We start from the raw sequence: 51388 nt of genomic DNA, 5'->3' as shown, positions 1-51388 counted from the left end.
TTGAGATTATCCGCCGTATCGCCAAACTTGTCAACAGCTAAATAAAAGCTCGGTCCGCCAGATTCATAACTGCCTTTAGGTGCAATATTCGACATGGGTTGTCCAAGGTCGCGACTAGAACCAACGATTTCAAATTGACTTGGATTATATTTATCCAAATATGTCAGCGGAACTCCCAAATTCTCAAAATAGTCACATGGAATATCCGATGTCTTATCCACGTTGATTGCATCATAGTTGTCATATTTCGGATATTCTTCTTCGTTTCCATAATATCTCTTATACAACACCAAATCTTCATGGCGCATTGCATAATCAAGATTCGTAAACCACCGAACCCCCTTGACGCGAATATACCTTCTGCCATCTTCATCCATACCGCATCCCGCTGCACGAAGCGGATAATCATTCGGAACATAAAATTTTCGATCCCCGCTATGAATACTTGCCCCAAGCCATAATTTATTATCTTTGATGAGGGGAAAAATATCTTTGTAAGTAATGGCATTGACATTGCCTATAATCAAAAAATCCTTTTGATGTGCTACGAGCTGTGCTACATATTCGCGGAAAAGGCTGAACGGTGGATTAGTCACGACAACATCCGCTTGCTTGAGATAATCCCTACATTCCTCGGAGCGAAAATCTCCATCGCCTTTCAGCTTCTTTACCCCGCGTTTTTTCGATTTCAAAAGTGCATTTATATCTTCATCGGAAACGCCTCTGCCGTTTGCCATAGGAACTTCTTTGACATCCATGACATATCCATTGCCCCGAACCACAGGCTCATCCGCGCAATCGAAAAGAGTAAGCTGCTGTCCTATAAAAGGCGATGTACTGTACGAAGTGCAAATCAATCTCTTTAAACCAAGGTAATTGAAATTCCGTAAAAAGAATTTACAAAAATTACTTTCGAAGGGATCATCGCAGTTGCAAAGAACTGTCTTTCCTTGAAACTTATCCTCATAATGATTCATCTCTGCCTGTATATCTTCATAGGCAGTATAAAACTCATCTTTCTTTGCATCTCTCGCTTTTGCAAGACCTTCATTTTTAACGCTGCTTTTTACCATAATCGCCTTTCTTCTATGCCGCCGCTTAGATATCTCAATCATTCCTGCGCAGTTCCCTCTCACCCCAAGACAAGACCCACCGGACAATGGTCGCTGCCGAATACCTCGTTGTGAATCGTCGCCTCTTTGATCTTCGGTGCGAGGCGATCAGATACGAGAAAATAATCGATGCGCCAGCCTGCGTTCGTTTCACGCGCCTTGCGGAGATACGACCACCATGTATAGATTCCCGTCTTGTCCGGATAGAGTGCGCGAAATGTATCGGTAAAGCCCGCTGCGAGAAGCTGCGTCATCTTCTCTCGCTCCTCGTCGGTGAAGCCCGCATTCTTTCGATTCGTCTTAGGATTCTTGAGGTCGATCTCCGTATGCGCCACGTTGAGGTCGCCGCAGACGACGACGGGCTTCTTCGCATCGAGCGCCAAAAGATAGTCGCGGAACGCCTCCTCCCACGTCATGCGATAGGCGAGCCGTTCAAGCCCGCGCTGAGAGTTCGGCGTGTAGACCGTCACGAAGTAGAGATCGTCGAACTCCAGCGCGATGACGCGCCCCTCGTGATCGTGCTCTTCGATGCCGATGCCATAGCTTACGGAAAGCGGCTCTATGCGGCTGAATACCGCCGTGCCGGAATAGCCCTTCTTCTCGGCGCTGTTCCAATACTGCTTGTAGTCCGTAAGTTCCAAGATCGCCTGTCCAGGCTGCATCTTCGTCTCCTGCACGCCAAAGACGTCGGCATCGAGCGCCTTGAACGACTGCATGAAGCCCTTGCCGAGGCAAGCGCGAAGCCCGTTGACATTCCATGATACAAAACGCATGATATTCCCCCCTTACCCCTGCACGGGATCGCCGACGAAGTAGAGATAGAGGACGACGATGATGCCGAGTACGATGCGATACCAGCCGAACGCCTTGAAATCGTTGTTTTTGATGTACCGCAGCAGAAACTTGATCGAAAGGATCGACACGACGAATGCCGTCGCCATGCCCACAACGAGAATCAGGATCTCGCTACCTGTGTAATGCCAGCCGAACTTGACCATCTTCAGGAGACTCGCGCCAAACATGACGGGAATCGCGAGGAAGAATGTGAATTCCGCCGCCACATAGCGCGACGTGCCGAAGAGGATGCCGCCCAAGATCGTCGCGCCCGAGCGCGAAGTACCCGGCACGAGCGACAGCACCTGAAACAGACCGATGATGAACGCCGTCTTGTAGTCGAGCCGTTCGATCTCGCGCACGCGCGGCGTGCGGCGCTTGTTGTAGCTTTCGACGACGAGGAACATGACGCCGTAGAAGATCAAGGTCGCCGCTACGACAGGCGCCGTCATGAAGTGTTCCTCCATGAACTTGTTGAACAAGAGTCCGATGACCGCTGCCGGCACGCAGGCGAGAATGACTTTGTACCAGAGCCGCCATGTATCACGCTTCTCCCAGCTCGACTTCCAGCTCGAAAACGGATTGAGCTTCTCGAAGTTCAGCACGACGACGGCAAGGATGGCGCCGAGCTGTATGACGACGAGGAACATGTCCATGAAGGACTTCGATACGTCAAGCTTGATGAACTCATCGACGAGGATCATATGCCCCGTGCTGCTGATCGGCAGCCACTCTGTCAGACCTTCGACAATGCCCAAAACCACCGTTTTCAAAAGCTCCATAATACTTAAATCCACACAAAAGCCCCCTAAATCTTCCTATGAGATATTGAATGGGAATATTATACCACAGGTGCCGCATCGTTGGAACCGAAAAGCCCGCCGACACAAAGCGCCGGCGGGCGAACGAACACAAAACTCAATTACCCGGCTCGATCAGAGCGTATTTGCCATCGGTACGGCGATAAACGACGTTGATCTCTTCCGATTCGGCATCGCGGAACACGAAGAAGTTGTGATTCAGAAGGTTCATCTGCATGATTGCCTCCTGCACATCCATCGGCTTCACGACGAAGCGTTTCGTCTTGACAAGCTGGAATTCGCCTTCCTCTTCCTGCACGGGAATGGCGCCCAGCTGCTGCACAGCTTCTTCTTTGAAGCCGCCGCCGCGGAAACGCTTGGCAAGCCGCGTCTTCTGCTTGCGAATCTGACGCTCAAGCTTCTCGACGACAAGGTCGATGGATGTATACATATCCATCGTAGCTTCCTCGCCCCGAAGCAGCACGCCGCCCGGGATGGGCACAGTGACTTCGACAATATGGCGTCCTTTAGAAACTGTGAGGAGCACTGAGATTTCGCCCACCTCATCAAAATACTTCGTGATTTTGCCGACACGTTTCTCGACATAATCCTTGAGTGACGGGGTGATCTCAATATTTTTCCCTCGTACTGTGAATGTTGCCATAGTGACATGTCCCCTTTCCTGTTTCTTACGATGAAGGTCCGATTGGCACTTTCATGTAAGGCGAGTGGACACAAAATGTGTCCAACAAGTTTATGTTGTATATATTCTCTCTTCGCCACAAAAACCCTTCTTCTGGAAAGAATCTTTCTGAAAATTTTCACGAGATCAGTCAAGAATGAAAGCTGCTTGCTTTGAGAAAGCTCCCTCGTCAAAGACATTCCCCGCAAAAACAAAAGAACCGACTCCCAATGGAGCCGGCCTTTGCCAAACTTCAGAAAACGCGAGGTTCAGTTTGCGTTCTCTCAGGAAAGTACATGATACTTTTGTCTGCTTTACCATGAAAACCCAAGAAGCCAAGTCCAAAGAATACAGACCGATTGTTTTTTCAGGTAGGGGCGGCGCACAACGTCCATAAAAGGAACTCTTGTGCGTGTAGCCTACGCAGTCTTCACAACATTGGAAGCCTGCGGACCGCGCGCGCCTTCGACAATCTCGAATTCGACACCCTGTCCTTCAGCCAACGTCTTGAAGCCATCTCCCTGGATTGCAGAGAAATGGACAAAAACATCATCGCCGTCTTCCCTCTCGATGAAACCATAGCCCTTTTCTGCGCTGAACCATTTGACCTTACCAACCATAGTAATTCCTCCTGTTTCTTGGTGTGTTGCAGAACCGCGCCTGATACTCACGCAATTTCATTATAGACCCTACCGCTTAATCTGTCAATAAAATAGAAGACAATGATACATGCTGAGGGCAAATAATTTCTCATTTTTTTAGGCAACGCGCCATTGCCATGCGCACGATGCTCTCCGGAACATCACTTTGCACGCGCACTTTGCCGATATCTTCCATCAATACCCAGTTAACTCTGCCGTCAACTGTTTTTTTGTCGTGGAAGATCGCCGCATAAAGACCATCGACCGTGCATCCCTCCGCTATCAAAGGCAGCCCGAGGCGTTCCGTCAGTCGGCGCACGCGTTCGACGACAGAAGCTTCAATCAGACCGAGCGCCTCGCTGATATAGGCTGCGCCTAAGGAGCCGACGGCGACGGCTTCTCCGTGATTGTAGCGCACATAGCCCGTTTCCTTTTCAATCGCATGGGCAATGGTGTGCCCGTAGTTCAAGATGCGGCGCAGACCGCTCTCTCGTTCATCTTTCGCTACAACATCCGCCTTGATTTCGCACGAACGCGCAACCATAGTGAGCGCCGCCTCGGGCGAAAGGATGAGCGCATCTGCCGCATGTTCTTCGAGCCATGCAAAAAAATCCGCATCGAAAATGATCCCGTACTTGATGATCTCACCGAGCCCCGTGCAGATTTCACGTTTGGGCAAAGTGGCGAAAGCTGCCAAGTCGGCAAAAACAGCCGCCGGCTGATAGAAGGCGCCGATGAGGTTCTTTCCGAGACGGTGATTGACGGCGACTTTGCCGCCGACACTCGAATCCACCTGCGCGAGAAGGCTCGTCGGCAGCTGGACAAAAGGCACGCCGCGCATGTACGCCGCAGCGATGAAGCCGGCGAGGTCGCCGACGACGCCGCCGCCCAAAGCGAAGATCGGCGAGCGGCGGTCAAGCCCCAGTTCGATGGCATGTGTGAAGATTTCATCTGCGACGGCAAGCGATTTCGAGCCTTCACCCGCCGGCACGAGATGAAGCTCCGGACAAAGACCTGCCTCGCGCAAGGCTTTCGCCACCCCTTCACCGTAGATCTTCCCCACGTTCTCATCGGAGATGATGAGCGCCTTGCGCGAAAAATTCTGCTCTTTTACGAAAGCGGAGAGTGCGGGGCAAAGACCCTCGCCGAGAAAGATGTCGTAACTTGCTGCGCCGAGTTCTACGCGCACCTTATGCACTTCACGCACGAAAAACACCTTCTCTCTTCAAATAGCCGACGATGTCATCCACCACCTGCAGCGGCGAAAGCTCGCTCGTGTCTACGCTGTAGTCTGCGACAGCGTAAAGATCGCGGCGCTCTTCCATAAGCTCTTCCACAGCGCGGCGACGGTCGCCTGCATCCTTTTGATCGAGCACGGGGCGAGCGCCTACATGCGCCGTGCGTGTGAGTACGGCGTCAATGGACGCCGTCAAACAGATGATCGCGCCGCTCTTCTTGAGCGCCGCCACATTCGCCGCATCCTTGACCGTGCCGCCGCCCGTCGCGATCACGAGGGCGCGGCGACCCGCCACACGCTTGACCGCAGACTTTTCCAAGGCTCGAAAAGCCACTTCGCCGTCTGCCTTGAAGATCTCGGGGATCGAGCGGCCCGCCGCCGCTTCAATCTCTGCGTCAAGGTCAACGAACGCTCTGCCGAGCCGATGCGCGAGAGCGCGTCCTGTGCTCGTCTTGCCCGTACCCATGAAGCCGATCAATACGACGTTCTTCATCTCACGCCTCCTCCGTGCGCTTCTTGTACGCTGCGATGTTCGCCTGCATATCGCGCAGATTGTCGCTGTCGAACTTCTCGACGAACGCTTCGGCAAGCACAAAAGCCGCCATCGCCTCGCCGACGACAGAGGCAGCGGGCACAGCACAGACGTCGCTGCGCTCCTTTGCGGCGAGTACAGGCTCCTTTTTTGCAATATCCACGGAATGAAGCGGCTTCATCAGCGTCGGAATCGGCTTCATGACGGCGCGAACAACGATGTCCTCGCCGTTTGTCATGCCGCCCTCAAGACCGCCTGCACGGTTCGTCCTGCGAACCACTGCACCGTTTTCGCCGCAGAACATCTCGTCGTGCGCCTCGCTGCCGGAAAGCGCGGCATAGCCAAAGCCCGCGCCGATCTCGACGCCCTTGATCGCCTGAATCGACATCATGGCGGCGGCAAGACGCGCGTCGAGTCTTCTATCCCACTGGATGTGGCTGCCGAGTCCAAGCGGTGCGCCTGAAATACGCACTTCGAAGATGCCGCCGAGCGTATCGCCCGCCTCTTTCGCAGCACGAATCTTCTCCTTTATCTTCTCCTCGGCGTATTCGTCGAAACAGTTCAAATCCGACGCCGCCTTGTGCGCCGCACCCGCTTCGCGCTTCGCGGCATCGGCAGTGACGCCGCCGATGTCGAGCACAGCGGATTCGACCGTGACGCCGAGTGCATAAAGAAGCTCCTTTGCCACAGCGCCGACGGCGACGCGCATCGCCGTCTCTCTCGCGCTGGCGCGCTCCAAGATATCGCGGACATCCTCGCGCGCGTACTTTCGAACACCCGTGAGATCGGCGTGACCGGGACGCGCCGCCGTGACCTTGTCCCCCTGCGGTTCTCCGAACGCTGCCATGCGCTCTTGCCAGTTCTGCCAATCGCGATTCTCTACGGAGAGTGTGATCGGCGAGCCGAGCGTCTCACCAAAACGCACGCCCGAAAGAACGCGCACTGTATCCGTTTCAATCTTCATGCGTCCGCCGCGTCCATACCCCTGCTGCCGACGCGCCAACTCGCGGTTTATTTTCCCCGCGTCCAGCGAAAGCCCCGCCGGAATCCCTTCCAAAATAGCTGTCAAAGACGGGCCGTGCGACTCGCCCGCCGTCAAAAAACGCAATGCACCCAATATGATTTCCCACTTTCATCCAAACGTAAATTCGATGGATACGAAGTTTCCACCTTTCCTAGTCTACAATAAAAAGCGTCCCCTATGCAAGTCTTAAAAGGTCTGCACAGAGGACGCTTATGCTTCTTCCGCAAAAATGGAAAGGCGGATCTTCACATGCAGTCTGCCGTCGTCGCTGTGAATTTCCGCATTTTCCATGCGCACAAAGCGTTCGCTTTTCTCCAACTCCTTCAAAAAGGCAAGCAAATGAAAATAGTCACCGTCGATTTCCACCTCAAGCGGCAACCGCAGAGCGCCGCTTTCCTTTGCCGTCTCCCCCGGAACGACAGCGGCAAGCGTCAACTGCTCATGCTGCGCCTCGCGCTCCAAAAGTTCGAGGAAACTGCCCTGCCCCATGCTCTTTGGCAGACGCTTCTCGGCAGCAGCGCCGCGTGCGGCAAGCGCTTCCTCATGCGTATGAGCATCGCTTGCATTCATAAAATTCTGCACGCGCACAAGCGACTCCCGTTCCTCCCGAATCTCGGATTCAATCCTTGCGATTTCTGCGCGCTGCGGCGCATAGCATATATGGAAAAATGCCGCACCGAGCAGCAACGACGCAAAAAGTATAGGCAAAAGCATGATCGGACGCATTTCTTCCCCTCCCCTATTTCCTAAATCTTCAGCTCCAGCGAGAAATACACGAGCGGCTTTCCCGCCGTTTCCATCCGCAGTTCCGACCTTTTCAGCAGCGGCGCGGCAGTAAAGAAGCTGTGATCCGTCTCCAAGGAGCGCACGAAGTTCGCCAAAGCATCGTAGCTCGTCGCCGCACCTTCGATCTCGATCACGTGCCCATCGACGACGCGCAGCTCGCGAATCCACGCCCCCTCGACGGTGCGCGTGCCGAAATGCACGAGCAAACTGCGGCACGGCACAGCGCCTTTCGCCAAAGAAAGAAGCTGCCGCTCTTTTTCAGCGATCCGTCCGCCTTCCTGCAGCTCCCTCTCCATTCGCTGTCGTTCCGGCGAAAGCAACACCATCGCCTGCGCAATCTGCCGCTCTTCTTCCTGCAATTCATGAATCCGCCATATATTCCAGCCATAGATCAACACCATACAAAGGAAAAACAGCGCCGCAAAAAGAGCGGCGATCCTGCCGACCGCCCAAAGATCGGGACGTAAGCGTGCGGGCAGAAGCTCCGCGCACTTCTTCTGCGGCATAAGAAGTCCAACTGCCGCCGCAAAAGCGGCAAAATCCTCATCCTGCAGCAAGTCTGCGCCCAAAAAAGGCACGTCCGCCACGACAACGCCTGCCGTCTGCAAGACAGGCGGCGGCAAAAAACACAGAGAAGCAAGACACAGCCCCGCTTCCAAAAAAGCTTGATGAAGTTTCTGCGCCTTCTCGCGCGGCAAAGCCGCCAGAAGAAGCTCCCCTTCCGCGATCGGTACAAAATCCATACAATACGCCGTTGCCGCCTCAGATGCCGGCAGGCTCGCAAGCATATCCCAACGCGCCGCTTTCTTCATTTCCTTAACAGACAGCCGCGGAAACTCCTTCGTATAGGAAAAAACCTGATTTTCAGACAGACAAAGGACAATACGGCTCTTCTCCCAACCGCGTTTTGCAAGAGCGACATGAAGGACGGCAGCCGTCTCACACCAAAACGAAGCGTCCGTCTCTTCCCATCGCAGGGGAATGTGCAGCGTCTCCTTCATCTGCCACAGCGCCGTCTCCCTTTCGAAGCATACGAGATGAAGCATTCCCTCATGCACAGAAACTCCCACGGTTTTTGTCCACGGCACCTGAAACAGTGCATGGAACTTTTCCGATATTTTGAACAAACCATCGCACCGCCTCTCACTTCTCCCAACGAACAAACACCATGCGCTCTCCCTCCAAGCGATAGAGCGCCGCCACATACGAACACTTGCCGCCGACGGCTGCCGTATTCATCGGATCCGCTTCCTCCGCCGCTGTCTGCCAGCTCATCGCCGTCAGCCGATACTCCGCTTTCTTTGCACCTGCCTCCGAAAGCCGTACAGCGGCGGCACGATAGCAGACGCCGTCTCCCTGCACAGTGCCGGATACGCCCTGCACTTCTTTTGAGCCAAGCTGTCGGCGTGCCTGTGCATCCGCTTCCAGTCGCGCCGCTTCCATGCGTACAGCGCTTCTCGACGCTTCCAAAAGACGCATCGTCTGCACCGCCTCTTTCGCCGCAAGACGGTTGTGCCCCGAGAGTATGAACAGCGTCGCCGTGCCGGAAAGCATCAGTAAGACCGCTGCGAGCGCCATGACAGATGCCATGCCGCATTCATCGAACCTTGTCACGTTTCCTCTCCTCGCTCATCTATTCGTTCTTTTTCGGCAAGGGAACAGCCGTCGAAAAGTTGATGCGCTTCTTCGTTCGCCGATTCTCCCCCGTCAAACGAAGAAAAAGAAGACCATCCTTCTCCTCGCAGAAAAAGTCGACGACGGCAAGATTGCCGAATATATTGCGTCCGCCTGTCATGGGCTGCGGCACGGAATAGCCATAAGGTCCGCCGCTGACTTTCTTGCTGATGTACGGCGGCATATCCTGCTTTCCCTCGCGCAGCGCATAGTCCACCGAGCACTTCTCTCCTTTGACATACCTCTCGACATAGATTGCGCGCGGCTCCTTCACCTCGATGTACGTCGCCGAAGCCGCATCCTGCGCAATGCGTTCCAGCGTCAAACGCATCTCCTGCTGTAATTCCCAATCTCCCATAAGAAGAACATAACTCTTGAGAAAAAACATCCACGCGGCAAAAAAACTGATGAGAAGCGCCAGATAAACGGGCAAACTCGCCAAAACTTCCAGCAGCATATAGCCGCCCTCATTCGAGCGAGCCGAAAGTCGGCATTTTCGGCACATTCTTGCCCATGCAAACGAGAAATTCCCGTCAGCCATGACGACGCACCGTCCTTTGCAGGAAAAACTCCCGCTCTTTTCCTTCCTCTATCCACACGACACGAACTCGTGCCAGGCAAACCGACGTATAGTCCTCGTTTTCCTCTAAAAATTCTGTCTTAAGAGAAAATTCTCTGCCGTTTTCCTCCACTTCGCGCAGTAAAGGCGCGTTCACTGAAGCTCCGCCTGCCAGCTGCTCCGCCCGCGCCAGTTCGCCTTCTGCCAAAAACATCGCACTCGTCTCCGCCTCGCTCTGCGCCAAGAGGTGCGCGGAGCGCTCCACGGCTGCCAGAGACAGTGCGGCAAAAAGCAGCAGCAGCGCCAGCAATGCCGCTTCTGCCGCCAGAAATCCACCTTCACCCAGCACGGTTTTCTTCATGGCAGCCACCGGCTTTCCGTACGTACACGCCCAGCCTCATCAATAATCACATCCAGCGAATAATGCAGCGACTGCAGCTCGACCGACTGCCCCAAGGCGCTCTCCCCGCCCGGATCCCCCGAAGCATAAAAATAATAGACTGTCGCTTTCTGTGGACTTAGCGTGCGCGGCGCCGCTGCAATATCTTCGGGAAAATCGTGTACCATCTGCTCGCCTTGCACTTCGGGAAAAAGAAAATAGCAGCGATGCGCCTCGACGACGAGCTTCGGCCGTACGCGCCACTCACCCCTGCCGTCCGGCGTACGCTCCGTGCGCGAAATCTCCTGTAAATAGCGAAAATTCCCTGCCAAAAACGCCGCTTCCCGCTCCAAGCGCACGCGTTCCGTCGCGCGCACGACAGGCAGAGAAAGCGCAGCGATGAGCGCCAGCACGAGACATACAAGGAGCATCTCCAAAAGAGTGAAACCCGCTTCCTTCATCGCAGCAGCCCCCAGTAAAAAGCGAGCAAAGAATCGGCGAAAAGCGCCGCAGACATCGCGCCAAAAGCAAGAAAAGGCGCAAATGCAATCCGGCTATGTCTCTTTCCCCGACCCGAGAGCAGCAGACAAAAAGCGAGGATGCCGCCGCTCAAAAAAGCGAGAAAAAGCGCGACTGCAACGCCCTCAATCCCCAGCCATAACCCCAGACAAAAGGCGAGCTTCACATCGCCGCCGCCCATGCCGCCATGTGATGCAAAGCGCAGAAAATACAGACCGCCTCCCGCCAAAACGGCGGCGAATAAAGCATTTTCCAGCGGCAGAGTGCCGAAAAGTACAGCGAGGAAAACGCCAATCATGCCAAATGGTGCAACGATACGATCATAGATCAAACCATCCCGCCAATCCAACAGAGCGATGAGCCAAAGAAAGCCGAAAAATATCCATTGTATAAAAAATGCCCTGCCGAAACCATACGTCTGCCACAGCAAAACGGCTGCGCCAAGCAGTCCGCCGACGAAAGCCGCTCTGCCGCGCAAAGCCAAAGGCTTTACGCGCTGAAAACCGCCCATCGTCAGCCCCCCGACGCCTCTTTTTTCTCTGTCCTGCCGAAATCCTGCAAGCGGTGCCCGTCAAGCGTCGCTTGCGTTTCGCCATCCGATCCCTTCGTCAGCACATAGCCTGCATCCGTCGTCTCTGCCGTCTTTCCGTCGCGCAGAAAGTAACTGCCCGACGGCGGCTTCAATGCGTCAAGATTGACAATATAGTCCTTGAGCTGTTCCAGATTCTTCGGATCGATGCCCTTTTCCGCGCGATAAAGCCCCACTGCTGTATTAAGCGTACTGAGATCCGTCTGGATTTTCGACGTATTTGCAAGCGTCATAGACTGCGCGAACTTCGGCACAGCGACGGCGGCAAGCACGCCGATGATGCAGATAACGAGCAGCATCTCCAAAAGAGTAAAACCCGCTTCATCCAACGGACGGCTCCTTTTTTGCATGTCTCGGAGCCATTGGAACATCGCTGGCCGACCTTCTGCCATCGCACATTTTTCCGCATTTTCTCGTTCTATTTTCTCCTGCAAGTACACACTTTCACGCATCCGCTGTCCTCCCATTCCTATGGTCAATATCCGTAAGAACCGATCATCTCCAAAAGCGGCAGCGCGACAGAAAGCACGATCGTGCCGACGACCGCGCTCAAAAAGATCACGAGCAGCGGTTCCAGCAGAGCTTCCATGCGTTCTGCACGCAGCTCACCGGAAAAACGACAGAAATCTGCCGCCTTTTCGAGCATCGCCGCAAGCTCGCCCGTCTGCTCCCCCGTAGACAAAAGCTCCAGGGCAAGCGGCGGAAACACGCCGCTTGCCGCCATAGAAGCAGCGAGCGCACCGCCGTGCTCGATCTCGCGCTTCACCTTGGAAAACACCGCCGCGAGGAAGCTATTCTGCAGCACCCCCTCGGAAATCACAAACGCCTCATGCAGGGCGCAGCCGCTTTCCATGAGAACGGCAAGCGTATCAAAAAGCGTCATAAGTTCCAAATCCATGCGCAGTCTGCCGAAAAAAGGCACGCGCAGCAAAAAGCGATCCAGCCAAAAGCGCAGCCGTTTCTCACGCCGCAAGAGCACGCACACGAACGGCAGCAAAAGCAAACAGACAAAGACAGCCATACCGTGCGCCTCAAAAAACATGCCAAGACCCAAAACAAGCTGTGTCGGCAGCGGCAGCTCGACGGCAAGCCCATCGAGTATATGCACGAAATTCGGCAGCACGAAGAGGAAAATGAAACTCATGGCGATCAGAGCCGCAAATGAAAGAATCGTCGGATAAGCCAGCGCCGTACGGAGCTTCTCACGCACGCGCCAGCTCCGCTCCTCTCTGTCGGCAAGACGCTTTAAAAGCGGCTCCAAGCTGCCGCCCATCTCTCCTGCTCGGACGAGGGCAGAAAGCGCTGCGGGAAAGACTTCTGCATGGCGTGTCATCGCCGCTGCAAGCGTCGAGCCTGTCGCCATGCGATGCGCCATGTCCGAGAGCATCCCCCGCCGTTCCTTCGGCGCACTTGCCGCAAGAAGTCGCAGGCTCTCACTTACAGGCAGACCCGCCGCCATCATCAACGACAGCTCACGGCAAAAAACCATGCAATATTTGCGTCTCGACATGCGCTGAAACGCGAGATGCAGCGCGAACTTTCGCCGCAGAGTCAACGCAAACAACCCATGCGCCTGTATGCGCCGCGCCGCCTCCAGACAAGACGCCGCCTCGATCTCACCGCGCCGCAGCTCCCCCGCATCCGTCCGCGCCGTATAAGCAAAGGACGCCATACCGCCCCCTCCTTTTTCTGATCGGCTCCCCGTCACCTCTCACGCAAGACGCCGTCAAGATCAGCAAGCGCCTGTTCCTTGACCTCGCGCGTGATCCTTTGTGCGCGAAGCAGAGCCTCGACGGACTGCGCCATCGTCTGCATCCCCGAAGCGCCGCCCGCGAGAACGGCACTTCGGATCTGCGCGACCTTGCCCGTGCGAATGAGATTGCGCACGGCGGGTACGGCGACGAGCGCTTCGGTCGCCAAGACGCGACCGCCGGCAGCCGCACGAAGAAGGCGCTGCGACAACACAGCGCGCAGCACAAACGAAAGCTGGCTGCGCACCTGCGCTTCCTCTCCCGGAAACATTCCCTCGATGCGCAGAACCGCCTCTGCCGCATCCCTCGTATGCAGCGTCGCGAGCACAAGACAGCCCGACTCCGCTGCCTGCAGAGCGATGCGCACCGTTTCCGCCTCACGAAGCTCACCGATAAAAATCACGTCGGGATCCTCGCGCAGGGCGTCATGAAGCCCCGCCGGAAACGAAGCGAAATCCCTGCCGAGCGCACGTTGACTGATGAAGCAGCGCTTCGGCAAAAATTCATACTCGACGGGATCTTCAAGCGTGACGATATGCGCGGCACGACGCACATTCATCTCCTCGATCAAAGCGGCGAGCGTCGTTGACTTGCCCGAGCCTGTGCGTCCGCCGACAAGGATCAGCCCGTCTCGCGCCGCAAGAAGCGATTCGACTACAGGCGGTGCGCCAAGATCCGCAAGCGGCGGTATTTCGCGCGGCAAAAGCCGCAGGGCAAGAGCCGTCGATCCGCCCATGCGGTACGCATGGGCGCGACAGCGCCGTCCCGCAAGCGTAAAGGAAACGTCCAAACTGTTTTCTCGGCTGAGCCGCGTGCGTTCTTTTTCCGTCAAAACAGAGGCGAAGAAATCCCCCAACGCATTTTCTGCCAGACAATCCTCCGAAAGCGGCATCATCTCACCGTCGAGCCGCAAAAACGGGCGCTGTCCGGCAGCGAGATGAATATCCGACGCCCCGCGCACGCAGCCTTCGGTGAAGATGTTCACAAGGTCAGCCGCTTCCATAGACGAACCTTCCCTGCGGTATATGCGCCTCTGACGCCCCTGCATCATCTCCATCAAAGCGGCAGATCTCGGCAAGATCCGACGCGCCGTCCTCGCCGTAAAGCACCTGCGCCACCTCTGCCAGCGTCGTCAAGCCCTGCCGCGCCTTTTCTACGCCGTCCTCCGCAAGCACCTTCATCCCCTGCCGGCGAGCGGCTTCGCGCAGCTCCGCAAGCCTTGACCGTCCAAGGATCGCCTGCTGCATCGGCGCATCGACTGCCAGCATCTCGTGCAAAGCCAATCGCCCCAAGAAACCCGTGCCGCCGCAAACCTTGCAGCCCACCGCACGCCAGAGCTGCACACGCTCTTTCGGCGCCCCCTGCGCCCACGCCGGCAGCGTCTCCTCGGACGGCTCGCGGCAATGCGGACAAAGGCGGCGCACCAAACGCTGCGCAACGACCCCCGAAACCGCCGCCGCCAGAAGATACGCCGGCACGCCCATATCGAGCAAACGCAAGACAGCGCTGACCGCATCCTTCGTGTGCATCGTAGAAAACAACAGATGCCCCGTCAAAGCTGCACGCACCGCCATCTCAGCCGTTTCCGCATCGCGGATCTCGCCTAGCACGATCTCGTCGATGTCCGAGCGCAGCATAGCGCGAAGCCCCGCCGCATAGGTCATGCCCGTTTTCTTGTTCACCTGTACCTGATTGATTCCCTCGATTTGATACTCGGGCGGATCCTCGATCGTCATGATGTTGTGTTCAGGCGTATTGATCTCAGATAGAGCCGCATAAAGCGTCGTCGTCTTACCCGAATTGACCGGTCCCACAATCAAAACCATGCCGTCGGGCATACGGCAAAAACGTCGAAAAAGCGCCTCGTTTTGCGCAGAAAAGCCGAGATTCTCTATGGAAAGCAGCTCATGCGAGCGATTCAACAGGCGCAGAACAGCCTTCTCCCCTGCCAAAAGAGGCAAGGTAGCCAGTCGCAGATCGACGACAGAACCGCCCGCAGGCGGCGCGTAAGAGATGCGCCCATCCTGCGCTGTGCGCCGCTCTACGCTGTCCAGATGCGCCATGACTTTCAATCGCGCAAGCAAAAACGCATGAACCTCCCACGGGATAGGTGCATGCGTTTCCAACAATCTTCCATCAACACGGTAACGAATGCGGACAGATTCCCGGTAAGGCTCTATATGGATGTCGCTCGCCCGCAGCCGCAGAGCCTCTGCGATCATGTGATCGACGAACTCCACGACAGGCACGCGCCCCAAATCGTCCGGATGCAGCAAAGCCTGCCCCGCGCTTTTGCCGCGTACGCTCTGCACCAAACGATGGAGCAGCATCTGATACGAATCCTCTGCCGTCCTTTGCATCTCCGAGCCTCCAAAAGACTTCCCCTTGAAACATCTTGCTTCGGCTTTCGTGCTGACTTTCTTACTTTTCCCTGTCGCCGCCGGATACAAAACGCATCCGACGAATGCAGCGATTACAGTTCTCCCTTTCCAAGCGCTTCGTGCAAAGCACGCGCCATCACGGAAAGATCCGGTTCTTTCCCCGTCCATAGGGAGAACGCCGCCGCCCCCTGCCCCACAAGCATCGCCTCGCCATTGAGCGTCGGGCAGCCGAGCGCTGCTGCGTGCTGCAAAAACTTCGTCTCTCGCGGCGTATAAATGATATCATAGAAAAATGTCCCGGCGCACACCGCCGCCCAAGGAACCGGCGGTATCTCATCCGTGCGCGGCGCCATGCCGAGCGGCGTCGTATTAACGATGAGCGCCGCATCCGCTACAACCTTGGCAAACGCTGCATCATGCCAATCGAAAACGCAAATCTCACCGTATGGACAGAACTCCTGCACCAAAGATCGTGCCTTCTCCGGATTTCGCACGCCGAGCGTAACTCTTGCCGCCCCCGAGCGCAGCAAGCCATAGAGCGCGGCGCGCGCCGCGCCGCCTGCGCCGAAGATCACGACGCTTTTCCCTCGAAGAGAAAAACCGCGCATCTCAAGAGGGCCGACAAATCCCCGAACATCTGTATTGAATCCTTTGAGCTTCCCCGCTTCCTGCACGACCGTATTGACCGCACCGACAACACGCGCCGCTTCATCCACTTCGTCCAGAAGCGGCAAAATCGCCGACTTGTGCGGAATTGTCACATTGAAGCCGCGAAACTCCAACGCGCGCAAACCACGCACAGCATCAGCCAAAACCTCGGGCAGAACATGCAAGGCGACATAAGCGAAGTCCAGTCCCGCTGCTTGAATCGCCGCATTCTGCATCGCCGGCGACATCGAATGCTCAATCGGTGAACCGATCACAGCAAGATTCTTTGTTTTTCCTGTAAACATTCTTATATTCTCCTTATTATTGTAACAAAAGGAGCATTTTCCCACAATAGGGGATTCGCCCTAGTTTTTTGAAAACAATTCCATCTGCTCATTCTTCATCACATACGATACCTGATGCGCCGCCTGCACGCGATCTCCCGGCTCTATGCTTCCTACGAGAAGCGGTGAGGCGGGATCGTGCAGGGCGCGGTTTCTGCGGACGGCGGCGGCGCTCGCGTTGGCGTAGCAGTAGCGGCAGAAATGCGCACAAGTATTGTAGGCGCCAATATCGTTGCCAAGGAGGCAGCTGCACCCCTTCCTTGCCAACGTCAGCCGCGGCACATGGAACCGGCAGCCGCAGGCTTCTTCCAAAACTTCCTGCGTCATGCAGCCCGACGTATCTATGCCAAAACGCGCGAGATCATCGCCCTCAAGGCAAGTGCGCACCTTGATGCCGCACGCGCGTCCGACAGCGGCGAACGTCTCGCCGAGGGCAAGACGCTCCTCTGCGGCAACCTCTCGCACGGAAGGAAAGTTTCTCTGCGTATTCTTATAGAGATCGACAAAGCTCACGACGCAGTTCTTCACCGCGCCCGCCAACTGCTCCGCCATGCGACGAAAGGCGCGTTTGTGGAAATCAAGCGTATACGTTTCGGTAATCAGCACGGGATCATAGCGCCAATGCACGGCGCGGCTGCCAACGATGCGGGAGAGGGCGCGCAAACTCTCGATCACTGCCGCCACAGGCGGCGTCTGCGGCTCGACGTCCGATCCGTAGGGCGTGATCGTCACGCCCCAAAACTGGCGAAACGGCGAGAGCATATTGTGATGCACGAGAAGCGGCGCGGGATTCTTCGTACAGAATACGATGAGATCGACGACCGAAGGATCGAGGATGTAGCGCGTAATACGCTGCGGAGCATAAGGGCTTCGCACCATGACAAATCCCTCACGCAAGCGCCGCACGAACCAGTCGGCATAAAACGCGGGGATGTCCGTACGGCTTCCCGTGTTCAAAATCATCACGCACCCCCTTCCTTTCATAAAAAAGCCGAGCGGGAAAACTCCCCGCCCGACTTCTCGTATGCGACCCGCACACTCGCTGCACAATTCTTATTTAATCTCGTAAATCCAACCCTCAGGCGCTTCGATATGTCCCATCTGGATGCCCGTCAAAGTATCGTAGAGCTTCTGAATGATTGGCCCCATCTTTTCCATACCGCTGGCGAAGCAAATCTCCCTGCCATGATCGTTGATCTTGCCGACGGGCGAAATGACCGCCGCCGTGCCGCAGAGTCCGCACTCCTTGAAGCGCGGCACCTCGGAGAAAAGCACTTCGCGCTCATCAACCTTGAGACCGAGATAATGCTCCGCCACATAAGTGATCGAACGGCGCGTGATCGACGGCAGAATGCTCGGCGACTTCGGTACGACGAGGTTGCCGTCCGCATCGACAAAGATGATGTTCGCGCCGCCTGTCTCCTCGACCTTCGTGCGCGTCGCCGCATCGAGATAGATGTTTTCGGCGAAGCCTTCACGATGCGCCGTCATGATGGCGTGCAGACTCATCGCATAGTTCAGCCCCGCTTTGATGTGCCCCGTACCGTGCGGCGCGGCGCGGTCAAAGTCGCTGATCTTGACCGTCAGCGGCTTCACGCCGCCCTTGAAATAGGGACCGACCGGCGTGACGAAGATGCGGAACTGATACTCGTCTGCCGGAGCAACGCCGATGACGGGACTGGAACCGAACATATACGGACGAATGTAGAGCGAAGCACCGCTGCCGTAAGGCGGCACCCATGCTTCGTTTGCCTTGACGACCTGCTGCACGGCATCCAAAAAACGCTCCTCGGGGAAAGGCGGCATCTCAAGATACTCGGCAGACTCATACATGCGGTGCGCATTGAGATCGGGGCGGAAGCAAACCGTCCTGCCGTCCTCCGTCGTATACGCCTTAAGCCCTTCGAAAACCGACTGCGAATACTGCAAAACACCCGCATCCTCACTCAAGACGATCTTATCGTCGTCCGTAAGTCCGCCCTCGTCCCAAGCGCCGTTTTTATAATGAGCGACATAGCGCTGTTCCGTCACATGATAGGAAAAACCTAAATTGCTCCAATCCATATCCTTCTTTTCCATGATGATTCCTCCTCAATCCGTACCGCAGACGCACATCGTTCCGAACCAACAAAAAGACATCTGCTTCTTCAGGAAGAATCTCCATCCACAGCCGCAACTATCCTTCTGTAATTCTATAAAGCCTATACTACATCGAAGTTTTTGCGCCGTCAATCCCTTTTTCAAGGAAAAGATGAGAAAATGAAGTCGCCCAGATTTTCACAAATGCGCTGGTTCTATGGCGGTCAGCGTCGACCAAACATGCAGCGCGCTTCGCGCTTGCATTCTTGGGACGGTTTCGCATACGAGCCGTCGCCCAATCGCTTGCGTCCTTCGGACTTGGCTCTTGGACGGCTCAGCAAGGATTTGTCGAGGATGAGAGGACAGCGCAGATGTGTGAGATGGTGGCTGAATTTATCTATGTTCCCTCAAAAGTTATTCTGCATCAGCTTGCGCCGCAAGCCAATCCGACCAAGAAACGGCAAAGTCCGCCGCCTGCTGCTCCCGAACATATCGATGAAACAGCGCGATGTGACGCGCCTTTTCCTCATAATACGGAACTTTCCAATACGTCGAGCCGGCAGGCTCCACATGCGCAACGTAGCTGCCGCCGAGCAGGCATTGGCGGTAGAGGACATCCTTCAAAGGCACGGTCGGGTTCTTCAAAATGTCGTACATCGCGAGAAATTCCGTCGTGCGTCCCTCGCCTGCCTGACAGTGAAAATGCAGCCAAACATCGTCGGGCAGCGTCTTGTAAAAGCGTACAAATTCATCGACAGCGGCAGGCTCGGGCCAAATATGATCCGTCGCGGTGATGCGCTTGTAGCGAAGCCCCGCAGCTTCGACAAGCTCCGCTTCCGTCTGCACCTCTTCTACAAAAATCTCATGCTCATCCAAAGGATTCTTCTCCCCGCCGAGATGAGCGACAGCCGTCATCTGTCCCTCAGCGTCATGGATGCGCCCCTTTTCCTCAGCAAGCGCTTCTTCCTGCGTCAGACCGACGTTGCCCCAATCGCGCTCGCCGTACCAACTGACCGACGTGCCGTTGAAAAAGCCGTGCGACTCCTCGCGCAGATCGACGATGCAGATCGGCGCGCTCGTTTTTTCAGCAAGAACTTCCAACAAAGCGCGCAGACCACTCGCGGAAAATTCGCCGCTACCCGAAGCGTGCAGGCGCTCAAGCCCCTCGCGCGTCGGCACATAAGAAGCATCCATATCCGCCTTGTAGGCGGCGCGAAAGTCTCCGTCCATCGTGCGGAAGTTGCGCGGCAGCCCCGCGACATCATCGGCGTCAATGCGCCAGATATAGCCGTGATTTCGCGTGCGCGGCGGCGCATCCGCCGCACGAGCGTCCGCCGTGCCGAGCACCGCTCCCCAAAGAAGCAAAAGCACTGCGATGCATAGACACAGACATGCTTTCCTTTGCATATTACCGTCTCCCCCTCGCGCGTTTCACTCAAAGCATTGCTTTGTACCGTGCCTGCTCAGATTTCGGAATAGACAAAACATCCATCGCTTTCTCCGCCGTCAACTGCAAGTTTGCCATAATGTTACGAATAGAAAAAATACGCTCGCTTTCCTTCCCCTGCTCCATGCCGCGCTTTTCAGCTTCATCCGTAAGCAATTCCATCGCTTCACACATAGCACTCGCTCCTTCCTCCGTTTCCTTGAAATACCTCACCCGGTCTGCCAACACTTCGTAATGCATATCCTCTGCTCGCGTGCAGCGGAAGTCGTGCATCAACCTGCCGAGCGGCGAATCTTCATCCGCCATAGAACTGTTGACATAGATGATATGCGAGCCATCGCCAAAAACCGTGCCGCTTCCTTCAATCGTGCGCCGAACGACATAAATCGGCTGACCCTCGCCCAACACATCCGTTTCCGTGATGAAAATTACATACGATTCCGGCAGCTTGTCATAGTCTTCACCCGCCAACAACACATTGGCGTCCATCAAGCTGCTGTTGTATCTGGCTCTTCGTTCCAGCGCACCTTTTCTGCCACGCTGAATCTCCACATTGAATTCCTGTCCATCCGCCCATGCATGGATATCCAAGCGCACGCTGCGCCCGTGCAGATTCTTCAGCGTATCTTGCACGATCGCCTTCGTCGCCTTGATGTTCGGCTTGTTCAGGATGATTTGCAGAACAAGATCGACGCATTCCAAACTCTCTTGAAATACCGCCGTCATGAAATCGTCATCCAGCAGACGAAAGCCCGCCAGCACTTTCAGGAATTTCTGACGCCATTCTTCCTTCTCATCCCAAGTCATCGTTTTTTCTCCTATTTTGTTTCTTCAATTATACTATGAAGTCTCTTGTGCGACAAGAACTTGCCCGCTTTTCCCGTTCCGCTTTCATCCGCAGCCGCTTACCGCACCTTCTTCGCGTAGATGCCGAAGAGCGGCACATCATCGTAGTGCAGACGATCATCGCCGTGCACCAGCGGCGCGATGTCCGCATCCACCTGCACCGAAAAGCCGAGAGCCGTAAGGATATCCCTGTCCCAGACAGGTCGGCGATGCGTGCTGATGCGAAGCTCGTCCTTGATCGCGTTGCACTCGGCGATCAGCCTATCGCCAATGTTCGCATGAACACACGCTTGATCTCCCTCCGCGGAAAACAGCGTCTGACCGCAGTCCGAGTCGAAATTCAAAAGTATGCCGCCCGCTTTGAGCACGCGATGCCACTCGCGATATGCCTGCATCGCGTCGGGCAGCGTCCATGTGAGGTTGCGGCTGATGACGACATCGAAAGAAGCATCGGAAAAATCAAGCTGCTGCGCGTTCATCTTCCGAAGCTCTGCACGGCAGCCGAACGCTTCGAGATTCTTCTGCGCCTCAGCCAGCATCCCCGCCGACATGTCAATGCCCGTAACCGTATGCTGCAAGCGCGAAAAAAGAATAGCAAAAAATCCTGCGCCCGTGCCGACGTCCAAGACGCGCAAGGGGCTGCCCACCGGCAAACGACGCTCGATCAGCTGCTGCCAAAGCGCTGCATCGACGCCTGCAAGCTCTCTTCTGCGCACGTCGGAAAACGCAGGACTTCGCTTGTCCCAGTAGCTTTCTATACGCTTTTCCAGAGCTTCTTCTTTCGCAAGCATTTCCTGCGTTTTCATGATCTGACGTTCTCCCGTTCTTCATCTTCTACATGCGGCAAGCGGAAAAAGTCCGCCGCCAAAAGCTCCTGCGTATAGGGCGACTTCGCCTGCTGCACGACCTCCTGCACCAATCCTTCCTCCACGACCTTGCCGCCGTGCATGACGACGACGCGATCGGCGATCGCAGGCAAAAGCGCGAGATCGTGCGTGACGAAAAGGCACGCCGCCCACTGCTCCTGCAAGATGCGGCGCAGGAGGCGCACGACCTGCGCCTGCACTGTGACGTCAAGCGCACTCGTCACCTCATCACAGATCAGCAGCTTCGGCGAGAGCGTCAAGGCGCGCGCGATGGCGGCGCGTTGACATTCGCCGCCGCTTGCTTCGTGCGGATAGCGCGCAGCAAAATGTGCTCCGAGCCCCACCTCTTGCAAGAGCGCCGCCACGCGCTCTTCGCGCCGCGCTTTCGACCAACCGTGCCGCAGAAGCGGCTCGGCGATGCTCCAACCGAGCGTCTTTCTGGGGTCAAAAGAATCCTCGGGCATTTGAAAAATCATCTGCATCGCGCCGTACACTTCACGAAGCTCGCGCCCGCGCGTATGTGTGATGTCCTTGCCGCAAAAGGAGATGCGCCCTTCGTCCGCATCCAAAAGGCGTGCGGCGATGCGCATGGCGGTGCTCTTGCCGCAGCCGCTCTGCCCGACGATGCCCAGACACTCGCCCGCCGCAACGGCAAAATCCACGCCGTCCAGCACGCGCCGCCGCTCCGCCCCCTTTCCAAAGGATTTTACCAGCCCTTCGGCTTTCAAAATCATTTCCACGATACCATTCCACCTACAATCTCGGCACGGCGGCGATCAGCTCCTTCGTATAGGCTTCCTTCGGATGGCGGAAGATTTCCTTCCGCGCACCTTGCTCCACCATCTCCCCGTGCCGCAGGACGAGAATGCGATCCGCCATGTGATACGCCAGCCCCATGTGATGCGTGACCAGAAGCATGGCGACGCCCGTGCGTCGGCGAAGCGCCATGAGCTCCTTCGCCACGCGCACCTGCGTCAGCGCGTCGAGCGCCGAAGTCGGCTCGTCCGCCAAGATGAGCTTCGGCTGCAGGAGCATCGCGGCGGCGATGCCCGCGCGCTGCGCCATGCCGCCCGACAGACGGAACGGGTACTCGTCAAGCACCATGCGCGGAAGCTGCATCTGCGCCATCAGCGCCTCGGCTCGTTCGCGAAACTCGGCATAGCTCCACACCCTATGGGCGCATACGCTCTCATAGAGCTGACTGCCGATCGTGCGTACGGGGCAGAAGGACGCGCCTGCATTTTGAAAAACCATCGCGATCTCCTCGCCTGCAAGGTTGCGTCTCTCATCCTTGGCAAGCCGCAAGACATCCATCCCTTCCCAAAGGATTTCTCCCGTGCAGACGCCCGCATCCAAGATGCCCATGACCGCCCGCAGGATCGTACTCTTGCCGCTGCCCGACTCCCCCGCCAAGACGAGGATCTCCCCGCGATGCAGGCAGAAATTCACGCCGCGCACCGCCTGCTTTTCGCCGTACGAAATCGCGAGATTCCGCACGGCGAGAAGCGGCGTATCACTCACGATTTCTTCTCCAGCTCCGCACTGACTTCATAATAATCGGACGGATGCGCCTTGAGACCTTCAATGCCCGGTTTCATCACGAGGCTCATGCGCAGATGCGATGCGTAGAGAACCGCGCAGTCGTCCAAGACCTGCTGCTCCATAGCGACGGCGAGCGCGGCGCGAGCTTCGGCGCCGTAGATGTTGTGCAGCTTGGCGGCGAGCTCTTCCACCTGCGGGCTGTAGTAAAAGCCGCTGTTATCGACAGCATCCTTGAGGAGATTTCCCGTGAAATAATACTCGGGATCGCCCGTCGGCGCCGCTACGAGCGCTTTGGCGAATACATCGTAATCGCCGCTCTTCAAGAACGACTTGTAGCTATCCGTCGAATTGACATTCAGCTTGACGCCGATCTTCTTGAGATTCGCCTGCAGCGATTCAGCGAGAATCGGCAGCTCTTGACGCGACGGATACGTCAGATAGCGAAGCTCCAAATTCTTACCGCCCTTATCCACATAGCCGTCGCCGTCCGTATCCTCGTAGCCGGCTTCCTTCAAGAGCGCCTTCGCTCCTTCCAAATCGTAAGCAGCCGCCCGCACGGCATCACCGCCGAAAGGCATACTCTTGGGGAACGGGCCGACCGCAGGCGTACCGTTGCCCTTCAGCAGTACCTTGCAGAAGTTCTCCTTATCGAGCGCCATAGAAATCGCCCGACGCACGCGCACGTCCTGCAGCTCGGGCGTCTTGTAGTTGAACGCCGCCTGATAGACGCGCGACGTATCGGCTTGGCTGATCTTGTACTTTGCATTGTCCTTTTGGAAAAGCTCCAAACTCGCATAGGGCAGTCCCTGTGCAGCGTCAAGCTCGCCGCTCTGCATCGCCATCGTCAGCGTATCGCCGTCGGCAATGCTCTTGACGATGATCTTGTCGAGCTTCGGCTTGACAGCGCCCCAATACTTCTCGTTTTTCGAAAGCTCCATTTCGGTATCCGTGACCTTCTGCGCCACATACGGGCCGGTGCCGACGACGATGCGATCCTTTTCTCCCGCTTCCATGTCGATGATGCAGGCGTAGGGATCCGCCAATGCGTTGATGAGCGTCGGCATCTTCTCACTCGATACGAGAGTGACGGTCTGTCCATCCGCCGTGATGGACTTGAGCTTCAGATTTTTCGGCGCGCGGTCATGCTTCGCCACGAGGTCTTCCAAGCACGCCTTTACCGCCTCGCCCGTCATCTTCTTGCCGTTGGAAAACACGACATCGTCGCGCAGCTTGATCTTCATCGTATATTCATCGACCTGCTCAAAACTCTCGGCAAGCCAAGGCACAGGCTCCATCTTCTCATTGAAGCGGAACAAGGTCTCGCCGATGCCGTAGCGCAAGGTGCTCCAACCGTTGTAGGAAACATGCGGGTTCGTGCCCGCGTTCTCCATCGCCGCGCCGTAAGACATCGTGCCGTAGGTAAAGACTTTCTCCCCTGCCGCCTCGTTCTTGTCCGCGCCGCAGCCCGCGAAAACCGCCGCCGCGAAAAGCCCTGCCAAAGCCGCCGCCAATCTCTTCTTATTCATCTTCATTTTCTGTAGCCTCCTCTTTTTCCTACTTACTTACTTCCTTCGGCGCCAACACATCGCGCAGCTTGTCGCCGAACAAGTTGAACACCGCCACCGTGAGGGTGAGCGCCGCCCCCGGCGCTAAGATGACCCACGGCGTCGTCTGCAGCATACTGCGCCCGCTGCTCATCATCGAACCCCACTCTGCCGTCGGCGGCATCGCGCCAAGCCCGAGAAACGAAAGTCCCGCCAGCTCCATCGTGAGCGTGCCGAGATCGAGCGCCGCCGTGACGAGAATCGGTCCTGCAATATTCGGCAAAACGTGATGCCGCAACACAGCGAGAGAACTGCCGCCCGCCATGCGCGCCGCTTCCATGTACGGCAGTGCGCACAAAGAGAGCGTCAAACCGCGCGCGATGCGTGCATACTTCGCCCAGCCGAGGAAGGCAAGCGCCGCCGCCGCATAAAAAAGCCCGCCGCCGAAAGCGCCCGCGATTGCGATCGCAAAGACGAGCTGGGGAAACGCGAGCAGCAGATCAGCGAGCCGCATGAAGCCGGCATCGAACCGCCCGCCGCGATAGCCCGAAACCGCGCCGATCAAACTGCCCGCGCCGCTCACAAAGAGCAGCAAAAACAGCGCCGACCCGAGCGTCGTCTGCGCCCCCACGAGGACGCGCGACAAGAGATCGCGCCCGTAGCGATCCGTCCCCAAAAGATGCTCGGCGCTCGGCGCGAGAAGCGCCTGCTCCAAATCCTGTGCATACGGATCATACGGCGACAAGAGCGGCGCACAGGCGGCGACGATGAGCACGACGCCCACTGCCGCCGCATACGGCAGCAGCGGGCGATACCTGTGCGCCGTCATGACGCACCTGCCTTTTCATAGCCGACGCGCGGATCGAGCAGGCGATAAAAAATATCCGCCGCGAGATTCAGCACGACATAGATCACCGCCATCCATGCCACATACGCCTGCACCAGCGGATAGTCGCGCGCCAAGACCGCCTCGACCGCCATTTTTCCCACGCCGTCCCAAAGGAAAATCGTCTCGACAATCGCCGTGCCACCGAGAAGCGAACCCATCGACAGCGCGAGCAGCGTGACGATGAGTACGAGCGAGCTGCGCAGCACGCTTTTCACAAGAATCGTGCGTTCCTTCACACCGCGTGCACGCGCCCCCACGACATAAGGCTTCGCCAGCTCCTCCAAAACCACGGCGCGAATCTGGCGCGTATACTTCGCGCCCATCGCAATCGCCAAGGTCAGCGCAGGCAAAATGACCGCGCGTCCATCGCCCGCCTTCGCCAAGATCGGCAGCCACTCAAGCCGCACAGCAAAAACATAGATGAGCAAAAGCCCCACGAAAAAATTCGGCAAAGAATTGCCGACAAAGGTACCGATGCGAATGAGAACATCCACCCGGCGATTCTGCCGCGCCGCCGCCAAGATGCCGAGCGGCACGGCAAAAGCAAGCGTCATGAGAACGGAAGCAAACATCAAGTAAAGCGTCGCCGGCAGCTTTTCCATGAACGTCTCCCATACCGGCTTGCCCGAGATATACGAACGCCCCAGTTCCCCCGTGACAGCTCCCTTGAGCCATGCCCCGTACTGCACGAGAAACGGACGATCCAGCCCCAGCTCCGCACGCTTCGCCGCCTTGACCTCCTCCGAGACGCCGCCCGACTTCTCATACATCAAGTCAACGGCATCGTCGCCCGCCAACTGCATCGCGGCGAACGCCAAAAACGTGATGCACAGGAGAATCGGCACAAGCTGCAGCAGCCGCCCCAGTACATACTTTCTCATACGTTTCGCACCACCCCCAAAAATTTTCATCTCCCCTATTCTAAGAGATTCGCTCGGTTTTTATAAGCCCCTGCGGGGGAAATAGTTAGAGGAATCTAAGGAACTACAAATCGCCTTAAACGGTTTTCTTACAAAAATAAAAGCGCCGCAGAGCAAAATGCTCGGGCGCATAAAAACAGAGGGATTGCTTTCGCAAGCCCCCTATTTCCGTCCCCTTGCGGGGTTTATATTCTGAAATATCATGGGAACGAAGACCAAAATCGCAGCTGCTGTAGTGTTTCCGTCCCCTTGCGGGGTTCATGTTCTGAAATCCTTGCTCTGTAAGCCCTGTTGCGACGGGGCTTACAGGCACGGTTTGCGGCGCGGATTTGTTTTGGGGACATTTCCTGTGCCGATTCTTTGAAAAAGACCGTTCATGCCTTGCCGTTGCTCATGCGGCGGGGATTTCTCCTATAGTATAGCATAAAAGACACGAGGAGAACAATCTTTTTCTGTTTGATACAGCGCAACACGCGGGATTTTGGATTTCGTCGGAGCACTCATGCGAGCGTTAATCGCTGTGTTCATGTGCGGCTGCACGAAGATATTCCAACTCCTCAAGATTTCTCTCTACGACAGAGCCAAATTTCGCGAACGGCATATAGTATTCCCCCGTATCCTTCTTATAGCGGAACACGATGGTACGCTGCGGCTCTTCCGTCATCGCACCGTCGCTGCCGCTCCACCAAACGGCAAAGGAGAGGAACGCAAAATCCTCATAGTCCTCTCCTTCGCTCATGATGTAGGCTGAGCTTACATCAGCCACCGATTTTACATGGGAGCCGCAGTCCCAAACGATGAAGTTCGGATCGCCGTCGTAGCTGTAAATACCGGGGGCTACATCGGCTTCGGGCAGATCGGCAAAAGCCGTCGATGTGCCGATCGCAAGGCAAAATGCAAAAACAACGGCGAGAGCTTTCTTGCTGCAGTTCATGGAAACCACACCTTTTCGAGAAACCTTACAAAATGAACTGGCTCACATCGCGGTTACGGGCGATGTCCTTGAGCTTGGTATCGACGTAAGCGGCATCGACGCAAATTTCTTTTTCTTCCATCTCGGGAGCTTCAAAGGAAAGATCCTCCAAGAGCTTTTCCAAGATCGTATGCAGGCGGCGCGCGCCGATATTTTCGGTCTGAGCGTTGACGTCGCAGGCGAGCTGCGCGAGACGGTCGATGGCGTCTTCCGCGAAATCGAGCGCGATGCCCTCGGTCGCCAAGAGCGCTTTGTACTGCTTCAAGAGCGCGTTCTGCGGCTCGGTCAGGATGCGCTGGAAGTCCTCCTTCTGCAGCGACTTCAACTCGACGCGAATCGGGAAGCGTCCCTGCAGCTCGGGGATGAGGTCGGACGGCTTCGCCGTGTGGAACGCACCTGCCGCGATGAAGAGAATGTGGTCGGTCTTAATGGGACCGTACTTCGTCATGACGGTCGAGCCTTCGACGATAGGCAGGATGTCGCGCTGCACACCCTCGCGCGAGACGTCGGGGCCGGATCCCTGCCCCTTGACAGCGACCTTGTCGATCTCGTCGAGGAATACGATGCCGCTCTTCTCTGCCGCGCGGATGGCGGCGTCCTTGACCTCCTCCATATCGACGAGCTTCGCGGCTTCTTCCTGGCAGAAGAGCTTGCGCGCCGCCGCGACGGAAACCTTGCGCTTCTTCTGTTTCTTCGGCATGAGGTTCGCCATCATGTCCTGCAGATTGTCGCCCATGCTCTCAAGGCTGGAGCCGGCGAACATGCCGACCATCGGCTTGCCCGAGTCCTCGATCTCGATTTCGATGACCTCTTTTTCCAGCTCGCCCTTCAAAAGCCGCTTTCTGACCCACTCGCGCCCCGCCGCATACTTCGGCTCCTTGCTTTCTTCCGATTCCTTTTCCTCGTCGTCTGCGCCGCCGAAAAGTTTGCCCAAGGGGTTTTGCGACTTCTTCGGCTGCGGCACGAATACGTCGAGGATGCGCTCCTCGGCAAGCTCTGCGGCACGCTCGCGCACCTTTTCCATGCGCTCCTGCCGCACCATACGCACTGCCGTTTCCGCGAGATCGCGCACGATGGACTCGACGTCGCGCCCCACATAGCCGACTTCGGTGAATTTCGTCGCTTCGACCTTGATGAACGGCGCTTTGACGAGCTTTGCCAGACGGCGTGCGATCTCGGTCTTGCCGACGCCCGTCGAGCCGATCATCAAGATATTTTTCGGTATGACATCATCCTGCATCGCGGCGTCAAGCTTGCGGCTGCGCCAGCGGTTTCTGAGCGCGATGGCGACGGCGCGCTTCGCTTCCTTCTGTCCGACGATGTAGCGGTCAAGCTCTTCGACGATCTGGCGCGGCGTCTGCTCGTTCAGCATGTTTTCTTCCATTTCGACCTTTTCCTGCAAGTCAATCCAGCTCCTCTACCTTGATGTTGTGATTCGTAAAGACGCAAATATCGGCGGCAAGCGTCAATGCTTCCTTTGCGATTTCTGCCGCTTCCATGTCCGTGTGCTTGACGAGGGCGCGCGCGGCGGCGAGCGCGTAGAAGCCGCCCGAGCCGATCGCCGCAACGTCGCCGTCCGGCTCGATGACCTCGCCGCCGCCCGAGATCATCAAAAGCGTTTCATTGTCGGCGACGAGGAGCAGCGCTTCGAGCTTTCGGAGGACGCGATCCGTGCGCCACTCTTTCGCCAGCTCGACCGAAGCGCGCATCAAATTGCCGTTGAATTCTTCGAGCTTCGCCTCGAATTTTTCAAAGAGCGTGAATGCGTCGGCGACCGAGCCGGCGAAGCCTGCAACGACCTTGCCGTGGTAAAGGCGGCGCACCTTGCGCGCCGTCGATTTCATGATGGCGCTCTGTCCGAACGTGACCTGCCCGTCGCCTGCGATCGCCGTCTTTCCCTTTTGGCGCACGGCGACGATGGTCGTCGCGTGAAATGTCTGTTCCATAGATTGTCCTCCTACTCCATCTCGCCGCGAAAGTCTTCGAGCGCACAAAGCGCACGCTCGGCGAGCAGTTCTTTCTTGCGCTTCTTGTCGCGGATGCGCCCTTCTAAGGGCGGCAGCAGTCCGAAATTGACGTTCATCGGCTGGAAATGCCGCGAATCCGCCTCCGTGATGTAGGCAACGAGTGCGCCGTGGCACGTTTCACGAGGGAACACGAGCGGCGGCTGTCCCTTGGCGAGCCGCGCGGCGTTTTTTCCTGCGACAAGCCCCGAAGCCGCCGACTCGACATAGCCTTCGACGCCCGTCATTTGTCCGGCGAAGAGAAGCTCTGCATCCTTCTTGAGCTGATATGTCGGCGCGAGAAGGCGCGGCGCATCGATATAGGTGTTGCGGTGCATGACGCCGTAGCGCATGAACTCGGCATGTTCGAGTCCCGGGATCATGCAGAACACGCGCCGCTGCTCGCCCCACTTCAAATGCGTCTGAAAGCCCACGATATTGTAGAGCGTGCCTGCCGCGTTGTCTTGGCGCAGCTGCACGACGGCGTGCGGACGCACCCCCGTCTTCGGATCTTCCAAGCCGACGGGCTTTAAGGGACCGAAAAGCAAGGTGCTTTCGCCGCGCGAAGCCATGACCTCGACGGGCATACAGCCCTCGAAGAACACGGGCTTTTCAAAGCTGTGCAGCTCCGCCGTCTCCGCTGTCGTCAACGCCTGCCAAAAGGCACGGTACTCCTCTTCCGTCATCGGGCAGTTGATGTAAGCAGGCTCGCCCTTGCCGTAGCGCGACGTGCGGTACGCCTTCGTCATGTCGATGGATTCGAGCGTCACGATGGGCGCCGCCGCATCGTAAAAGTAAAAGGACGCATCCCCCATCATCTCGCGCAAGCAGGCGGCGAGCGCACCGTCCGTCAGAGGGCCGGATGCCACGATGGTCACAGCGCCCTCTTCTCGCGGGATCGTCTCGACGCGCTCGCGCACGACCTCGACGCGCGGGTGCGCCGTGAGCTTCTCGGTGATATAGCGCGAAAATCCCTCGCGATCGACGGCGAGCGCACCGCCTGCCGGCACGCGAGTCGCGTCCGCCGCCGCCATGATGAGAGAGTCCATGCGGCGCATCTCCTCTTTCAAGACGCCGACGGCGTTCTCAAGCCCTGCGCCGCGCAACGAATTGCTGCAGACGAGTTCGGCGAAGTCCGCCGTCTTGTGCGCGGGGCTTGAAGATACGGGGCGCATCTCATAGAGCGTGACCCGTGCGCCGCTCTCGGCCGCCTGCCATGCGGCTTCGCTGCCGGCAAGCCCTGCGCCCACGATGATGACCTTCTTCACTTCTTTTCCTCTCTCGCCGCTTCCTTCGCCCGCTTCGCTTCCAAGCGCGCGCGGCTCTTTTCTATCTCCTTGTTGATCGGGTGGTCGATGCGCGTCCGGCACGCCTCGTTGCTGCAGTAGGGCAAAATTCTGCCGTTCTTGTAGCGGTGACGAAGCATGAACGCGCCGCACTCCGGGCACTTTTCCGTCAAAGGCTGATCCCACGTCACATAGTCGCAGGCAGGATAATTCTCGCAACCGTAGAACGCCTGTCCGCGCCTTGAGCGGCGCTCGACGATCCTGCCGCCGCACTTGGGGCACGGCACGCCTGTATCCTTTAAGAGCGGTTTCGTGTTGCGGCAGTCGGGAAAGCCCGGGCACGCGAGGAACTTGCCGTAGCGCCCCTGCTTGACGACCATGTTCCTGCCGCACTTTTCACATACGACATCGGACACTTCCTCGGGAATCTCGACTTCGCCGATCGCTTCATCTGCTTTTTCGAGTGTCTTTTCAAACGGCTCGTAAAAGGTGCGCAAAAGGTCGTTCTTATCCACCTTTCCCTCGGCGATCTCATCAAGCTCATTTTCCAGCCCCGCCGTAAACTGCACATCGACGATGTCCTTGAAATACTCTTCGAGCATATCGTTGACAAGGAAGCCGAGGTCGGTCGGCTGAAAATGCTTGTCCTGGCGCACGACGTAGCCACGCGCCAAGATCGTCTCAATGATCGGCGCGTAGGTACTCGGACGGCCGATGTCCTTTTCCTCAAGCGTCTTGACGAGCGACGCCTCGTTGTAGCGCGGCGGCGGCTCCGTGAAGTGCTGCTCGGGCAAAAGCCGCACGAGAGAAATCGCTTCTCCTGCCGCAAGTTCGGGCAGCAGCACATCCTTTTCCTTCTTATTGTCCGCATAGACGGCGAGGAAACCCGCGAACTTCAGCGTTGATCCCGAGGCGCGCGCGATGTAGCGCTCGCCTGCCGCCACGCTGACGCTCACCGTATCGAATACGGCGGGCGTCATCTGGCTCGCAACGAAGCGCTGCCAGATCAAGGTGTAAAGGCGAAGCTGATCGCGGGTCAGATATTTTCCCATAAGCTCCGGCGTGTTCTCTACGCTCGTCGGACGAATCGCCTCGTGCGCGTCCTGCGCTTTCTTGCCCGCCGCATAGACATTGGGTTTTTCGGGCAAGTAATCCGCGCCGAACGAAGCGCCGACGTAGTCGCGCACCTCATCGAGCGCGAGATCCGAAAGGCGCGTCGAATCCGTGCGCATGTAGGTGATGAGACCGACGGGGCCGCGCCTGCCAAGCTCGACGCCCTCATAGAGCTGCTGGGCGAACATCATCGTGCGGCGCGACGTGAAGCCAAGCTTTCTCGACGCGTCCTGCTGCATACTGCTCGTCGTAAACGGCGCGACGGGATTGCGCCTGCGCTCGCGCTTCTTGACCTCTTTGACGGAGAGTTTCTGACGCGCGATATCCTCGACGAGCGCGTCCGTCTCCTCCTTCGAATGCAGCGCGAGCTTCTTGCCATCGACAGTCGCAAGTTCGGCGGTAAACTGCGCGCCGCGCTCCTTCTTGAGCTTCATGCCAACGGTCCAATACTCCTCGGGCACGAACGCCTGGATCTCCTTTTCGCGGTCGCAGATGAGCTTGACCGTCACCGACTGCACGCGGCCGGCGGAAAGCCCCTTCTTGATCTTGCGCCAGAGGAGCGGGCTGAGCTTATAGCCGACGATGCGATCGAGCATACGACGCGCCTGCTGTGCATCCACACGGTCGAGGTTGATCGGGTACGGTTCCTTGACTGCCGCCTGTATCGCGGGCTTCGTGATCTCGTTGAACACGATGCGGCAATTCTCCTGCGGGTCAAGCCCCAAGATGTAGGCGAGATGCCAGGCGATCGCCTCGCCTTCGCGGTCGGGATCGCTTGCGAGATAGATCTTGTCTGCGTGCTTCGCATCCTTTTTGAGTGCCTTGATGAGATCGCCCTTGCCGCGAATGTTGATGTACTTCGGTGCAAAATCATGCTCGACGTCGATGCCGAACTGGCTCTTCGGGAGATCGCGCAGATGCCCCATAGATGCCCGCACCATGTATTTTTTGCCGAGATACTTTTCAATCGTCTTAGCCTTCGCAGGCGACTCGACAACGACCAAAGTCTTAGGCGCACTTTTTCTCGTTGTTTTTGCAGCCGTTTTTTTCGCAGCGGATTTTTTCGCCGTCGTTTTCGCTGCAGCCGTTTTCCTTGCTTTCTTTACTGTTTTCTCCACGACTTCCGTATTCTTTTCCTGCGGCGTCTTTTTCTGCGCTGTCGGCAAGATCGCCCCTCCTCAGATACTCATATACTTCATGCTCAAAGATGTTTCCCTGCGGCGCTTCGGATATAGGTGCGCATGGGTGTTTCTTCGACCAGCCCTTTGACGCGCAGCCCCAACAGGAGAAACGCGACGTTCGCCGCCTTGCCTTGCAGGCGGCAGATCAGCTCGTCCAAAGAACGCGCTTCCTCGCGCGAAAGGAGCGCATAGACCGCCGCTTCCTCTTCCGTCAAATCCTGCGGCGGCGCGCTTTCCTCCGCTGCCCCGCCTGTGTACTCGGCGGCAACGTCCGCCGCTGAGACGACAAGCCGCGCCCCCTGCTGAATCAAGCGATGACAGCCGCAGCTCATCGCCGAATAGATGCTGCCCGGCACGGCAAAGACATCGCGCCCCTCGCTCAAGGCGAACTCCGCCGTGATCAAAGAACCGCTCTTTTCTGCCGCCTCGACGACGATCGTGCCGCGTGCGACACCGCTGATGATGCGATTTCGCGCGGGGAAGAACGCTGCAAACGGCGCTGTCCCCGGCGCATACTCAGAAATGACGGCACCCTTTTCGGCAATCTGTGCCAAAAGCCGCGCATTCTCGCGCGGATAAGCGACATCGACGCCGCAGCCGAGCACGGCGACCGTCGCGCCAGCCTTCAAAGCCCCTTTGTGCGAAGCCGTGTCTATGCCGCGCGCCGCACCACTCACGACGACAAAACCGCGCTCGGCAAGACCGAGCGCGATATCCTCCGCCGCGCTTTTGCCATAAGCGCTCGCATGACGTGCGCCGACCATAGCGACAGCAGGTTGTTTGAGGCAATCGAGGGAACCGCGGCAAAAGAGCGTCTGCGGCGGATCATAAATCTCCCGCAAAAGCGCAGGATACGCCCCATCCGTCGGAATGAACAGCCGTATGCCGGCTTTCTCACAAGTCTCAGCGATTTTCTCAGGAAGCGTTTCGTTCTTGCGGCAAAAATCATGCAGCGCGGCGGCTCGCTCAAGCGAAAGCCCTGCCGCCCTGAGCGTCGTCACATCCGCCCGCCAAACATCCTGCGCCGTTCCCAAGCCGCGCAGAAGAGACGCAGCGATACGGCTGCCCACATGAGGCGCACGGCAAAGAGCCGCCAAAAAGAAACGCTCCATGACGCATCTCCTCTCGTCCGATCTTTTTCACCTTCATGCACGCCAAATTCTGCTGCACAGCATCTTACGCCCTGCGCGTGACCTCGACCTCAACAAAGTCCAGCGGGCCGTGAATGAGCACGGCATTCTTGCGGATGCGCGTCGTGACTTCGACGACCTGCGGGAACTTCTGTAAAATACGATCGCCCGTCTTTGCCGCAAGCGTCATCAAGAGATTTACCTTCGTTTCTTCCACCGTATCTTGAATCAAGGGGTAGACAGTCGCGGCATCAATGGCGCCATCCTCCAGACGATCCGTATCACACGCCTTATCGTCGCGCGTCACCATCTCTACATCGACGTTGAGCTTCGCGCCTTGCTCCTTCTCATATTCATAAACGCCCTGGAAGCCATAAAACATCATGTTCATCAATCTGATCTTTGCCACAAAAAACCACTCTCCTTAGCTCTAAATCCCTAAAAGTGCGAGAATGTCCCGCGCCAAGACGTCAAGCCCCCACGGCTGACGCATAAGCACGGCAACTGCCGCACGATACTGCGCGAGCGTCGCGAAGATCAGCACATCCGTGCGCTCCTCGCTGAGGTCGACGGCATGGCGCGAAACAGCGGCGTCCGCTCCTTTCGAGAGAAACGTCTGCTTGACGACGTTCGCCGCCTTCGTCGGCAGATCGTGCACGCGAATCACGCAGAAAACCGCCTTGTCACGCATGATCTTGACACCCGCTTCCGTGCAGCCGATCTCGCGCATGACCTCTGCCGCCGCTTCCGCATTCCAAGGCTCCATACGCTCAAGCACAAAGCTCCTTCGCTCCATGAAATCCCCCCCTTGCGCTTCATTTCCTCTCATTGTATCATAAAGAGGAAGGAAAAGGTACGAAAAATTTCAACGAGGTGAAATCCATGAGCGATATATTCCTGCTCTTCCTCATCTTTCTCATGCTCGCCTATACATTCTGGGACGAGCTTTTCACGAGGTAAGAGAGCCGCTTACGCAAAAAAAGAAGGAGGCTTGCGCCTCCTTTCAAAGAAGATTACATCACCCGGCGAGCCCCGATATAGCAGGACCCCCAGTAAGAGCTGTAAAGCGAATCGATCGCTACGCCGCGGCTCGATGATGCGTTGATGAAGTTGCCGTCGCCAAGATAGATGCCGACATGCGATGCACCGTAGGTGTATGTCGAGAAAAAGACGAGGTCGCCTGCGACGAGTTCATCGGTCGAAACGGGAACGCCGACCTCAAACTGCTCGTCTGCCATGCGCGGCAGATAGACGCCAGCATTAGCGAACACATAGCGCACATAGCCCGAGCAGTCAAAACCGCTCGGCGTCGTGCCGCCGAATACATACGGTACACCGAGATACTGCATCGAATCCGAGATGATGCGGCGCGAGATATAGTTCGAACCGCGGCTCACTTCCGGCATGTTCTTGCCGAGAAGCGCCGCGTACGTCGCCGAGCCGACGAGACCGTCAGCCTCAAGACCGTGCGCACTCTGGAACGCCTTGACCGCCTCTGCCGTCGCGGGACCAAAATCGCCGTCCGCCGCCACGTCATATCCAAGGCTTGCCAGCTGCCCCTGAATCTCCGCTACATCGCTCCCCTGATCGCCCATGCGGAAAGCCGACGCCCCCGCGATGGAAAATCCACACATCAAAACCGTGGTCAGTACGAAAATACGCATTACTCTACTCAAATGGACACTCCCTCTCTGATTTCGCCTACGAGGTTAGCTGCCGGGTTAGGGAAGAGAACACCCTTTTTGATGCAGCCGGAAAGCGGTCTTGCATTACATCCGCAGTCCTTCAGCCGCCTCATCATTCACCCCAAAAACTATGGTTCCCCCGCTCCTGAGCTGGATTCGGCTTTTATTCGCTTATGCGTATCGGCTCCTCGTTGTTTTGCTTGCCGAGCACCCTATAAGCCGGGTTCTGTGCTGCCTTAAGGCAGTGGCAATCATTTATCTGGACCGCCCGTTGCCGGACGGCTCAAGCGACGCTACCCGGAAGGTCGGCGGGCCGCCTCATCCCTTCCCTATTTGGTCTTGCTCCGCGTGGGGTTTGCCTAGCCAGCCAGTCACCTGACTGCTGGTGCGCTCTTACCGCACCTTTCCACCCTTGCCAACACAGCCCTGCCGTGCGGCGGTCTAAGTCTCTATGGCACTTTCCCTAAGGTTGCCCCCGCTGGACGTTATCCAGCACGCTGCCCTATGAAGCCCGGACTTTCCTCAGACAAAATGCCCGCGATTGCCCGGATGCTCAGCAAACTTACAACGTGACCATTATACCAGTTTCTGATCGAGTTGTCAAACGAATTCAGCTGTATGTCCATCATTTTTATCAGAGAAAATTAATCTACCATACACCCCTAAACCATAGATATAGTTAGTAGATTTGAAAAAAATCACTAGATCTTGTTTCGGCGACGATTTTCACCGCTTTCCCCAGCGCGTTTGCCAGCCGTGCAGCCAGGCTGGCGACGATCGGCTGCTCCGTCGCAAAATGACCGGCGTCAAAGACATGGATTCCCAGCCCTACGGCGCGTTCAGCGTCGTGATATTTCACATCGCCCGTCACATAGACGTCGGCGCCCTTCGCCGCCGCCCTGCCGATGAATTCGGCGCCGCTGCCGCCGCAGAGAGCGACGCGGCGAACGGCATGACCGCCCGCGCACACGACGCGCAGAGCAGACAGTCCGAGATGCGTCTTGACGAACGCGGCAAAATCCTCCAAAGAGAGCGGCGCGGGCAGTTCACCGATGCGTCCAAGTCCCGGCTCGCCGTCTGCCGCGCCATCGAGGAGCGACACAGGCGAGACAAGCCCCAGCCGCTCGGCAAGCACATCGTTGACGCCGCCCGCTGCACTGTCGAGATTCGTATGCGCAGCAAAGACGGCGATATCCGCCCGGATGAGACGCGCGATCTTGCGTCCCGTCGCATCGTCCGTGCGCACCGCCTTGACGCCGCGAAAAATAAGAGGATGGTGCGCGACGATCAGATCGCAGCCATCCTCGATTGCCTGTTCGATGGTTTCCTCGCGCACATCGAGTGCGACGAGGATCTTTCTTACTTCATCGGCAGGCGAGCCGATGAGAAGCCCGGGATTGTCCCATGCCTCTGCCAAGCGGCGCGGCGCGATGCGCTCCATCGCCTGCATGACGTCCTGACATTTTACCATATAAGTCGCTCCTTCAATGACGCAATCTTTTCTTTCAGCGCACGATATGCCGCACTTTCCTTTGCCCGTGCGCTCTTTTCCATGCCCAAAGCGGCACGGCGGGCGCGAAGGATGAGATGCTCGATATGCGCGCGCAGAAGCGGCGGCTTCTTCTGCCAGAGCAGGGGACCGATCTCAAGAAGAATCGGCGCAGGAAAATCCTCGCGCCCGGGCTTTGCCAGCAGCACTTCATAGATCCTGCCGCCCGCAAGGGCAAGACTTTCATCGGCGATGTGCCAATCGTGCGCATAGAGCCACGCGCGAAGCTCCGCCGCATCGCTCTGCGGCTGCAGGATCAGCGTCTCGACCTCCTGCAGCACGGCGGCGCCGTCTGTGAGGATGCGCGCGATCAGCGAGCCGCCCATACCCGCGACGGCAACGGCATCGACCTCTCCCGGGCGAATCGCCGAAAGCCCATCGCCGAGACGCACTTCGACCGCAGCCGTACAGCCAGCAAGCCGCACGGCACGCTCTGCCGCCGCGAAAGGCCCCTCATTCACTTCCACGGCGACGGCGTGCGCGATCCTTTCCATAGCGACAAGCGCAAGCGGCAGCTTCGCATGGTCGGCGCCGATGTCGGCAAAGCGTGCGCCGAGCGGCACAAAAGCGGCGACGGCAGCAAGACGCTCATCGAGTTCCTGCACCGTCACCGCCCCTTTTTTCATCTTGACGAACTGCCTTCATCATTCAAATCAATCGAGAAAATCCTTAAGTTTGCGGCTGCGGCTCGGATGGCGCAGCTTCCTGAGAGCCTTCGCCTCAATTTGGCGGATGCGCTCGCGCGTCACGCCGAAGTTCTGTCCGACTTCCTCAAGCGTACGCGCCCTGCCGTCGTCAAGTCCGAAGCGCAGGCGCAGAACACGCTCCTCACGCTCGGTCAAGGTGTCGAGAACTTCTTCGAGCTGCTCTTTGAGGAGCATGAAGGACGCAGCTTCCGCCGGTGCGGGCGCGTCCTGATCCTCGATGAAGTCGCCGAGGTGGGAGTCCTCCTCCTCACCAATCGGCGTTTCCAGCGACACAGGCTCCTGCGCGATCTTCATGATTTCGCGCACGCGCTCTACGCTGATCTCCATCGCCTCGGCAACCTCCTCGGGCGACGGTTCGCGCCCGAGCTGCTGCAAAAGCTGCCGTGAGACGCGAATCAGCTTATTGATCGTCTCGACCATGTGGACGGGGATGCGGATCGTACGCGCCTGATCGGCGATGGCGCGCGTAATCGCCTGCCGAATCCACCACGTCGCGTAAGTGCTGAACTTATACCCCTTGTTATAGTCGAACTTTTCAACCGCCTTGATAAGTCCGAGGTTCCCCTCTTGGATGAGATCGAGGAAGAGCATCCCTCTGCCGACGTAGCGCTTGGCGATGCTCACGACGAGACGCAAGTTCGCCTCTGCAAGCTCCTTCTGCGCTTCTTCGTCGCCCGCTTCCATGCGCTTGGCAAGAGCGATCTCCTCATCGGCGGAAAGGAGCGGCACGCGGCCGATCTCCTTGAGGTACATGCGCACGGGATCGTCGATGCTGATGCCCTCGGGAATGCTCAGATCGATGTCCGCCTCTTCCTCGACTTCGACCTTATCCTCGTCCACATCCACTTGCCCGCGGTTCGAGTCGTCCACGATCTCAATGCCCTTGTTGCTGAATGCTTCGTAAAGGTCGTCGATTTCATCCGGCGAGAGTTCTTGCTCCTGCAATGCCGTCATCAGCTCGCCATAGGTCAGCACGCCGCCGTTTCCCCGCCCTTTGGCGAGCAGGCTCGACACGATGGCAGAGCTCTGTGTCGGCTTCTTGTCCACGCCGAGAGCCGCCTTATTCGTTTCCTCCGCCATGGAATCGCGCCTCCTTTCTGCTGCTCATTTCGTCATGCGGGACAAGGCAGCCCGCGCTGGAAAATGCTCTTTTTCTGCTCATAGCCCTTCCATTTCGTTCTTTATTCGCTGAATCTGCGCTAATTCCTGCAAGAATCGCGCATCGTTCTCTTTTTCCCATTGATCAGCGCGCCGCGTATGCTCCTCATAAAGCTGCGCGAGGTACGCCCTGCGCAGGCGGCGCATAGAGTCATCGTAAGCCTCAAGTGCGTCCGCCGCAGCCGTATCTTCAGCAAGCGCACGGCTGATCTCGGCAATCGCCGCCTCCGTAAGCTCCGCCTGTGCGCGTGCATCCGTCGGCGCTTCGCCCGCCGCGTGAAGATCATGTAGCCAAGAAAGCGCCTGCGTCTGCTCTGCGGTCGGAAACGCAGCAAACGGTACAAGCGCAGCGATATGCTCCGTGATCGGTGCATCGCGCCACGCCGTTGCAAGCACGACGCGCCCCGCTCGGCGCAGTGCGTCGTCCGCCTTCTTGAACGCCCGCCGCGTCGTCTCCCGCGCAGCCGCAGGCGATGCAAGAGAGCCGCCCGCGCGTCCAATCTCGGCGCGAATCAGACCTTCGTCGAGCGTCAGCTCACGCGCTGTACGCACGATGTAGCTGCCAAGCTCCGCCGGACTCTTGACTTCAGCAAACACGGGCAAGAGCGACGAAAGCGCGTCGAGCCTGCCCTGCAGACTCTCCTTGTCCGCCGCCTCCAAAACGCGCATCATACGGTACTCCACATAGGGCAGCGCCGCTTCGATAAGCGTTTGAAAGGCTTCTTTGCCGTACTTTCGGATGTACTCGTCAGGATCCTTGCCGTCTGGCACACGCAGCACCTTGACCGCTGCGCCGACGTCCCGCGCGACGGCGAGCGCACGCAGCGTCGCCTCCTGCCCCGCAGCATCGCTGTCGTAGCAAAAGCGCAGCTCCGGCGCATAGCGGAGCAGAAGTCTCGCCTGCTCCGCCGTAAACGCCGTGCCGAGAGAAGCGACGACATTTTCGATGCCCGCCGCCGCGACGGAAATCGCATCCATATAGCCCTCGACGACGACAGCAAATCCCGCGCGTGCAATCGCACGGTGCGCACGATCCAGACCGAAGAGCAGACGACGCTTATTGAAAATCAAAGTCTCGGGCGAATTCAAATACTTCGGTTCACCCGAAGAAAGAATACGCCCGCCAAACGCTACGACGCGCCCGCGTGCATCGCGGATCGGGATGATCGCGCGGTCACGGAAACGATCATAGTAACCGTCAGACTTTTGCCGCTTCGTCACAAGTCCGCTCTCTTCCAAAAGAGCCGGCGGGACGCCTCGCTTTTGAAAAGCGACGGCGAGCTTATCCCATGCAGGCGGCGCACAGCCGATGCCAAACGCCTCGATGATCGACGCGTCGATGCCGCGTCCTGCAAGATACGCTTTTGCCGCATCGCCGTAATGCGTTTTCGTCAGGCAGTTGTGGAAAAACGCCTGCGCCATTTCATGCACGCGGCGAAGCTCCTCGATCTTCTTGTCCCGCGCCATTTGAGATGCGCTTCGTTCACGCTGCGGCAACGGAATGTTGAGCTTTTCCGCCTGCCATTTGATTGCATCAAAATAAGGAATATTCTCGATAAGGGAGAGGAACTTGAACACATTTCCCCCGACATGGCAGCCGAAGCAATAAAAAAATCCCTGCTCGGGAACCACCGAAAAAGACGGGGTGTTCTCGTGGTGAAAAGGGCAGCAGCCCCAGTAGCGGTTTCCTTTTTTCTTCAACGCGACATAGGAAGAAACGACGGTAACGATGTCAGAATCCGCGCGTACGCGTTCGACGAAAGCATCCATCGCCTCATTCCTCATGCTTCTTCATCCTCCGCTGCTCCCTCTCTTTGCCTGTCAGCGCTGTTCGAAAACGCCTCGGAAAAGGGGCAAATCCCCCACGCAAATTCCACTACGTTTTATATTCCCTACAAAACAAAAATATCCTCTTTTTTTCCGTCCCGCAAGAAAAATTTGCCCGACGCCACGAAAAGACGCCTGCGAGAAAACTGCCGGAAAAATCATCCGTCACCCGGCACGGAAAAACCGACGGGCGGCATGAAAATCCGTGCGAACGTATGCACGGCATAGTTATCACTAAGCCCCGCCACATAATCAACGACAGTCTGCTGCCTGCCCCAGCGCGCCTCATGCCGACGAAACTCTTCAGGCAGCTCATCGAAACGCTCCATATAGTGCGCATAAAGCTCACGCAGGACGAAAACCGCCTGCTGCCGCTCACGCGCCAATCGCTCCGAGTGATAGATGTGCTTGAACATAAACGCGCGAAAGGCATCCATGACCTCCTGCATGACAGGCGATAGGGCAATATCCTTCTGCTTCGCCGAATACATGATGAGATCAGAAACCATGCCCGTGATCATCTCCGACGTCGTATGACCGAGCCTCGCGTAAACGACAGCGGGCAAATCGCCAGCCTGCAGCATCCCCGCACGCAGGCTGTCGTCGTAATCGTGGCATAGATACGCGATGCGATCAGCGATGCGCACAATGCGTCCTTCGAGTGTCTTGGGCAAGTGCTTGCCCGTGTGGTTGACGATGCCGTCCTTGACCTCGAAGGTCAGATTCAGCCCCTCACCCTCGCGTTCAAGATACTCGACGACGCGCAAACTCTGCTCGTTGTGCGAAAAATGACCGAGGATCTCCGCCATCGCCGCCTCACCTGCATGACCGAACGGCGTATGCCCGACGTCGTGCCCAAGCGCGATCGCCTCCGTCAAATCCTCGTTGAGGAAAAGTCCTCGTGCGATCGTGCGCGCGATCTGCGACACCTCCAAGCTGTGCGTCATGCGCGTGCGATAGTGGTCGCCCGAGACGATATAGACCTGCGTCTTGCGCTTCAAACGGCGGAACGCCTTCGAATGCAGAATGCGGTCGCGGTCACGCTGAAAGTCCGTGCGAAAGGGGCACGGCGCAATCGGCGTTCGCCTGCGGCTTTCCCTGCTCTTCGCCGCGAGCGGTGAAAGCATCTCATATTCCAATGCCTCGCGCTTTTCCCGTATCGTCATCTGCCGGCCTCCTTCTTCTGCTCTTTTCATATATCAACTAATACGGCAAAAAAGCCTTTTATCCTGCCGAAAAGCATCCTTTAAAGAAAATTCGCTGGAAAAAGCTGTCCGCTTGCTGTATGATTAGGGAAAGAACCTCGCAGGAAAAGCACTTCTCCCGTCAAGGAAAGGAAGCATCGTTATGAAAAAAAGCCTTGTCTCTATTCTCATGCTGTTCGTTCTGCTCGCTTGGAGCGCTGCGGCTCTTGCCGCGCCAAACTTCTCTTTCGACTCCTACAACCTCGACTTCGCCTCAGGCCGCTGCGTCTTTGACGGCAACATACGCATCGTCGCCAACGGCTGCACCTTCCAAGCCGACCATGCCGAAGTCGATCTTGCAACGGCGCTCAAGTATCTGAAAAACGGCTCCTTCGACGCCCAAAGCGGCGTGAACTCATCGGACTTCGAAGTCTGGTGCGAAGGCAACGTCAGCGTCTCGCAGGACGGCTTGAAGCTCACAGGCGACAAAGCGCACGTCATCGGCAAGACGCACGAAGCAGCCGTCGACGGCAACGTCCGTCTTGAGCGCCCCAAATTCACGATTCAGGCAGATCGCGGACTCTTCAACTGGGACACCCAAATCGCACAATTCGACGACAACGTAAAAATCCAGCAAGGAAAGCGCGAGATCAAGGCGGAGCACGCCTTCTACGACGTCGCGAAGGACGAGCTGCTCTAAGCTGCAGTACACGTCCTTCTTCACACCGCACCGTCGAAACGAACACGAGATTTCACAAACTGAAGCCCACCCATTCCTCTTACTCACGGGGACTGAGCGGGCTTTTTGGCGTCTGCCCAACAACTCGTTGAACATTGACTCGGCAATATCGTTACATTTTTCCCTCTGCCTGTGTGGATTCGGGGAAGAACTGCACCTGTACACGGCGCTGCGCCTTAGTGGAAATCCATTCGGTCAAACGAGCACGCAACGCTTCGTCCATATTGGCCTTCAAGTATATAAAAGCAATCGGCATTTCACTCAGAGAAGCCGATGGATCTGCAGTCGCAGCAGGGCCGCGCACACTCCCAACGGCGATGCGGGAGATTTCCGGGAACACGATACGTGCCTCACGATTCCAGTCCAATATATAAGTGCCCTGTTTTTCACTTTCCTCTCGAGCAGATTTGAGTGCGGTCACTGTCTGTTGTTCCTGTACGGAAGGAATGGCTCTTTTTTCAACCTCGCTGAGTCTCTGATCGATCATCGCCTCCATCTTTTCCCGCTCTTCCACCGTTTCCGCAGAAAAAACCTCCAGACGGAAAGGTCTGAGATGTGCCTTTTCATGCAGTTTCTCCGTCAATACTGTCAAATCATCCTCCGATATTCCGGCAATCGTAAATACCGTCAATATTTTCTCCTCACTATCCAAGGTATAGGAGATCGCCAGATGAGGCGGCACTTTGAAATTCTCCTCGATATAAATCTTCGCCTGCTCGCTCTCCAGATTTTCCTGCACGCTCTGATACGCAAAGAAACAACTGGGCAATGTGATAAGTATGGCAAATGTCAGCAGGTAGCGTTTCTGTCTTGAAAATTCCACGGAGTCCCGCTCGATCTTGGATGGAATGTCAATGATTTTCAGGACACTGAATGCGGTCAAACAGATAAAGAAACTATTGATGAAGAAAAGATATAACGCACCTACAGTATATGCAGTCACACCCGTAGCAATGCCATACCCTGCGGTACAGAGAGGAGGCATGAGAGCCGTCGCAATCGCAACGCCGGGGATGACATTTCCACCTTCTTTACGTGTTATACCGATGATGCCTGCCAGTCCACCGAAAACAGCGATCAAAACATCCCAGATGGTCGGTGATGTCCGTGCAAGCAGTTCCGACGAGGGTGTATCTATGGGCGTAAGGGAAAAATAAAGTGCCGATGTGGCAACCGAAATGAGCACTTGGGCCAACAGACTGCCTGCACTAGAGCGGATATATGTGCTGTCATACCGGGCAAGGCCATAGCCGATACCCAAGATCGACCCCATCAGCGGAGAGATCAGCATCGCGCCGATGATGACCGCCGTGCTGTCCATGTTGAGTCCGATGGAGGCGATAAAGATGGCCAACATCAGTACACAGAGATTCGTCCCCCGAAATCGCACGCCGGCGTTGATCCGATCTGTAATTTCCCGTATCGACGCGATGTCGCCATGCAAATCAAAAAAATCTTTCAGCTTATTCCAAACCAAACAAACCATCTCCTTCGTCTGGGCATCGGGATACTTTCATTATATAGAAGCATACCATGTTTCATGAATATTTTCGAGCCCTTCACCGTCATATCGGACCTCCCAGCTCAAAAACCGTCAGCCCCTGTAAGAAGTCGTACAATCTAACTTTTCCAGCAGGAAAGCATGTGTATAGAAAGAAGTATATGATAAGAGCATACACAGAACCCGCATGCAAAAGGAGCTGCTTTACGGCAACTCCTTTTGCATGCGGGTCCTGTGGGTAATTCCCAAAGGCCTCTTAATGTTCCTTCATCCAAGTGTTCAAGAAAAGTCCAAATACTTCTCACCCGTACCGTACTTCTCAATGACATAATCGAGATCCTTGTCGCCTCTGCCGCTGAGGTTGACGAGAATCGAACCCGTATCCATCTCCTTGGCGCGGCGCATGGCATAAGCGACCGCATGGGAGCTTTCGAGTGCCGGAATGATGCCCTCGTAGCGCGACAGTTTGAAAAACGCGCCGATCGCCTCTTCATCCGTCGCCGTATCATACTTGACGCGTCCGACTTCGCGCAAAAATGCGTGCTCAGGGCCGACGGACGGATAGTCGAGACCGCTCGCAACCGAGTACACAGGCGCAGGCTCGCCCGCTCCATCCTTGAGCATAATGCTGTTGAAGCCGTGCATGACGCCCTCTTCGCCGTACGACATAGACGCCGCATGATCGCCGAGCGTTTCGCCAAGCCCCAGAGGCTCAACGCCGACGATCTCGACGGGATCCTCAAGAAACGGGATGAACATGCCAATGGCGTTGCTGCCGCCGCCCACACATGCCGTCACGACGTCGGGCAAAAAGCCCGTCATCTCAGAGAACTGCTCACGCGCCTCGATACCGACCACCATCTGAAAGTCGCGTACCATCAGGGGGAACGGATGCGGTCCAAGCGCCGAGCCGATGCAGTAGACCGTTTCCTTATAGTTTGCCAGATAATCCTCAAAAGCCGCATCGACAGCTTCCTTGAGTGTCTTGGCGCCCTCCGTCACCGACACGACCTTTGCACCGAGTACCTTCATACGCGCCACGTTCGGCGCCTGCTTCTTGATATCGACCTCGCCCATATAGATCGTGCAGTCAAGCCCGAAGAAAGCCGCCGCCGTCGCGAGCGCAACACCGTGCTGCCCCGCCCCCGTCTCGGCGATGATGCGCCTCTTACCCATGAACTTCGCCAAAAGCCCCTCGCCCATGCAGTGATTGAGCTTATGTGCGCCCGAGTGATTCAAGTCCTCACGCTTCAAATAAATCTGGCAGTTGCCGATCTTGCGCGAAAGACGCTCGCAGTGGTAAACCGGTGTCGGGCGGCCTTGGAACTCGCGGCGAATGCGCCGAAGCTCATTGATGAACTGCGAAGAATGGCAAATCGTCAGATACGCCTCGGTGATTTCCTCAAAGGCAGGCACAAGTTGCTCGGGCAGATACGCGCCGCCAAACTTGCCGAAACGCCCCTCCTTATTCGGATATTCCTTGAGATAACGCTTAAAATCCATACAGTTTCCCTCACTTCATTTGATTCAGTCTTGCAGCGAGCGCCGACGCCGACTCATCCCCGGCAAGGCAGCTCATGACAGGCTGTGCGCCGAGCATGACGACGTCGCCGTCCGCATAGGCGCTCTCCGTCGCATGACCGTTATGGTAAGCCGCCGCCAAGTTGCCCTGCACGAAGTAGGCTCGTTCCGCGCCGCTCATATTCGCGATTGCTGCAGGCTCGACAAACCGCTTTCCCTTGACGTAGACGGCGCCGTCCTTGACCTCGACATGACCGCCGCTGTAATCCTTGACGCTCTGCATATACTTGTCGCGCCGTTCCTTGTTCGTCGGATGATCGGACGGATCAAACATCTCGCTGACGAAATTCTGCGGATTGTCCCCCTGCTGCTCCATAAAACGCTGCCAAACAGCAGCGGCAGCGCCCGGGTTGTAGCCCGCATCCGTGATATATCGGAGTGCAAGCCCGTCCGCTTCCCACTCATGCGCACGCCCGATCGACACGCGATTGATCTGCGTGACGACCGTATCGAGCACCTTGTTTCTGAGAGCGGAAGAATCCGTTATGCTGGCAAGTACCTGCGCACCGATCGCAACATCAATCTGCTTGCGCCAACCATCCGCCACATGGCTCTTCATACCATGTCCCATCTCGTGCCCCAAGACGACGGCAATCTCATCTTCGTTCTGCAAGTAATGGAAAAGCCCTCGATTAATCGACATCACATGGCCAAGCGAACAAAACGCATTGAAGCTGTCCTCTTGATTGATAAACCAAAGAAACGGCTTGTCACGCACTGACGGATCCGTCTTGGCTATGCCATCCGACACGCGATCGATCGCCCGCGCACAAAGCTCTTCCCACGGCGACGCCTCCTCAACGCCGTACTCCTCCTGGAACATCGTGAAAAGCTGCTGACGACCCGCTTCCGTCTGATCGAGTTCCTTGATCTGCTTCTCCGCCTCAGCCTTTGCCTGAAAACCACCGATGACCGTGCCCAAAAGGTCACCCCAGCCCGCATCCGCCACAGGAGCCGGCTGCAGGGCAAAACTGCCGCCAACGGCGAAAATCCCCGCCATGAGCGCGGCTGTGATACGCTTTTTCCAAGATTTCCTTTCCATGATCGTCCTCCTCATCTCCGTCAAATCCCCCGCAAAACATCGCCCGAGAAGTCAAGCCCGAAGGGCGCAGACGGATTGGCTAGGTTTCTGTAAGGGCGGCGCACAATGTCCACAAAGCGGACGTTTGCGCATATAGTTTACGTATAAACAATGATTTATTCTTCTAGGTTCGACGAAAACAGGCAAAAATCCTTTTCCAAGGGAAAAAACAAGACCTGCGGTCATTTTCTGAGAAAATGATACCGCAAGTCTTTCCATTTCAGCGTTTATTGTGCAGCGCCGGAGCCAAGAAGCCAATGGCAGAGCCACATACGAGCCGACGAAGGTCTGCGGCGCTCTCGGCAGGAATCACCGCACAGCTGCCGCACTGCCCGCACTCCAGCAGGACGGAATCACCGCGCACCTGCGCGATGAAATCATGACTGCCGCAAAGACAGGCGACCTCTCCCGCAGCAACGAACTCATGCACACGATTGACCGCTTCAAGTAAAATCTGCTGTTTCCCGATGAAATTCGTACCATCGGAAGGATGAAGCCTTTCAAATTCCGTCTGATTGAAAGCCAAAAGCTCCTCGATGCGACGACGCTGCCCGATATAGCCAAGCTCAAAACGATCCTGGCTGCAATACACCTTCTCAAGCTTCATGCGCTTGAGCTGCACAAGACTGTAGCTGAACACATGCTCCTTGCCGCAGGCGACGCACGGCACATGAATCTCCCAGCGTCCCTTATCCTGTCGCACCAACGCCGCCTGCTCATGCGAACAGTCTGCACAGCGCAGAGAAAAACGCTTCATACCGGGGAAATATGGCACATCATGCACATGAATCTTGCCGCAGCGCCGACAATAAAACGCCACAGAGCAAACGACGCCTCCGACCAGCATAGCAGTTCTTCACTCTCCTCGCGAATCTTTCTCGAAAAATTTCAAATCTCTTTCGTTTTGCTGAATAATTCGGCGCAGAAGAAAAAAATCCTTCCCGAAAGGTCGGTGATTGTTATTAAAATTGCGACATAATTTCCTTAACATTCCTCAGCAAGCAAATCTATCCGGCAGACTTGCAAAAATCTACAAAAAAAACACCGTCCTAAGACGGTGTCAGACATTGCAAATGGTGACGCGTACGGGATTCGAACCCGTGAAGCCGCCGTGAAAGGGCGGTGTCTTAACCACTTGACCAACGCGCCAATATTGGCTCCTCGAGCAGGGATCGAACCTGCGACAACCTGATTAACAGTCAGGCGCTCTACCTACTGAGCTATCGAGGAATCATAAGGTGCTCACGCACCAGCAAGAAGTATTATACACGATTGCAGACAGGTGCGCAAGCATTATTTTTGCTCAGATAAAAATTCATGCGAAATCCGGCGCATCCGAAGCCTTCCCATCACTTAAAATGTTCATCCTCATACTTTGCAATGCTTTCGCGACGCTCGGCATACTTGCCGCCAAGCGGCTCACAGGAGAGCCACGTCTTTGCAATCTCCCATGCCATATTGTTCGCAATGACGCGCTGCCCCATGCAGAGGATGTTGGCGTCATTGTGCGTGCGCATCATGCGTGCCGTGAAGAGATCGTGCGCGATGACAGCGCGCGCACCTTTGACCTTGTTCGCCATAATGCACATCGCCGCCCCTGTGCCGCAGACGAGGATACCGAGCTTCTCTTCGCTCCTCGCCACATCCTCCGCCACCTTCTGCGCATAGGGCTGCGTGTTGCAGGACTTCTCGTCATACGTCCCCGCATCCTCGACGCTGCAGCCCGCTTCCTTCAACTGCTGCAGCAAGAACTGCTTCATGGGATAGCCCGCATGATCTGCACCTATGACGATCGTTTTCTTCATCGGAAATACCTCCCTTGATCCGGCTGTTGTCTCACCCTTAATTCATTCGCAGTTATTTCCAAATTCCCTGCTGCGAAATTAAATATTGCATTTTCCCCCCATCCATGCTAAGATACTACAGTATAATTTCCTTTAAGGGAGGTGAAACATTTGCCGAACATCAAAGCATCCATCCGCAGCGTCAAGAAGGATGAGAAGCGCCGTGCGAAAAACGCTGCGGAAAAGTCCCGCGTGCGTACAGCTTCGCGCCACGTCCTTGATGCCGTCGAAGCAGGAAATGCGGATGAAGCGAAGTCCTTCCTGAAAGCCGCCTGCAAGACGATCGATCAGGCTGCTGCGAACCATGTGTTCCATAAGAACTGCGCCGCCCGCAAAAAGTCGCGCCTTGCCCGCAAGGTCAATGCCATGGCATAACGACGTTCTCGGCGACACGATAGAATCCCATCTCCATAGGCAATGAGAAACTGCATTGCTTATGGAGATGGGATTTTTCTATTGCAATAATGCCAAGACGCCCGCCGCCCGAAGCACAGGGAGCGCCGCTCAGCCCAATGCCGCCCGCAGCACTTCTTCCACATGCGCTTTACATTCCGCATAACCCTCGCCCGGCTTCGCCTCGTAAAGTTTTTTGCCGTCAACAAACATGGATGGTACATAATAGTAGCTCTCGGAAAAAGGCTGCGCCTTTTCTTTTTCCCGCGTCTCCTCAATCCATTCGACGGGCACTTCCTCGTAAGCGGAGTACGCCTTTTCCAGTTCGTCCATCGCCCGCGCTGCGTTACGGCAGTACGGGCAGCCTTCCATATACAGCACTGTGACCTTCTTCATCTCGCTAAACCGCCTTTCTGTCAAAGACGCCGCTGCTGCAGCAAATTTCTCTCCCAGAGGCACGGATACATTCAGCATAGCCCTCTTAGCGCATCTTTTCCGTCCGCTCCATATCGACGAACGAAAACTCTGCACCGATCGGACGAACTTCCTTGATCCGTTCCCCTGATATCAAAACGAAAAATGTATGCCTTCTCTCGCAAACGACGCCGCATTGATGCGCTTCTGCGGCTCCACGGAAAGGCTCTGCCCCAAAAAGCGCGCGCCCGCGTGCTCGATCTCAAAGAACGCCGCCATAGGAAAGTCGCACTTGTAAACGCCAAAGGTGCGAATAAGCCCCCACGTCGCAGGGCTTTCGAACGTCGAAGAGAACTCCCCCGTGCGCTCGCCGAAGTAAGGGCAGCGCAGCCAACGCTCGAACTGCGCCGCCGTCAAAAAGAAGCAGCCCGAATGCGGATTGCGCGCCTTGACGAAGCGCACATTGCCGCCGAGCATGGAAGCCGTCAAGACGGGACGCTCGGCAAAGTCGATGTACTTCTGAGCGAAGGAAAGACGCTCCACAAGCTCGCTTCCCGCCTCGAAACCGTCCGTCTCCACATACCCTTTCGGAAATACGCAGCGCTCATTGTACTCGAAGCGATGCGGCAAGAGCACAGCTTCTGCACCGAAGAGCGCATCGAACCACGCGAGCTTTTGGAAGAACAGCGGATCGTGCACGACGAGGTCGTCCTCCATGTAGCAGTAATAATCGTATTCGCCATGCCTCTCCTTGAGCACATCCTGACAAGTGAAGCCCAAAAGTTTCGGATCGACATCGGGGAAATCCCTTCGCTCGTATATCCCCTGCGGCAGTTCAAGACGATCGAGCGCATGACGCTCCCCCGCCGTCGAGAGCACGATATCGACCTTGGCATGGAGATCCTCGTTCGCCGCGTAATAATTCGCCAAAGAGCGTGCTATCGGCTTCCCCGCCTGCAAATCGGCATCCGTAAAACGCGAACCGTCCGCGTTCTGCAAATCATAGCGGCAATATGCCTGCGGGCTTTCAAACAGCGTTTTCAGATGCACGATGAGCTTCCGAAGGTTCTTCGCCTTGCGCTCAGGATCGCCGTTCGAAGCATAGATGCCCTCTGGATCATGCGAGTAATAATGCGGTATCGTCACGAGTATCTTCATGAAAGCCTCCTAGGTACGCAAAGTAAACTTTCAGGACATATGTTCAGCCGTCGCGCGAAGCGGCATGACTTGCTTTTACGCCCGTTTCCTGCGACAGTTTCATCAAGATGGCATGCTGTACATATGTCCTCACGCCTTACAGAAACCTAACCAATCGGTCTGCACCCTTCGGGCTTGACCTCTTGGGGTTTCATGGTAAGCTACACGCACAAACGTCCACTTTGTGGACATTGTGCGCCGCCCTTACAGAAACCTA

The 51388-nt window shown here is 56.6% G+C and carries 53 protein-coding genes, 2 tRNA genes, 1 other RNA gene and 1 riboswitch; of the genes, 2 read left to right on the top strand and 54 right to left on the bottom strand.

All coding sequences use genetic code 11. The features are described 5' to 3' along the window. The 45 genes from ACO5Z0_RS05695 to ACO5Z0_RS05475 form a co-directional block, all read right to left on the bottom strand. On the bottom strand, window positions 1-1115 hold a 1115-nt coding region (locus ACO5Z0_RS05695), incomplete at its 3' end, for an adenine-specific methyltransferase EcoRI family protein (protein WP_485649519.1). 17 nt (window positions 1116-1132) lie between these two features. Beyond that, on the bottom strand, window positions 1133-1885 hold the full coding sequence (locus ACO5Z0_RS05690; protein ID WP_485649518.1) for an exodeoxyribonuclease III: 753 nt from the start codon (window positions 1883-1885) through the stop codon (window positions 1133-1135). A 12-nt stretch (window positions 1886-1897) separates the two neighbouring features. Next, complete coding sequence (locus ACO5Z0_RS05685; protein ID WP_442672757.1) at window positions 1898-2728, bottom strand: undecaprenyl-diphosphate phosphatase; 831 nt, start codon at window positions 2726-2728, stop codon at window positions 1898-1900. A 136-nt stretch (window positions 2729-2864) separates the two neighbouring features. Continuing rightward, window positions 2865-3410 (bottom strand): ribosome hibernation-promoting factor, HPF/YfiA family, encoded by a 546-nt coding sequence (gene hpf / locus ACO5Z0_RS05680; RefSeq protein ID WP_442672740.1) that lies wholly within the window; start codon window positions 3408-3410, stop codon window positions 2865-2867. Window positions 3411-3847: 437 nt separating this feature from the next. Next, a complete protein-coding gene (locus ACO5Z0_RS05675) occupies window positions 3848-4048 on the bottom strand; it encodes a cold shock domain-containing protein (protein WP_006190995.1) in 201 nt (66 codons plus the stop codon). Window positions 4049-4178: 130 nt separating this feature from the next. Next, window positions 4179-5267 (bottom strand): 3-dehydroquinate synthase, encoded by a 1089-nt coding sequence (gene aroB / locus ACO5Z0_RS05670; RefSeq protein WP_485649627.1) that lies wholly within the window; start codon window positions 5265-5267, stop codon window positions 4179-4181. Window position 5268: 1 nt separating this feature from the next. Beyond that, window positions 5269-5799, bottom strand: coding sequence for a shikimate kinase (locus tag ACO5Z0_RS05665; RefSeq protein WP_485649517.1), 531 nt, complete (start codon window positions 5797-5799; stop codon window positions 5269-5271). 1 nt (window position 5800) lies between these two features. Then, complete coding sequence (gene aroC / locus ACO5Z0_RS05660) at window positions 5801-6955, bottom strand: chorismate synthase (protein ID WP_485649516.1); 1155 nt, start codon at window positions 6953-6955, stop codon at window positions 5801-5803. A gap of 117 nt (window positions 6956-7072) precedes the next feature. Continuing rightward, window positions 7073-7588, bottom strand: coding sequence for a type 4a pilus biogenesis protein PilO (gene pilO, locus ACO5Z0_RS05655; protein ID WP_485649515.1), 516 nt, complete (start codon window positions 7586-7588; stop codon window positions 7073-7075). Window positions 7589-7608: 20 nt separating this feature from the next. After that, entirely contained in the window at window positions 7609-8775 is a 1167-nt protein-coding gene (locus ACO5Z0_RS05650; RefSeq protein WP_485649514.1) for a PilN domain-containing protein, read from the bottom strand. Between the two features lie 16 nt (window positions 8776-8791). After that, window positions 8792-9262: a transcriptional regulator gene (locus tag ACO5Z0_RS05645; protein ID WP_485649513.1), complete on the bottom strand. Its 471-nt coding sequence runs from the start codon at window positions 9260-9262 to the stop codon at window positions 8792-8794. A 19-nt stretch (window positions 9263-9281) separates the two neighbouring features. Further along, window positions 9282-9863, bottom strand: coding sequence for a PilW family protein (locus ACO5Z0_RS05640; RefSeq protein WP_485649512.1), 582 nt, complete (start codon window positions 9861-9863; stop codon window positions 9282-9284). Further along, window positions 9856-10242 (bottom strand): TolQ protein, encoded by a 387-nt coding sequence (locus ACO5Z0_RS05635; RefSeq protein WP_485649511.1) that lies wholly within the window; start codon window positions 10240-10242, stop codon window positions 9856-9858. Before ACO5Z0_RS05635 ends, ACO5Z0_RS05640 begins: the two co-directional genes overlap by 8 nt. After that, complete coding sequence (locus ACO5Z0_RS05630; protein ID WP_485649510.1) at window positions 10239-10721, bottom strand: prepilin-type N-terminal cleavage/methylation domain-containing protein; 483 nt, start codon at window positions 10719-10721, stop codon at window positions 10239-10241. Before ACO5Z0_RS05630 ends, ACO5Z0_RS05635 begins: the two co-directional genes overlap by 4 nt. Continuing rightward, the gene (locus ACO5Z0_RS05625; RefSeq protein WP_442672750.1) at window positions 10718-11290 is read right to left on the bottom strand and encodes a prepilin peptidase; all 573 of its coding nucleotides are present in this window, start codon (window positions 11288-11290) and stop codon (window positions 10718-10720) included. Before ACO5Z0_RS05625 ends, ACO5Z0_RS05630 begins: the two co-directional genes overlap by 4 nt. 2 nt (window positions 11291-11292) lie before the next feature. Next, window positions 11293-11820: a type II secretion system protein gene (locus tag ACO5Z0_RS05620; protein ID WP_485649509.1), complete on the bottom strand. Its 528-nt coding sequence runs from the start codon at window positions 11818-11820 to the stop codon at window positions 11293-11295. Between the two features lie 23 nt (window positions 11821-11843). After that, window positions 11844-13040 (bottom strand): type II secretion system F family protein, encoded by a 1197-nt coding sequence (locus tag ACO5Z0_RS05615; protein WP_485649508.1) that lies wholly within the window; start codon window positions 13038-13040, stop codon window positions 11844-11846. Window positions 13041-13072: 32 nt separating this feature from the next. Further along, window positions 13073-14122: a type IV pilus twitching motility protein PilT gene (locus tag ACO5Z0_RS05610; RefSeq protein ID WP_485649507.1), complete on the bottom strand. Its 1050-nt coding sequence runs from the start codon at window positions 14120-14122 to the stop codon at window positions 13073-13075. Then, entirely contained in the window at window positions 14109-15479 is a 1371-nt protein-coding gene (locus tag ACO5Z0_RS05605) for a GspE/PulE family protein (protein ID WP_485649506.1), read from the bottom strand. The genes ACO5Z0_RS05610 and ACO5Z0_RS05605 overlap by 14 nt, the downstream gene beginning before the upstream one ends. A 113-nt stretch (window positions 15480-15592) precedes the next feature. Continuing rightward, window positions 15593-16453: a shikimate dehydrogenase gene (locus ACO5Z0_RS05600; protein ID WP_485649505.1), complete on the bottom strand. Its 861-nt coding sequence runs from the start codon at window positions 16451-16453 to the stop codon at window positions 15593-15595. A gap of 60 nt (window positions 16454-16513) precedes the next feature. Next, the gene (locus ACO5Z0_RS05595; protein ID WP_485649626.1) at window positions 16514-17455 is read right to left on the bottom strand and encodes a DUF1848 domain-containing protein; all 942 of its coding nucleotides are present in this window, start codon (window positions 17453-17455) and stop codon (window positions 16514-16516) included. Between the two features lie 90 nt (window positions 17456-17545). After that, window positions 17546-18571 carry a branched-chain amino acid aminotransferase gene (locus ACO5Z0_RS05590; RefSeq protein ID WP_485649504.1) on the bottom strand — a complete coding sequence of 342 codons (1026 nt, stop codon included), beginning with the start codon at window positions 18569-18571 and terminating at the stop codon, window positions 17546-17548. 414 nt (window positions 18572-18985) lie between these two features. Further along, the gene (locus ACO5Z0_RS05585; RefSeq protein ID WP_485649503.1) at window positions 18986-19978 is read right to left on the bottom strand and encodes a phosphatase domain-containing putative toxin; all 993 of its coding nucleotides are present in this window, start codon (window positions 19976-19978) and stop codon (window positions 18986-18988) included. A gap of 28 nt (window positions 19979-20006) precedes the next feature. Further along, entirely contained in the window at window positions 20007-20825 is an 819-nt protein-coding gene (locus tag ACO5Z0_RS05580; protein WP_485649502.1) for a PD-(D/E)XK nuclease family transposase, read from the bottom strand. A gap of 98 nt (window positions 20826-20923) precedes the next feature. Continuing rightward, window positions 20924-21670: a class I SAM-dependent methyltransferase gene (locus ACO5Z0_RS05575; protein ID WP_485649501.1), complete on the bottom strand. Its 747-nt coding sequence runs from the start codon at window positions 21668-21670 to the stop codon at window positions 20924-20926. After that, window positions 21667-22464: an ABC transporter ATP-binding protein gene (locus ACO5Z0_RS05570; protein WP_485649625.1), complete on the bottom strand. Its 798-nt coding sequence runs from the start codon at window positions 22462-22464 to the stop codon at window positions 21667-21669. The genes ACO5Z0_RS05575 and ACO5Z0_RS05570 overlap by 4 nt, the downstream gene beginning before the upstream one ends. 19 nt (window positions 22465-22483) lie before the next feature. Continuing rightward, entirely contained in the window at window positions 22484-23251 is a 768-nt protein-coding gene (locus ACO5Z0_RS05565; protein ID WP_485649500.1) for an ABC transporter ATP-binding protein, read from the bottom strand. After that, complete coding sequence (locus tag ACO5Z0_RS05560) at window positions 23248-24804, bottom strand: ABC transporter substrate-binding protein (protein ID WP_485649499.1); 1557 nt, start codon at window positions 24802-24804, stop codon at window positions 23248-23250. Before ACO5Z0_RS05560 ends, ACO5Z0_RS05565 begins: the two co-directional genes overlap by 4 nt. A 22-nt stretch (window positions 24805-24826) precedes the next feature. Further along, window positions 24827-25645, bottom strand: coding sequence for an ABC transporter permease (locus ACO5Z0_RS05555; RefSeq protein WP_442676921.1), 819 nt, complete (start codon window positions 25643-25645; stop codon window positions 24827-24829). Continuing rightward, on the bottom strand, window positions 25642-26586 hold the full coding sequence (locus tag ACO5Z0_RS05550; RefSeq protein WP_442673762.1) for an ABC transporter permease: 945 nt from the start codon (window positions 26584-26586) through the stop codon (window positions 25642-25644). Before ACO5Z0_RS05550 ends, ACO5Z0_RS05555 begins: the two co-directional genes overlap by 4 nt. Before the next feature lie 550 nt (window positions 26587-27136). Then, window positions 27137-27559, bottom strand: coding sequence for a hypothetical protein (locus ACO5Z0_RS05545; protein WP_485649498.1), 423 nt, complete (start codon window positions 27557-27559; stop codon window positions 27137-27139). A gap of 25 nt (window positions 27560-27584) precedes the next feature. Then, window positions 27585-28982 (bottom strand): ATP-dependent protease ATPase subunit HslU, encoded by a 1398-nt coding sequence (gene hslU / locus ACO5Z0_RS05540; protein WP_485649624.1) that lies wholly within the window; start codon window positions 28980-28982, stop codon window positions 27585-27587. 19 nt (window positions 28983-29001) lie between these two features. After that, window positions 29002-29544 carry an ATP-dependent protease subunit HslV gene (gene hslV, locus ACO5Z0_RS05535; RefSeq protein WP_442676249.1) on the bottom strand — a complete coding sequence of 181 codons (543 nt, stop codon included), beginning with the start codon at window positions 29542-29544 and terminating at the stop codon, window positions 29002-29004. Between the two features lie 11 nt (window positions 29545-29555). Continuing rightward, window positions 29556-30869, bottom strand: coding sequence for a methylenetetrahydrofolate--tRNA-(uracil(54)-C(5))-methyltransferase (FADH(2)-oxidizing) TrmFO (trmFO, locus tag ACO5Z0_RS05530; protein WP_485649497.1), 1314 nt, complete (start codon window positions 30867-30869; stop codon window positions 29556-29558). Further along, window positions 30866-33166, bottom strand: a complete 2301-nt coding sequence (gene topA, locus ACO5Z0_RS05525; RefSeq protein WP_485649496.1) for a type I DNA topoisomerase — start codon at window positions 33164-33166, stop codon at window positions 30866-30868. Before topA ends, trmFO begins: the two co-directional genes overlap by 4 nt. Window positions 33167-33201: 35 nt before the next feature. Then, on the bottom strand, window positions 33202-34293 hold the full coding sequence (gene dprA / locus ACO5Z0_RS05520; protein WP_485649495.1) for a DNA-processing protein DprA: 1092 nt from the start codon (window positions 34291-34293) through the stop codon (window positions 33202-33204). Window positions 34294-34357: 64 nt separating this feature from the next. Next, window positions 34358-34720, bottom strand: a complete 363-nt coding sequence (gene folB / locus ACO5Z0_RS05515) for a dihydroneopterin aldolase (protein WP_442673131.1) — start codon at window positions 34718-34720, stop codon at window positions 34358-34360. 21 nt (window positions 34721-34741) lie between these two features. Beyond that, window positions 34742-35107 (bottom strand): dihydropteroate synthase, encoded by a 366-nt coding sequence (locus ACO5Z0_RS05510; RefSeq protein ID WP_442673132.1) that lies wholly within the window; start codon window positions 35105-35107, stop codon window positions 34742-34744. Between the two features lie 217 nt (window positions 35108-35324). Then, window positions 35325-35945, bottom strand: coding sequence for a C40 family peptidase (locus tag ACO5Z0_RS05505; protein ID WP_442673140.1), 621 nt, complete (start codon window positions 35943-35945; stop codon window positions 35325-35327). A gap of 48 nt (window positions 35946-35993) precedes the next feature. Then, window positions 35994-36168, bottom strand: a riboswitch (cyclic di-AMP (ydaO/yuaA leader). A gap of 27 nt (window positions 36169-36195) precedes the next feature. Then, window positions 36196-36553: RNase P RNA component class A (rnpB, locus tag ACO5Z0_RS05500), an RNA gene on the bottom strand. Window positions 36554-36675: 122 nt separating this feature from the next. Beyond that, entirely contained in the window at window positions 36676-37467 is a 792-nt protein-coding gene (locus ACO5Z0_RS05495; RefSeq protein ID WP_485649494.1) for a Nif3-like dinuclear metal center hexameric protein, read from the bottom strand. Then, entirely contained in the window at window positions 37461-38171 is a 711-nt protein-coding gene (locus tag ACO5Z0_RS05490; RefSeq protein ID WP_485649493.1) for a tRNA (adenine(22)-N(1))-methyltransferase, read from the bottom strand. Before ACO5Z0_RS05490 ends, ACO5Z0_RS05495 begins: the two co-directional genes overlap by 7 nt. 27 nt (window positions 38172-38198) lie before the next feature. Next, window positions 38199-39332: an RNA polymerase sigma factor RpoD gene (gene rpoD / locus ACO5Z0_RS05485; RefSeq protein WP_442673135.1), complete on the bottom strand. Its 1134-nt coding sequence runs from the start codon at window positions 39330-39332 to the stop codon at window positions 38199-38201. 78 nt (window positions 39333-39410) lie between these two features. Next, complete coding sequence (gene dnaG / locus ACO5Z0_RS05480; RefSeq protein ID WP_485649492.1) at window positions 39411-41195, bottom strand: DNA primase; 1785 nt, start codon at window positions 41193-41195, stop codon at window positions 39411-39413. Window positions 41196-41395: 200 nt separating this feature from the next. Beyond that, the gene (locus ACO5Z0_RS05475) at window positions 41396-42403 is read right to left on the bottom strand and encodes a deoxyguanosinetriphosphate triphosphohydrolase (protein ID WP_485649491.1); all 1008 of its coding nucleotides are present in this window, start codon (window positions 42401-42403) and stop codon (window positions 41396-41398) included. Between the two features lie 181 nt (window positions 42404-42584). Between ACO5Z0_RS05475 and ACO5Z0_RS05470 the strand changes: the two genes are divergently transcribed. Further along, window positions 42585-43121: an OstA-like protein gene (locus ACO5Z0_RS05470; RefSeq protein ID WP_442673138.1), complete on the top strand. Its 537-nt coding sequence runs from the start codon at window positions 42585-42587 to the stop codon at window positions 43119-43121. 151 nt (window positions 43122-43272) lie between these two features. Here the strand turns inward: ACO5Z0_RS05470 and ACO5Z0_RS05465 are convergent, their stop codons facing one another. From ACO5Z0_RS05465 to ACO5Z0_RS05435, 7 genes are all read right to left on the bottom strand, one after another. Continuing rightward, on the bottom strand, window positions 43273-44646 hold the full coding sequence (locus ACO5Z0_RS05465; protein WP_485649490.1) for a DUF389 domain-containing protein: 1374 nt from the start codon (window positions 44644-44646) through the stop codon (window positions 43273-43275). A 294-nt stretch (window positions 44647-44940) separates the two neighbouring features. Then, on the bottom strand, window positions 44941-46164 hold the full coding sequence (gene trpB, locus ACO5Z0_RS05460; RefSeq protein WP_485649489.1) for a tryptophan synthase subunit beta: 1224 nt from the start codon (window positions 46162-46164) through the stop codon (window positions 44941-44943). Between the two features lie 10 nt (window positions 46165-46174). Further along, entirely contained in the window at window positions 46175-47284 is a 1110-nt protein-coding gene (locus tag ACO5Z0_RS05455; protein ID WP_485649488.1) for a M48 family metallopeptidase, read from the bottom strand. 259 nt (window positions 47285-47543) lie between these two features. Beyond that, the gene (locus ACO5Z0_RS05450; protein WP_485649487.1) at window positions 47544-48143 is read right to left on the bottom strand and encodes a hypothetical protein; all 600 of its coding nucleotides are present in this window, start codon (window positions 48141-48143) and stop codon (window positions 47544-47546) included. 254 nt (window positions 48144-48397) lie between these two features. Continuing rightward, window positions 48398-48472, bottom strand: a tRNA-Glu gene (locus ACO5Z0_RS05445). Between the two features lie 5 nt (window positions 48473-48477). Beyond that, window positions 48478-48553 (bottom strand) — tRNA-Asn (locus ACO5Z0_RS05440). Between the two features lie 119 nt (window positions 48554-48672). Next, window positions 48673-49128, bottom strand: coding sequence for an RpiB/LacA/LacB family sugar-phosphate isomerase (locus ACO5Z0_RS05435; RefSeq protein ID WP_442673882.1), 456 nt, complete (start codon window positions 49126-49128; stop codon window positions 48673-48675). A 150-nt stretch (window positions 49129-49278) separates the two neighbouring features. Here ACO5Z0_RS05435 and rpsT point away from each other — a divergent pair, with 150 nt between their 5' ends. Then, window positions 49279-49542 carry a 30S ribosomal protein S20 gene (rpsT, locus tag ACO5Z0_RS05430; protein WP_009645094.1) on the top strand — a complete coding sequence of 88 codons (264 nt, stop codon included), beginning with the start codon at window positions 49279-49281 and terminating at the stop codon, window positions 49540-49542. 129 nt (window positions 49543-49671) lie between these two features. On the opposite strand, the gene ACO5Z0_RS05425 is transcribed toward rpsT, so the two are convergent. Together ACO5Z0_RS05425 and ACO5Z0_RS05420 are read right to left on the bottom strand one after the other, a co-directional pair. After that, a complete protein-coding gene (locus tag ACO5Z0_RS05425) occupies window positions 49672-50034 on the bottom strand; it encodes a glutaredoxin family protein (protein ID WP_485649486.1) in 363 nt (120 codons plus the stop codon). Window positions 50035-50127: 93 nt separating this feature from the next. Then, the gene (locus ACO5Z0_RS05420) at window positions 50128-51132 is read right to left on the bottom strand and encodes a hypothetical protein (protein WP_485649485.1); all 1005 of its coding nucleotides are present in this window, start codon (window positions 51130-51132) and stop codon (window positions 50128-50130) included. Window positions 51133-51388 lie beyond the last annotated feature (256 nt).

The organism is Selenomonas sp. (genome assembly GCF_057272215.1).
Note: the sequence above shows the minus strand (reverse complement) of the source record. Positions and strands in the feature narration are given on the sequence as shown.

Bases quoted from the DNA above. Each gene is read 5' to 3' on its own strand.
- ACO5Z0_RS05690 (WP_485649518.1), bottom strand. From the start codon at position 1,885: ATGCGTTTTGTATCATGGAATGTCAACGGGCTTCGCGCTTGCCTCGGC.
- ACO5Z0_RS05685 (WP_442672757.1), bottom strand. From the start codon at position 2,728: ATGGAGCTTTTGAAAACGGTGGTTTTGGGCATTGTCGAAGGTCTGACA.
- hpf (WP_442672740.1), bottom strand. From the start codon at position 3,410: ATGGCAACATTCACAGTACGAGGGAAAAATATTGAGATCACCCCGTCA.
- ACO5Z0_RS05675 (WP_006190995.1), bottom strand. From the start codon at position 4,048: ATGGTTGGTAAGGTCAAATGGTTCAGCGCAGAAAAGGGCTATGGTTTC.
- ACO5Z0_RS05665 (WP_485649517.1), bottom strand. From the start codon at position 5,799: ATGAAGAACGTCGTATTGATCGGCTTCATGGGTACGGGCAAGACGAGC.
- pilO (WP_485649515.1), bottom strand. From the start codon at position 7,588: ATGCGTCCGATCATGCTTTTGCCTATACTTTTTGCGTCGTTGCTGCTC.
- ACO5Z0_RS05640 (WP_485649512.1), bottom strand. From the start codon at position 9,863: ATGGCTGACGGGAATTTCTCGTTTGCATGGGCAAGAATGTGCCGAAAA.
- ACO5Z0_RS05635 (WP_485649511.1), bottom strand. From the start codon at position 10,242: ATGAAGAAAACCGTGCTGGGTGAAGGTGGATTTCTGGCGGCAGAAGCG.
- ACO5Z0_RS05630 (WP_485649510.1), bottom strand. From the start codon at position 10,721: ATGAAGGAAGCGGGTTTCACTCTTTTGGAGATGCTCCTTGTATGTCTC.
- ACO5Z0_RS05625 (WP_442672750.1), bottom strand. From the start codon at position 11,290: ATGGGCGGTTTTCAGCGCGTAAAGCCTTTGGCTTTGCGCGGCAGAGCG.
- ACO5Z0_RS05620 (WP_485649509.1), bottom strand. From the start codon at position 11,820: ATGCGTGAAAGTGTGTACTTGCAGGAGAAAATAGAACGAGAAAATGCG.
- ACO5Z0_RS05615 (WP_485649508.1), bottom strand. From the start codon at position 13,040: ATGGCGTCCTTTGCTTATACGGCGCGGACGGATGCGGGGGAGCTGCGG.
- ACO5Z0_RS05610 (WP_485649507.1), bottom strand. From the start codon at position 14,122: ATGGAAGCGGCTGACCTTGTGAACATCTTCACCGAAGGCTGCGTGCGC.
- ACO5Z0_RS05605 (WP_485649506.1), bottom strand. From the start codon at position 15,479: ATGCAAAGGACGGCAGAGGATTCGTATCAGATGCTGCTCCATCGTTTG.
- ACO5Z0_RS05600 (WP_485649505.1), bottom strand. From the start codon at position 16,453: ATGTTTACAGGAAAAACAAAGAATCTTGCTGTGATCGGTTCACCGATT.
- ACO5Z0_RS05595 (WP_485649626.1), bottom strand. From the start codon at position 17,455: ATGATTTTGAACACGGGAAGCCGTACGGACATCCCCGCGTTTTATGCC.
- ACO5Z0_RS05590 (WP_485649504.1), bottom strand. From the start codon at position 18,571: ATGGAAAAGAAGGATATGGATTGGAGCAATTTAGGTTTTTCCTATCAT.
- ACO5Z0_RS05585 (WP_485649503.1), bottom strand. From the start codon at position 19,978: ATGCAAAGGAAAGCATGTCTGTGTCTATGCATCGCAGTGCTTTTGCTT.
- ACO5Z0_RS05580 (WP_485649502.1), bottom strand. From the start codon at position 20,825: ATGACTTGGGATGAGAAGGAAGAATGGCGTCAGAAATTCCTGAAAGTG.
- ACO5Z0_RS05575 (WP_485649501.1), bottom strand. From the start codon at position 21,670: ATGAAAACGCAGGAAATGCTTGCGAAAGAAGAAGCTCTGGAAAAGCGT.
- ACO5Z0_RS05570 (WP_485649625.1), bottom strand. From the start codon at position 22,464: ATGATTTTGAAAGCCGAAGGGCTGGTAAAATCCTTTGGAAAGGGGGCG.
- ACO5Z0_RS05560 (WP_485649499.1), bottom strand. From the start codon at position 24,804: ATGAAGATGAATAAGAAGAGATTGGCGGCGGCTTTGGCAGGGCTTTTC.
- ACO5Z0_RS05555 (WP_442676921.1), bottom strand. From the start codon at position 25,645: ATGACGGCGCACAGGTATCGCCCGCTGCTGCCGTATGCGGCGGCAGTG.
- ACO5Z0_RS05550 (WP_442673762.1), bottom strand. From the start codon at position 26,586: ATGAGAAAGTATGTACTGGGGCGGCTGCTGCAGCTTGTGCCGATTCTC.
- ACO5Z0_RS05545 (WP_485649498.1), bottom strand. From the start codon at position 27,559: ATGAACTGCAGCAAGAAAGCTCTCGCCGTTGTTTTTGCATTTTGCCTT.
- hslU (WP_485649624.1), bottom strand. From the start codon at position 28,982: ATGGAAGAAAACATGCTGAACGAGCAGACGCCGCGCCAGATCGTCGAA.
- hslV (WP_442676249.1), bottom strand. From the start codon at position 29,544: ATGGAACAGACATTTCACGCGACGACCATCGTCGCCGTGCGCCAAAAG.
- dprA (WP_485649495.1), bottom strand. From the start codon at position 34,293: ATGGAGCGTTTCTTTTTGGCGGCTCTTTGCCGTGCGCCTCATGTGGGC.
- ACO5Z0_RS05510 (WP_442673132.1), bottom strand. From the start codon at position 35,107: ATGGAGCGAAGGAGCTTTGTGCTTGAGCGTATGGAGCCTTGGAATGCG.
- ACO5Z0_RS05505 (WP_442673140.1), bottom strand. From the start codon at position 35,945: ATGTGTGGATTTTCCATCGCGGGGGCGTCGGCTTTCCGCATGGGCGAT.
- ACO5Z0_RS05495 (WP_485649494.1), bottom strand. From the start codon at position 37,467: ATGGTAAAATGTCAGGACGTCATGCAGGCGATGGAGCGCATCGCGCCG.
- ACO5Z0_RS05490 (WP_485649493.1), bottom strand. From the start codon at position 38,171: ATGAAAAAAGGGGCGGTGACGGTGCAGGAACTCGATGAGCGTCTTGCT.
- rpoD (WP_442673135.1), bottom strand. From the start codon at position 39,332: ATGGCGGAGGAAACGAATAAGGCGGCTCTCGGCGTGGACAAGAAGCCG.
- dnaG (WP_485649492.1), bottom strand. From the start codon at position 41,195: ATGAGGAATGAGGCGATGGATGCTTTCGTCGAACGCGTACGCGCGGAT.
- ACO5Z0_RS05475 (WP_485649491.1), bottom strand. From the start codon at position 42,403: ATGACGATACGGGAAAAGCGCGAGGCATTGGAATATGAGATGCTTTCA.
- ACO5Z0_RS05470 (WP_442673138.1), top strand. From the start codon at position 42,585: ATGAAAAAAAGCCTTGTCTCTATTCTCATGCTGTTCGTTCTGCTCGCT.
- ACO5Z0_RS05465 (WP_485649490.1), bottom strand. From the start codon at position 44,646: ATGGTTTGTTTGGTTTGGAATAAGCTGAAAGATTTTTTTGATTTGCAT.
- trpB (WP_485649489.1), bottom strand. From the start codon at position 46,164: ATGGATTTTAAGCGTTATCTCAAGGAATATCCGAATAAGGAGGGGCGT.
- ACO5Z0_RS05455 (WP_485649488.1), bottom strand. From the start codon at position 47,284: ATGGAAAGGAAATCTTGGAAAAAGCGTATCACAGCCGCGCTCATGGCG.
- ACO5Z0_RS05435 (WP_442673882.1), bottom strand. From the start codon at position 49,128: ATGAAGAAAACGATCGTCATAGGTGCAGATCATGCGGGCTATCCCATG.
- ACO5Z0_RS05425 (WP_485649486.1), bottom strand. From the start codon at position 50,034: ATGCTGAATGTATCCGTGCCTCTGGGAGAGAAATTTGCTGCAGCAGCG.
- ACO5Z0_RS05420 (WP_485649485.1), bottom strand. From the start codon at position 51,132: ATGAAGATACTCGTGACGATACCGCATTATTACTCGCATGATCCAGAG.